50 protein-coding genes, 9 pseudogenes and 1 riboswitch are annotated in these 56233 nt (G+C 57.0%); of the genes and pseudogenes, 28 read left to right on the top strand and 31 right to left on the bottom strand.

Going from position 1 to position 56233, the window contains the following annotated elements; all coding sequences use genetic code 11:
• Window positions 1-396: 396 nt before the first annotated feature.
• A complete protein-coding gene (locus KGA85_RS15870) occupies window positions 397-609 on the bottom strand; it encodes a DUF1059 domain-containing protein (RefSeq protein WP_008001113.1) in 213 nt (70 codons plus the stop codon).
• Between the two features lie 951 nt (window positions 610-1560).
• On the opposite strand from KGA85_RS15870, the gene KGA85_RS15865 reads away from it, so the two are divergent.
• Both KGA85_RS15865 and KGA85_RS15860 read left to right on the top strand, forming a co-directional pair.
• The gene (locus tag KGA85_RS15865; RefSeq protein ID WP_223533652.1) at window positions 1561-2751 is read left to right on the top strand and encodes a cation:proton antiporter; all 1191 of its coding nucleotides are present in this window, start codon (window positions 1561-1563) and stop codon (window positions 2749-2751) included.
• 272 nt (window positions 2752-3023) lie between these two features.
• On the top strand, window positions 3024-3275 hold the full coding sequence (locus KGA85_RS15860; protein ID WP_223460645.1) for a hypothetical protein: 252 nt from the start codon (window positions 3024-3026) through the stop codon (window positions 3273-3275).
• A gap of 670 nt (window positions 3276-3945) precedes the next feature.
• On the opposite strand, the gene KGA85_RS15855 is transcribed toward KGA85_RS15860, so the two are convergent.
• A complete protein-coding gene (locus KGA85_RS15855; protein WP_223543218.1) occupies window positions 3946-4428 on the bottom strand; it encodes a GNAT family N-acetyltransferase in 483 nt (160 codons plus the stop codon).
• A 163-nt stretch (window positions 4429-4591) separates the two neighbouring features.
• Between KGA85_RS15855 and KGA85_RS15850 the strand changes: the two are divergent.
• Window positions 4592-6022 (top strand): annotated as a pseudogene (locus KGA85_RS15850) (IS1182 family transposase).
• Window positions 6023-6380: 358 nt separating this feature from the next.
• Entirely contained in the window at window positions 6381-7283 is a 903-nt protein-coding gene (locus KGA85_RS15845) for a universal stress protein (RefSeq protein WP_223460644.1), read from the top strand.
• Between the two features lie 130 nt (window positions 7284-7413).
• Here the strand turns inward: KGA85_RS15845 and KGA85_RS15840 are convergent.
• Window positions 7414-7557: pseudogene (locus KGA85_RS15840) on the bottom strand (adenosine-specific kinase); the annotation flags it as partial.
• Window positions 7558-8124: 567 nt separating this feature from the next.
• Between KGA85_RS15840 and KGA85_RS15835 the strand changes: the two are divergent.
• Window positions 8125-9576 (top strand): DUF1254 domain-containing protein, encoded by a 1452-nt coding sequence (locus KGA85_RS15835; protein WP_223460643.1) that lies wholly within the window; start codon window positions 8125-8127, stop codon window positions 9574-9576.
• 291 nt (window positions 9577-9867) lie between these two features.
• Here KGA85_RS15835 and KGA85_RS15830 read toward each other — a convergent pair whose 3' ends face one another.
• Complete coding sequence (locus KGA85_RS15830) at window positions 9868-10134, bottom strand: response regulator (RefSeq protein WP_223460642.1); 267 nt, start codon at window positions 10132-10134, stop codon at window positions 9868-9870.
• Window positions 10135-10260: 126 nt separating this feature from the next.
• Here KGA85_RS15830 and KGA85_RS31145 point away from each other — a divergent pair, with 126 nt between their 5' ends.
• The 7 genes from KGA85_RS31145 to KGA85_RS15800 all read left to right on the top strand — a co-directional run bounded on the left by KGA85_RS31145 (window position 10261) and on the right by KGA85_RS15800 (window position 14374).
• Entirely contained in the window at window positions 10261-10392 is a 132-nt protein-coding gene (locus KGA85_RS31145; RefSeq protein WP_263287435.1) for a hypothetical protein, read from the top strand.
• A 169-nt stretch (window positions 10393-10561) separates the two neighbouring features.
• Window positions 10562-11119 carry a sigma-70 family RNA polymerase sigma factor gene (locus KGA85_RS15825; protein WP_223460641.1) on the top strand — a complete coding sequence of 186 codons (558 nt, stop codon included), beginning with the start codon at window positions 10562-10564 and terminating at the stop codon, window positions 11117-11119.
• A gap of 1 nt (window position 11120) precedes the next feature.
• A complete protein-coding gene (locus KGA85_RS15820; RefSeq protein ID WP_223460640.1) occupies window positions 11121-11780 on the top strand; it encodes an NrsF family protein in 660 nt (219 codons plus the stop codon).
• A 120-nt stretch (window positions 11781-11900) separates the two neighbouring features.
• On the top strand, window positions 11901-12221 hold the full coding sequence (locus KGA85_RS15815; RefSeq protein WP_223533653.1) for a DUF2282 domain-containing protein: 321 nt from the start codon (window positions 11901-11903) through the stop codon (window positions 12219-12221).
• Window positions 12222-12238: 17 nt separating this feature from the next.
• A complete protein-coding gene (locus KGA85_RS15810; RefSeq protein WP_223460636.1) occupies window positions 12239-13129 on the top strand; it encodes a DUF692 domain-containing protein in 891 nt (296 codons plus the stop codon).
• Window positions 13113-13916 (top strand): DUF2063 domain-containing protein, encoded by an 804-nt coding sequence (locus KGA85_RS15805; RefSeq protein WP_223460634.1) that lies wholly within the window; start codon window positions 13113-13115, stop codon window positions 13914-13916. The genes KGA85_RS15810 and KGA85_RS15805 overlap by 17 nt, the downstream gene beginning before the upstream one ends.
• The gene (locus KGA85_RS15800; RefSeq protein ID WP_223460632.1) at window positions 13913-14374 is read left to right on the top strand and encodes a DoxX family protein; all 462 of its coding nucleotides are present in this window, start codon (window positions 13913-13915) and stop codon (window positions 14372-14374) included. Before KGA85_RS15805 ends, KGA85_RS15800 begins: the two co-directional genes overlap by 4 nt.
• Before the next feature lie 467 nt (window positions 14375-14841).
• Here the strand turns inward: KGA85_RS15800 and KGA85_RS15795 are convergent, their stop codons facing one another.
• On the bottom strand, window positions 14842-15330 hold the full coding sequence (locus KGA85_RS15795) for a SixA phosphatase family protein (protein ID WP_223460630.1): 489 nt from the start codon (window positions 15328-15330) through the stop codon (window positions 14842-14844).
• A gap of 546 nt (window positions 15331-15876) precedes the next feature.
• Between KGA85_RS15795 and KGA85_RS15790 the strand changes: the two are divergent.
• Window positions 15877-16149 (top strand): annotated as a pseudogene (locus KGA85_RS15790) (transposase); the annotation flags it as partial.
• Window positions 16150-16367: 218 nt separating this feature from the next.
• On the opposite strand, the pseudogene KGA85_RS31435 reads toward KGA85_RS15790, so the two are convergent.
• From KGA85_RS31435 to KGA85_RS15770, 5 genes and pseudogenes are all read right to left on the bottom strand, one after another.
• A pseudogene (locus KGA85_RS31435) lies at window positions 16368-16499 on the bottom strand (IS30 family transposase); the annotation flags it as partial.
• A 322-nt stretch (window positions 16500-16821) separates the two neighbouring features.
• Window positions 16822-17364 (bottom strand): annotated as a pseudogene (locus KGA85_RS31430) (patatin-like phospholipase family protein); the annotation flags it as partial.
• A 594-nt stretch (window positions 17365-17958) separates the two neighbouring features.
• Window positions 17959-18285: a nuclear transport factor 2 family protein gene (locus KGA85_RS15780; RefSeq protein ID WP_223460629.1), complete on the bottom strand. Its 327-nt coding sequence runs from the start codon at window positions 18283-18285 to the stop codon at window positions 17959-17961.
• Window positions 18286-18467: 182 nt separating this feature from the next.
• Window positions 18468-18641, bottom strand: coding sequence for a hypothetical protein (locus KGA85_RS15775; RefSeq protein ID WP_223460626.1), 174 nt, complete (start codon window positions 18639-18641; stop codon window positions 18468-18470).
• Between the two features lie 260 nt (window positions 18642-18901).
• Window positions 18902-19891 carry a LysR substrate-binding domain-containing protein gene (locus KGA85_RS15770; RefSeq protein ID WP_411741655.1) on the bottom strand — a complete coding sequence of 330 codons (990 nt, stop codon included), beginning with the start codon at window positions 19889-19891 and terminating at the stop codon, window positions 18902-18904.
• Between the two features lie 96 nt (window positions 19892-19987).
• Here KGA85_RS15770 and KGA85_RS15765 point away from each other — a divergent pair, with 96 nt between their 5' ends.
• Both KGA85_RS15765 and KGA85_RS15760 read left to right on the top strand, forming a co-directional pair.
• On the top strand, window positions 19988-21157 hold the full coding sequence (locus KGA85_RS15765) for a M20 aminoacylase family protein (protein ID WP_223533654.1): 1170 nt from the start codon (window positions 19988-19990) through the stop codon (window positions 21155-21157).
• Between the two features lie 59 nt (window positions 21158-21216).
• Window positions 21217-22005, top strand: coding sequence for an ABC transporter substrate-binding protein (locus tag KGA85_RS15760; RefSeq protein ID WP_223460623.1), 789 nt, complete (start codon window positions 21217-21219; stop codon window positions 22003-22005).
• Window positions 22006-22339: 334 nt separating this feature from the next.
• On the opposite strand, the gene KGA85_RS15750 is transcribed toward KGA85_RS15760, so the two are convergent.
• The 4 genes from KGA85_RS15750 to KGA85_RS15735 all read right to left on the bottom strand — a co-directional run bounded on the left by KGA85_RS15750 (window position 22340) and on the right by KGA85_RS15735 (window position 25324).
• A complete protein-coding gene (locus KGA85_RS15750; protein ID WP_223460621.1) occupies window positions 22340-23080 on the bottom strand; it encodes a Mut7-C ubiquitin/RNAse domain-containing protein in 741 nt (246 codons plus the stop codon).
• A 101-nt stretch (window positions 23081-23181) separates the two neighbouring features.
• Complete coding sequence (gene dapF, locus KGA85_RS15745; protein ID WP_223543212.1) at window positions 23182-24000, bottom strand: diaminopimelate epimerase; 819 nt, start codon at window positions 23998-24000, stop codon at window positions 23182-23184.
• 235 nt (window positions 24001-24235) lie between these two features.
• Complete coding sequence (gene msrA / locus KGA85_RS15740; protein WP_108215682.1) at window positions 24236-24742, bottom strand: peptide-methionine (S)-S-oxide reductase MsrA; 507 nt, start codon at window positions 24740-24742, stop codon at window positions 24236-24238.
• 186 nt (window positions 24743-24928) lie between these two features.
• A complete protein-coding gene (locus KGA85_RS15735; protein WP_223460617.1) occupies window positions 24929-25324 on the bottom strand; it encodes a hypothetical protein in 396 nt (131 codons plus the stop codon).
• A 72-nt stretch (window positions 25325-25396) separates the two neighbouring features.
• Window positions 25397-25458, top strand: a riboswitch (Fluoride riboswitch).
• Between the two features lie 142 nt (window positions 25459-25600).
• On the opposite strand from KGA85_RS15735, the gene crcB reads away from it, so the two are divergent.
• A complete protein-coding gene (crcB, locus tag KGA85_RS15730; RefSeq protein WP_095964982.1) occupies window positions 25601-25981 on the top strand; it encodes a fluoride efflux transporter CrcB in 381 nt (126 codons plus the stop codon).
• 14 nt (window positions 25982-25995) lie between these two features.
• Complete coding sequence (locus tag KGA85_RS15725) at window positions 25996-26337, top strand: DUF190 domain-containing protein (RefSeq protein ID WP_223460615.1); 342 nt, start codon at window positions 25996-25998, stop codon at window positions 26335-26337.
• A 375-nt stretch (window positions 26338-26712) separates the two neighbouring features.
• Here the strand turns inward: KGA85_RS15725 and KGA85_RS15720 are convergent.
• Window positions 26713-27006, bottom strand: a pseudogene (locus KGA85_RS15720) (HAD family acid phosphatase); the annotation flags it as partial.
• 145 nt (window positions 27007-27151) lie between these two features.
• Between KGA85_RS15720 and arsN2 the strand changes: the two are divergent.
• Window positions 27152-27625 (top strand): arsenic resistance N-acetyltransferase ArsN2, encoded by a 474-nt coding sequence (arsN2, locus tag KGA85_RS15715; RefSeq protein ID WP_223536156.1) that lies wholly within the window; start codon window positions 27152-27154, stop codon window positions 27623-27625.
• A gap of 180 nt (window positions 27626-27805) precedes the next feature.
• On the opposite strand, the gene KGA85_RS15710 is transcribed toward arsN2, so the two are convergent.
• The 9 genes from KGA85_RS15710 to KGA85_RS15670 all read right to left on the bottom strand — a co-directional run bounded on the left by KGA85_RS15710 (window position 27806) and on the right by KGA85_RS15670 (window position 34953).
• On the bottom strand, window positions 27806-28258 hold the full coding sequence (locus KGA85_RS15710; protein ID WP_223459406.1) for a chromate resistance protein ChrB domain-containing protein: 453 nt from the start codon (window positions 28256-28258) through the stop codon (window positions 27806-27808).
• Between the two features lie 83 nt (window positions 28259-28341).
• Window positions 28342-29700, bottom strand: coding sequence for a chromate efflux transporter (gene chrA / locus KGA85_RS15705; RefSeq protein ID WP_223459404.1), 1359 nt, complete (start codon window positions 29698-29700; stop codon window positions 28342-28344).
• The gene (locus KGA85_RS15700; RefSeq protein ID WP_223459402.1) at window positions 29693-30637 is read right to left on the bottom strand and encodes a chromate resistance protein ChrB domain-containing protein; all 945 of its coding nucleotides are present in this window, start codon (window positions 30635-30637) and stop codon (window positions 29693-29695) included. The genes chrA and KGA85_RS15700 overlap by 8 nt, the downstream gene beginning before the upstream one ends.
• Before the next feature lie 174 nt (window positions 30638-30811).
• Window positions 30812-31576, bottom strand: a complete 765-nt coding sequence (locus KGA85_RS15695) for an ABC transporter ATP-binding protein (protein ID WP_046048975.1) — start codon at window positions 31574-31576, stop codon at window positions 30812-30814.
• 16 nt (window positions 31577-31592) lie between these two features.
• Window positions 31593-32303, bottom strand: a complete 711-nt coding sequence (locus tag KGA85_RS15690) for an ABC transporter permease (RefSeq protein WP_046031502.1) — start codon at window positions 32301-32303, stop codon at window positions 31593-31595.
• Window positions 32300-33028: an ABC transporter permease gene (locus tag KGA85_RS15685; protein WP_223443181.1), complete on the bottom strand. Its 729-nt coding sequence runs from the start codon at window positions 33026-33028 to the stop codon at window positions 32300-32302. Before KGA85_RS15685 ends, KGA85_RS15690 begins: the two co-directional genes overlap by 4 nt.
• 55 nt (window positions 33029-33083) lie before the next feature.
• Window positions 33084-33866 carry a transporter substrate-binding domain-containing protein gene (locus KGA85_RS15680; RefSeq protein WP_223459400.1) on the bottom strand — a complete coding sequence of 261 codons (783 nt, stop codon included), beginning with the start codon at window positions 33864-33866 and terminating at the stop codon, window positions 33084-33086.
• 741 nt (window positions 33867-34607) lie between these two features.
• Window positions 34608-34826 carry a GDCCVxC domain-containing (seleno)protein gene (locus tag KGA85_RS15675; RefSeq protein ID WP_223459398.1) on the bottom strand — a complete coding sequence of 73 codons (219 nt, stop codon included), beginning with the start codon at window positions 34824-34826 and terminating at the stop codon, window positions 34608-34610.
• 7 nt (window positions 34827-34833) lie between these two features.
• Window positions 34834-34953, bottom strand: coding sequence for a mercuric transporter MerT family protein (locus KGA85_RS15670; protein WP_223543211.1), 120 nt, complete (start codon window positions 34951-34953; stop codon window positions 34834-34836).
• Between the two features lie 76 nt (window positions 34954-35029).
• Between KGA85_RS15670 and KGA85_RS15665 the strand changes: the two are divergent.
• A pseudogene (locus tag KGA85_RS15665) lies at window positions 35030-35432 on the top strand (MerR family transcriptional regulator).
• A gap of 309 nt (window positions 35433-35741) precedes the next feature.
• Here the strand turns inward: KGA85_RS15665 and KGA85_RS15660 are convergent.
• The 3 genes from KGA85_RS15660 to KGA85_RS15650 are packed head-to-tail and all read right to left on the bottom strand — an operon-like array spanning window position 35742 to window position 39904.
• Window positions 35742-37958, bottom strand: coding sequence for a DUF3604 domain-containing protein (locus KGA85_RS15660; protein WP_223459397.1), 2217 nt, complete (start codon window positions 37956-37958; stop codon window positions 35742-35744).
• A gap of 39 nt (window positions 37959-37997) precedes the next feature.
• Entirely contained in the window at window positions 37998-38996 is a 999-nt protein-coding gene (locus KGA85_RS15655; RefSeq protein ID WP_223459395.1) for a HupE/UreJ family protein, read from the bottom strand.
• Window positions 38996-39904 (bottom strand): peptidyl-prolyl cis-trans isomerase, encoded by a 909-nt coding sequence (locus KGA85_RS15650; RefSeq protein ID WP_223543210.1) that lies wholly within the window; start codon window positions 39902-39904, stop codon window positions 38996-38998. The genes KGA85_RS15655 and KGA85_RS15650 overlap by 1 nt, the downstream gene beginning before the upstream one ends.
• 184 nt (window positions 39905-40088) lie before the next feature.
• Here KGA85_RS15650 and KGA85_RS15645 point away from each other — a divergent pair, with 184 nt between their 5' ends.
• Entirely contained in the window at window positions 40089-40436 is a 348-nt protein-coding gene (locus tag KGA85_RS15645; RefSeq protein ID WP_223459391.1) for a hypothetical protein, read from the top strand.
• Between the two features lie 207 nt (window positions 40437-40643).
• Window positions 40644-40802: pseudogene (locus tag KGA85_RS15640) on the top strand (transposase); the annotation flags it as partial.
• A 38-nt stretch (window positions 40803-40840) separates the two neighbouring features.
• Here KGA85_RS15640 and KGA85_RS15635 read toward each other — a convergent pair.
• Window positions 40841-41794, bottom strand: a complete 954-nt coding sequence (locus KGA85_RS15635; RefSeq protein WP_223459389.1) for an RnfABCDGE type electron transport complex subunit D — start codon at window positions 41792-41794, stop codon at window positions 40841-40843.
• Entirely contained in the window at window positions 41791-43191 is a 1401-nt protein-coding gene (gene rsxC, locus KGA85_RS15630) for an electron transport complex subunit RsxC (RefSeq protein WP_223459388.1), read from the bottom strand. Before rsxC ends, KGA85_RS15635 begins: the two co-directional genes overlap by 4 nt.
• A 360-nt stretch (window positions 43192-43551) precedes the next feature.
• Here rsxC and KGA85_RS15625 point away from each other — a divergent pair, with 360 nt between their 5' ends.
• Entirely contained in the window at window positions 43552-44565 is a 1014-nt protein-coding gene (locus KGA85_RS15625) for an FAD:protein FMN transferase (protein ID WP_223459385.1), read from the top strand.
• A gap of 458 nt (window positions 44566-45023) precedes the next feature.
• Here KGA85_RS15625 and KGA85_RS15620 read toward each other — a convergent pair whose 3' ends face one another.
• Together KGA85_RS15620 and KGA85_RS15615 are read right to left on the bottom strand one after the other, a co-directional pair.
• Window positions 45024-45449 carry a GNAT family N-acetyltransferase gene (locus KGA85_RS15620; RefSeq protein ID WP_223459383.1) on the bottom strand — a complete coding sequence of 142 codons (426 nt, stop codon included), beginning with the start codon at window positions 45447-45449 and terminating at the stop codon, window positions 45024-45026.
• 131 nt (window positions 45450-45580) lie between these two features.
• A pseudogene (locus KGA85_RS15615) lies at window positions 45581-45811 on the bottom strand (GNAT family N-acetyltransferase); the annotation flags it as partial.
• A gap of 625 nt (window positions 45812-46436) precedes the next feature.
• Here KGA85_RS15615 and KGA85_RS15610 point away from each other — a divergent pair.
• From KGA85_RS15610 to KGA85_RS15585, 6 genes are all read left to right on the top strand, one after another.
• Window positions 46437-47687: an OprD family outer membrane porin gene (locus KGA85_RS15610; RefSeq protein WP_223459381.1), complete on the top strand. Its 1251-nt coding sequence runs from the start codon at window positions 46437-46439 to the stop codon at window positions 47685-47687.
• Between the two features lie 160 nt (window positions 47688-47847).
• Window positions 47848-49209: a spinster family MFS transporter gene (locus KGA85_RS15605; protein ID WP_223459380.1), complete on the top strand. Its 1362-nt coding sequence runs from the start codon at window positions 47848-47850 to the stop codon at window positions 49207-49209.
• A gap of 85 nt (window positions 49210-49294) precedes the next feature.
• Complete coding sequence (locus KGA85_RS15600) at window positions 49295-50269, top strand: AraC family transcriptional regulator (RefSeq protein ID WP_223459378.1); 975 nt, start codon at window positions 49295-49297, stop codon at window positions 50267-50269.
• A 96-nt stretch (window positions 50270-50365) separates the two neighbouring features.
• Window positions 50366-51472, top strand: coding sequence for an NAD/NADP-dependent octopine/nopaline dehydrogenase family protein (locus tag KGA85_RS15595; protein ID WP_223459376.1), 1107 nt, complete (start codon window positions 50366-50368; stop codon window positions 51470-51472).
• Entirely contained in the window at window positions 51472-52470 is a 999-nt protein-coding gene (locus KGA85_RS15590; protein ID WP_223459374.1) for a 3-hydroxybutyryl-CoA dehydrogenase, read from the top strand. The genes KGA85_RS15595 and KGA85_RS15590 overlap by 1 nt, the downstream gene beginning before the upstream one ends.
• Before the next feature lie 1103 nt (window positions 52471-53573).
• The gene (locus KGA85_RS15585; protein ID WP_223459372.1) at window positions 53574-56084 is read left to right on the top strand and encodes a putative bifunctional diguanylate cyclase/phosphodiesterase; all 2511 of its coding nucleotides are present in this window, start codon (window positions 53574-53576) and stop codon (window positions 56082-56084) included.
• Window positions 56085-56233: the final 149 nt, after the last annotated feature.

Genomic DNA, 56233 nt, shown 5'->3' with positions numbered 1-56233 from the left:
GCCGAATAATTCAAGCAGACTTGTCGCGGGGGTTTCCAGAGTGCATTGGGCCAGATGCTGCCATAGACTCGATCGCTTGTTTTTTTCAAGCGCCGTTACGCGAAGAGACAATGTGCACGTCCGATGTCGCCGTGACTGGGACTTGCTTGAAGGCCGGATTTTGGCCGATAGCAGTCTGTCGAATCAGCTTGAGCTTAGCTTGAATGAACACGCAGCCACATTAAACAAGCTCACCAAAGCACCCCCAAGGAGCAGCCATCGGCAGCTCCTTGGGGATCTCCTTCTTCATTCAGATTGTGCCAGGCATAAAAAACTACCCTCAGGCCTGCGGAACTCATCGAAATGAGCATCGTAGGTGCTTATCGATGACAATCACTCCTCTGAAACCCCTGGGTGCTAAGCAGGACGCGGTGCTTCAACAGGCGGGGTTCCGTCGTGAAACATCGTCTTCAGTTGAGCACGCAGTTCTGGTGAGTCGGTGTGCTTGTGAACACTGACCGCATGCTGCGCGGCGGCCTCGAGCAGTTCGTTTTCAGAGTCTGCAGACAGTGCGATTGAGCAGTGGGAATCGCTCGGAAACTCGCGGCAGTCGATGTATTTACGCGCCATGAATGTTTTCCTCCCTACGACGAAGGCAGGCCGTGGCCTGCGTGAACGATCGCTCGACGCGTCTCCCATACATCAAACACGACTGCATGCCACATCGAGTGTGCCGATCGTTAAAGTATAGGCCCACCGATGTCAGGGTAGTTGTGCCAGACATAGAAAACGGCTGCGCGGAAACAGGGAACAGATCACGACGGCTCGGCATTTACCTGAAATCGTGGTCTGTCCCTTTTTATGCTGGTTACGTGGCAACTACTAATGACTTCACAGCCAGAAGTCATTCATTGTGGGTGTAGCCGGCGCTGCTGCCAGATTCCTGAGCTGCCCCATCCCGCCCTTCAAAAACGAACAGATTTTGCCACTCACGCTGAACGCAATCTGCCATGGTCTTATTAGTTTTTCAGGGTGCAGGGGGGGCGCTGACTCAATGCTGAACCGACGAATGGGTAGCTACTACATGGCCTCTGCGATCATGGGGATCTCGCCTTGGAACTGCCAAAAAATGCGAGGGTGGTTTCCTGCGCCGCCCTGGCATCCATTCACGCGCGCAATGCCTCAGGCGCTGCCAAAAAAGATGTCGGTACTCTGAACATGGGTCCCGGGCTGCACATCGGCCGATACTCCGAGACGGGATGGGAGATTCAGACTACGTAGGAGAGGAGACGGGATGACACCAAGGAATGGCGTCGCATGTTCCGCTTGTGAATGAGGACATGGCACTGGTACTCGAGGTCGCCTGGGCTTTAATCGATGTGTGCTGCTGGAGGCAGGTGGCCTTTTCCGTTCGTCTGTTCTTCCGGTAAGCACCTGAATGAGAGGCGCATCCAAAGGACCACCACCTATGCTTAGCACACCCCTCATTAGCGTCATCGCCCATGCCTGTAGCCGTCTCCTTCGAGTTACTTACCTCAAGGCTGCGTGTTCCCGCTGCCCCCCTGAACAGGCAGGTCATCGATGTATCAGAACTTAGCGCTGCTTGCCGCCTTCCTCCTTACCTACAGCATATTTGCGGGGCGTTTCGAGTCACGCCTGCTCAATGGCCCGCTTATGTTCATGCTTGCCGGTCTGCTTCTCGGCCCGGCATTTCTGGGCATTCTGCAACCCCGGATTGACAGGGATGGTCTCAAGTTCCTGGCTGAGCTGACGCTGGCGATCGTTCTGTTCAGCGATGCGGCCAATGCCGACTTGAAAGTCCTGCGGGCCAATGAAGGACTTCCGCTGCGCTTGCTGATGATAGGGCTACCACTGACCATAGCGGGTGGTTGGCTGGTCGGCGTCTGGCTGTTCCCACAGGTCCCACCGTTGGAATTGGCAATACTGGCAACCCTTCTGGCTCCCACCGATGCTGCGCTCGGTAAGGCTGTTGTGAGCAATCACAAGGTTCCCGCGTCCGTGCGTGAAGGGTTAAACGTCGAGAGCGGGTTGAATGATGGAATCTGCGTTCCAGTGTTGCTTATGTTTTTGGCATTGTTGGTCGAACAGCAGACACAGTCCCCTCTCTCACTGGCATTAGAGTTAGTTGTTGAGGAACTGGGCATCGGTGCATTCATCGGTATTAGCCTTACGCTCCTCGCCTGGCAGTTGCAGCGCTACTCCGGAAAACACCAGTGGCAAACGCCCATGTGGTCACAATTGATCCTGCCCGGGCTCGCCATTCTGTGCTTTGCCACAGCGCAAACACTAGGTGGTAGCGGGTTTATCGCCGCGTTCGTCGGTGGGTTGCTCGCAAGTTTTCTGTTTACCGAGCAAAAGCACCAGATGCTCAAGGCCAGCGAAGAGTTCGCCAGCCTGTTATCGGTCATTACCTGGGTCGTATTTGGCGCACTGGTGATCCCTTGGGCCTGGAGCAGCCTCACCCTGAACATCTGGCTTTACTCGGTGCTCAGCCTGACCGTGATTCGCATACTGCCCGTGCTGATTAGCCTGGTGGGAACCCGCTTCGATTTCGAAACCCGCCTTTTCATCGGTTGGTTCGGCCCGCGAGGTCTGGCCAGCATTGTCTTCGCCGTCATGATATTGGCCTATCCCCTACAAGAAAGTCGTACCTTGGTGGCTACTGCCGTCTGTACCGTTTTACTCAGCGTGCTACTACATGGTCTGAGTGCCAATCCATGGGTTGCACGGCTGGCCAGTCGCGATCAGTGAGATTTTTCAGAAATACCACGATTTTTTACGGGTGTTAGCGTTGTGACGTGATGATCACTACAAACGAACGGCTTATCAGCCGTCATCTACAAAGGGCGGCGTGTAGTTGTTTGAAGCCAATTACGTGAGTGGCATCTTGGGTCGTTCTCTGCCGGTCGCCGATCCTGATCCCTCTAGGCAGTCTGTGCGCATGGGCTACACTCAAAGGTGCGCCGATTTAATCCTACTTGCGGGGGCGCTTGAGAAATACTCGCTAAAGCGGAGTAGCTACCATGCCTACTCTTTCGATTGATTCACACACCCGTCTGCTTATCGCCAAAGCCATCATCTCTACCACAGGTGAAGCCGAAGCTATTCGTATCGTCCCGCTGCCGGACGGCGGTCAACTATTGCTGATGTTCAACTGCGGGCATATCGCCGTCGACCTCGTATCGGATCAGGACGATCTGTTCGACTACCACCGCCTCGTGTTCGACGTATCTGCACAGGTCATTGCCGACATGGAAAGCCATCGCGGCGAATAGGTCGGGTTGTTCCGATCCTGAGAAACTAGGCCGTCTCGCGAGACGGCCTTTTCACAATAGTTCGCGACGGGCTCGCTGTTGGCGCAGTCGCTCAGAAACCGTAGGTTTGCGTGTCACTGGTGACACTGACCGGGCTGGACCATGTCCTTGCTCGGATGGACTGCCTGCGTAGTTCGCCAAGCTACTCTCGCGGGTCTCGCGCACCAACGCATGATCGGCGCGTTCGGATTCAGTCAATGGCAGCTCAGAGGCCCACCTGACCCTTTCAGGATCTGGCTCAGGTGGCGGTTCAGGTTCACGTGGTGGTGTGGGATTCTGCCATGCGCAGGCGTCCTGTGGTGTAACCTCGACGGCCATGGCGGGGTCAGCGTACACCGCCTTGCTCAATGCGAACGCGACCCGACGCGCTGCTTCGAATTCGGTCAGGTTGTTCGTATTGAATTGCTGGTTTATTTGAATGTCGGGATCGTCTTTCGGCATGGGTGGGAAAATTCCTAGGATGGATAGTCAACTGGACGACTTCAGCATTCAAATTGAGGCCCTGTCGAGGCACGCTGTGAATGGCCCTTAAGCTTTTAGCAGCTGAATGACTGCTTCTCGCAGCTTTTCGCGAATGACCGTTTCTGGCCCAGAGTGTGTAAAAACGTACGTCGAGGTGCATCACATCCAGCTAGCAAGCTAGGCCAACCGGCGGAACGCTCTGACGAACATAATAATTGTCGAATTCACTGCTTTCGACGAATTGGAAGCCACGGCGAGTATAAAAGCGATTCGAAGCGCTTTCTTTGAGAGCACCAACTTTAATAGGAAGCGCAACCGCATCCGCCTCTTTGAAAATCTGTGTGAGAACAGCAGAGCCTATCCCTGATCCTTGCGCGTTCGGTCTCACATACAAGTGGTCGAGCAAGAGTTCATTGTGGTGATGCTTGACCACTACAAAACCAACCCTCTCTCCAGATACCTCGATGTAGTGTGTGTTGTGGGCTTCAAAACCGCTAAGAAACCGCTCGCGCGCGCGCACTGGATCAAATCGCCCGACACGCTCCAGACTTTCGCGCATAGCCTCAATTCGAATGGCTACAAGATTGTCCAAGTCGCTTTGTTGAGCTAGGACCAAAACGACTGGGGAATTTTGATTGGGTGTGACGGGCATATTTTGCGCTCTAACTACCATCCAGGGATGGCCAGTATAGAGAGCCTGATATGTGGTTCCCAGTTTGGCTTCACCGTCGAATACAGACATCCACCTCAAATGCGAATGAAGGGCTGCCTCTCTGTACTATTATTTTTGCGTATTCATTTACAGGGGGAAGCCAGTGAAACGCTTCATCCAAGGTGAACATCGAGGCCAAAGCACCTTACTTCCCGAAAGCCTCGACGACTACGTCAGCGATACCAATCCGGTGCGCGTAGTCGACGTCTTTGTCGACGAACTCGACCTGGTCAATCTGGGTTTTTAAGGTGCGATCCCAGCCGATACGGGCCGGCCTGCTTACCACCCGGCGATCTTGCTGAAGATCTACATCTACGGCTATCTCAACCGCATCCAGTCGAGTCGACGTTTGGAGCGAGAAGCTCAACGCAACATCGAGCTGATGTGGTTGACTGGGCGTTTGATGCCGGATTTCAAGACCATCGCCAACTTCCGAAAAGACAACAGCAAGGCCATCCGAGGCGTCTGTCGCCAGTTCGTCGTGCTGTGTCAGCAATTGGGACTGTTCGGAGAACATCTGGTCGCCATCGATGGCAGCAAATTCAAAGCAGTCAACAATCGCGACCGCAATTTCACCAGCGCCAAGCTGAAGCGGCGAATGGAAGAAATTGAATCGAGCATCAACCGTTACCTGACGGCACTCGATGCAGCTGATCGGCAAGAACCAACAGCTTCCGAGCCCAGCGCCGTGCGGCTGGAAGAGAAAATCGCCAAGCTCAAAACTCAAATGAAGGAGCTTCAGGCGATCGAAATCCAGCTCAATGAATCGCCGGATAAACAGGTCTCACTGACCGATCCAGACAGCCGCTCCATGATGACTCGCGGCACTGGAATCGTCGGTTACAACGTGCAGACAGCGGTCGATACCCAGCACCATTTGATCGTTGCGCATGAGGTGACCAACGTCGGTTCCGACCGCGATCAACTCAGCTCGATGGCCAAGCAGGCCCGCGAGGCGATGGCGTCAGAAACGCTTTCGGTAGTGGCTGACCGAGGTTACTTCAAAAGCGAAGAAATCCTGGCTTGTCACGATGCAGGCATCACCGCCTATGTGCCCAAGCCGATGACCTCTGGAGCCAAAGCAAACGGGCGTTTCAATAACGATGCCTTCATCTATGACGCGGCAAAAAACGAATACGTTTGCCCGGCTGGAGAGGTGTTGATTTGGCGCTATACCAACGTTGAAAAAGGCCTGACGTTGCACCGTTACTGGAGTTCCAACTGCCAGGGCTGCGAACTGAAATCGAAGTGCACACCGAGCAAGCAACGGCGAGTTCGGCGATGGGAGCATGAAGCCGTATTGGAGGAAATGCAGAACAGGCTGAGCAACGCCCCGGAGATGATGCGGATCCGAAAACGGACAGTTGAGCATCCCTTCGGGACGCTCAAGCAATGGATGGGCGCGACACACTTCCTGACCCGAAAGCTCAACGGGGTGAGCGCCGAGATGAGCTTGAACGTGCTCGCCTACAACCTGAAACGGGTCATGAAAATCATCGGTACCACTAGCTTGATGAAAGCGTTAACGGCGTAAAAACCGGTCTTTTTACCCCATCCAAAAGACTTTAAGAGGCAGCTGAGCCGTTTTAACTGTTCCTGAAAACGTCTTGACCTTGATCAGTTTGCGAAACGTGAGCACGGTCTCCTAGCATCTATATAGAAAACCCAATCTGACGTTTTTACACACTCTGGGCCGATTTCGGCCTGTTACGACGGGCCGCAATCGAGCGATTCGGTTGAAAAAGTCGACCCGGCCAAGTGGGGAATTGATCGAATCCAGGCGTATATTGATAGTGTCGATCCTGATAGTTGAGGCGATAGTCAATCGTCGGTGGTGTGACAGGCGAGAGCGCTGGGGGAGCTAGATAACCCGGAACGTTTGGAGGTGTTACATGAGCCAATATCAACGACTCTTTCTGATAGCTGGTCCAGCCATGCGTCACACCCCAGCGTTGGAGCGAGCTGTCGCCATTGCCGAAGCCACCGGCGCAGCGCTGCACATCACGGTGTTTATCGAAGACTCCAACCTCTTGGGTTTGATGAGCGCCAGTGCGCGTTTTCGTGAGGCTTGTCAGCAAGAGAACGAAAAGTGGCTGAAGGATGAAGCCGATCTAATCCGCGGGCGCGGGGTCATGGTGAGTACCGAAGTGCTTGTTACGCGAACCGCGCTGCAGGAAATACTTCAGCATGTAGCAGAAATGCAGCCGGATCTGGTTATCAAGGACGTGCAACACGAGTCAGCGCTCAAACGCGTTTTCATTACACCTCTGGATTGGCAACTGCTGCGCGAATGTCCGGTGGCTGTGCATCTGGTCAGCGATGTCAGGTGTCCACTTCCGCGGGTGGTAGTGGCGGCAGTCGATCCGTCACAACCCGAGACTCAGATCACTGGCATCAACGACCGCATCATCCAGGCGGCGAACGGGTTGTCTATGCAATGCAACGCGGAGCTGCATCTGCTGCATGCCTACGATCTATCGTTGACACATATATCCGACGCAGGCGCTGGTGCAGTGACGATGCCAGGCTTCAGCATCGATGTACGCAAGTCACTGCATAAGTCATTTACCGCATTGGCCGACCACTATGGCGTACCCATTGAGCGACAACACTTCGTTACAGGGCCGCCTGGCAAAGCGCTAGCCGACTTTGCAGCGCATCACCGGGCCGATGTGATCGTCATGGGAAATGCGCATCGCAAGGGTCTGGGCAAATGGGTGGGCAGTACGACGGAGCAGGTTCTGTATCAAGTGCCCTGCAACATTTTCGCCGTTACGGGTTCTGCGGAGCAGTGAATGGATTCGCTATTGAATGACTCGCAAAGAGCGCCTCAGCGACTGGGACGGGATTCTTTGCGGGCGCGTGTTGAGATATCCCGGTAGGTATCGCCAGCTCCAACCGACACTTTGCAGATGTTCAGCCAGACGAACACAAATCCATCCCTTTTCCCATGATTGCTCGCCCTTGTTCCGTCTCAGCAAGAACCACTTCGGTTGGATTGGCTATTGCATAAAAAATACGGCATACCTCTGGAACCATTTTGATAGTGTTTAACACGTTCCACCCATAGCGGTCGCTGGCGGACCTCAAGAGTTAATCTCGGACACATAGCAGTCAGTTCTCTGACTGTCCGTATATGGCTGCTGATTACGATCGGCTGTTCTCGAAGCCAAATGGTCCGTAACGGCGGCGAGTAAATGTTACGGAACTGAATCTGAGCTGCATCTCGTTTTCATCGTGGCGATAAGACGTACAAATAACGGGCACGATCTTAGCTGCGCAAGGGGATGCTGGCTTATTGTGATCTACACTCCTTGGGCGTGTGAGTTGGCGCTTCGCCACAGGATTTACTTAGTCGCCAAGTAAAGAGACAGACCTGAATTTCAGTTGGGTCGCGGTCTGGGTGGGGCATGCCAGTCGATCAGCAAAAACCCTTGTCTGGCAATCGTGTATCAGGCGAGTTCGACAACGCCTGGATTGAAGCCCTGATCGCCAACTTGACTTGGCACTACTGAAAAAAGTCGGGAGGGTTTCAGGCATTCAAATTACTTCACCGTGGTCATGAACACTCACGGTGCCAGCTTGCTCAAAACTAACGAGGTGGAAATGAACGGGAAGTCTAACCGGGGCTGGACAATGGCTGCGGCACTCGTCGTAGTGGGTTCAACGCTTCTCGCGGGGTGTGCGAGCAAGGCGGATTCGATCACGCAGGCAGACAAGGCCGATGTGGCCAAGGGCGTGCCCGCGCCGAGTCTCGAGCAGACTAAGGCGATCGCCGAGGAAGGCTTTATCTACGGCTTGCCGCTGGTCATGAACTACGCCGTGATGAACGAGTTTGCGGTGGACTCTAGTTCCAGCCAGTTCAAGGCCCCCTTCAACCAACTGCACAACGAGCATCGGGTCGCGACGCCCGCTGACACCGCCGTAATTACGCCAAACAGCGACACCCCATACTCGATACTCTGGACCGACCTGCGCGCAGAGCCTCTCGTGATCACGGTGCCGGCAGTCTCCAAAAAGCGCTACTACTCGGTGCAGCTAATCGACGGCAACACCTATAACTACGGCTACATCGGGAGCCGGGCAACTGCCAGCGCACCCGGGAGCTATCTGATTGCAGGCCCCGATTGGAAGGGTGCGACACCCCCTGGCATCGATAAAGTGTTCAATTCCACGACCCCCTTCGCACTGACGTTGATCCGGACCCAGTTGTTCAATCCAGCCGACATGCCGAATGTCGAGAAGGTTCAGGCGGGTTACAAGGTCCAGCCGCTTTCCGCTTTCCTCCATCAACCAGCGCCGCTCGCTGCCCCGAAGATTGATTTCGTACCGGCCACCACGGATGGCATCAAAGACAACTTCTTTGAGTACCTGTCGGCCGCGTTGGAGTATGTGCCGCCATCGGCTGACGACAAGGAGATCCGGTCGAAGCTGGCCAGCATCGGCATAGGCCCCGGCCGGAGCTTCGAATTCAAAGACCTATCGCTCGAGCACAAGGCGGTGGTCTTGCTGGGGATGAAGGCTGGCGACGAGAAGGTTGACAAGTTTCTCTCGAGCGGAATGAAAAATATCAACGGCTGGAACGTCGGCGCGTTCTTCGGCGACCAGGCATTCTACAAGGCCGACTGGCTGATGCGTGCCGGCGCCGCGAAGGGCGGCCTTTACGGCAATGACGCCGTTGAGGCGATGTACCCCTATACCCGCACCGACGGCAACGGCCAGACGCTGGATACCAGTAAGCGCAACTACACGCTCACCTTCCCGGCCGGCAAACTGCCGCCAGTCAATGCCTTTTGGTCGGTGACCATGTACGACGGCAAGAGCCAGCTGCTGATCAAGAATCCGCTCAACCGTTACTTGATCAATTCGCCGATGCTGTCGGCCATGAAGAAAAACGCGGATGGTTCACTGACGCTGTACATCCAGAAGGACTCCCCCGGCAAGGCCAAGGAGGCCAACTGGTTGCCGGCGCCTGATGACACGGTCTATCTGGTGATGCGTCTCTACTGGCCGAAGACCGCACCGCCTTCGATTCTTCCCGCTGGCGAAGGCAGCTGGCAGCCACCGGCGCTGGTGGTATCGAAGTAGTGCGACTCTTGCGACCCATTGCCGACACTCGCCGTAGGTCGGTGTCGGCCAGTGCTGCCTTTTTGCCAATAGCTGCCGATCATGACGGGCTGCTATTGGCCCAGAGTGTGTAAAAACGCTTCACCAAAATTGAAGTACGCGCATCTACGTTAAATCTGAAATTTATCGGCACGTCACAGATGTGGATTTCGCGTAGAAACGCGATTTCCAGTCCGATTTTGAGTACCTGTCGCGCTCAAAACCGTTTTTACACAGCCTCGGCCGATTGTTGCCTCTGGCTAGGGGCAGCAGTCAACCCAAAGCCGACGGTGGTGACAGGCAGAAAGCGGCCATTACCGGTAAGGTCTCGTCGTGCAGACGTAGAACCTTGAGTACCTCCATGTCGTCCTGGCGCGGAAGTCCCTGGTCGAGTAGTAGCAGTGCATACGAGGTGGTTTCCAAAGCGAGTACAGCAGCCTTACCGTCCGTGACCCAATCCACCGTGTATCCTTTCTGGCGCAAGCCTTTTTGCAAGCCGCTGCCGATCATCAGGTCGTCTTCTGCCAGTAATATTCGCATCGCCTGATCCCTCTCCTCACATCAGCAGTTCGTACTGCAGTGTGCCGAAGTCTTGACTCTGCGCATATCCCAAGGACATTGACTGGCCCTCAGTACTACGGATTATGGAACCCCGGTAGCACATTCATGCTGCTGTCGACTCGTGAACTTGGCGAATCCATCTGGCTCGCCACCGTACCTATGGACATGCGTTCCGGAACCGACACCGTGCTGGCGCGGGTATTTCACTTTATTGGTTGTGTACCGATTTTCGAGTAACTGTCCAAAGGCTGTGAGCTACAGTTGTACTGTCTCCTCTCCAGGGTTTTCAAGTCGTTCGGCTTAGTCAACAGCTTAGGGCCAGGCCTTGTCGAGGCCATGGCTACTCAATCCGATAGTCGAGCACGACTGATGAACTCTTGATACATCCTTTAGGAAAACCGGTGCGATGTATCAAGACGATTCACATCTGGCGTCATTGATGGCTGCAGCCCAGCTCGGCGATCAGGCAAACTACACGCGACTATTGCGCGAGGTTACCCCGATCCTGCGTAGGCTGGCCAGCCAGGGGTGGCCGATGGGTAGCCCCGCCGATATTGAGGACGTAGTTCAGGACACGCTGCTGACACTTCATTTAATCCGCCATACCTATGATCCAACTCGCCCTTTCATGCCGTGGCTGATGGCGATCCTGCGGCGGCGCCTCGTGGACGGTGTGAGACGTCGCTCGCGAACAGACCGGAAAGAACTCGTGATTGACGCGCTCGACGTAACCTTTGCGGTCGAGCCGACGAATGATACTTACGAAACCCCGGTGGACACGGAAACGCTGGGAAAGGCTATCGCCTCGCTTCCTCAAGGGCAGCGGCAAGCAATCGAGCTGCTCAAGCAGCGGGAAATGTCGCTCAAGGAGGCGTCGGCGGCGACCGGGATGAGCATTGCAGCGCTCAAGGTGGCCACTCATCGAGCGTTGAAAAGACTTCACGACTTGCTGCTGATGAAGTGACATGAAAACCGATGAACTTATCGATGTGCTCGCGGCGGATCTGAAGCCGGTTCGACACCTGCCTCCCCCCATCTGGCGTTTGATCGGGTGGCTCACCGTATCGGTGCCAGTCTTGGCGCTTATGGTCGCCGTAATGGGGATGCGCGCAGATATCGGGGTGAAGCTCGCCGAGCCGAATTTCCTTTCGCAGGAACTGGCATCGCTGGCCACGGCGTTAATAGCTGGCTGGGCCGCGCTCGTCACCTGTGTGCCGGGTGAACCGGGCTGGAAACTGTGGACACCCGTGGCTCCGCTGACCCTCTGGATAGCGACCCTGGGCCATCAGTGTTGGGACGAGTGGATACGCTTGGGGTTGAGCGGGATGGCGTTTCATTCCGACCTCATGTGCCTGCCGGGTATCGCGATGACCGGCGCTGTCCCGGCACTGGCGATCGTGCTGGCGATCCGGCGTGGTGCACGCCTGCCCACTCCCGGAGCGGTGTGGTGGGGCAGCCTGGCGGCTGCGGCACTCGCCAATGTGGCACTGCGGCTTTTCCATCCGGAAGACGCCGCGTTGATGGTAATCGTTTGGCAATTTGGCAGCGTACTGCTGTTCATGACCCTGCTTTCGCTGTGCCGACGCTATCTGGTTCCGGAACGGACGGTGTGCTCCCTTCACTGATCGGGCTGTCTCGCGGCAGGCAATGCGTCCTTCGTGATCGACCTGTAACCTTTTGCCTCCGATGACGAAGTATTGGTTATCGGTCTCGCATCGAGGCCGCTCACGTCAGGAACCTGGGCTATGAACCGTCGACTTTACGCCGCCACCACGTTGTCTGCCGCAATGGGGCTGGCGCTCGCGATGCAGGGTATACCGGCCGGCGCGCAGGAGATGAAAGACATGTCGAATGCGCCACCGATCGTGAAAGAAAACATGATGAACATGCAGAAAAATCACCTCGAAAAATGCTACGGGATCAATGCCGTAGCGAAAAACGACTGTGCCGAAGGCACCCATTCCTGCGCTGGCCAGGCCACCCAGGCACGCGACACGAAATCGTTCGTGCTCTTGCCCGCCGGGGTGTGCGGCAAGATTGCGGGCGGGGCAATGAAATCCGCCTGATCGACGGAGAGCGCGGCATGAGTCTGTCTCAATTCGGCCGATGTGCGACGTCTGGCCCGATCCCGCCTTCGGCGGGGGTCGGGCTGCGCTTCCCGCATCATCAGGTCTTCGTCGATACGCGTCCACCGGCCGGATGGCTGGAAGTGCATGCTGAAAACTACATGGGGGGCGGCACGCCGTTACGCTATCTGGAAACGCTGCGGCGCGACTATCCTGTCTCGTTTCACGGGATCGGACTGTCACTGGGCAGCGCGGATGGGCTCGACCCGATCCATCTTGAGCGCCTGCGCCTTGCAAGCGAGCGCATCGAGCCCGGCCTGATATCGGAACACCTGTCGTGGAGCGTAGTCGGACACACGTATCTCGCTGATCTCCTGCCTCTACCGATGACGGAAGAGGCGCTTGACGTCGTCTGCCAGCACGTCGAGCAGACGCAGACGCGGCTGGGTCAGCGCATTCTGGTCGAGAACCCATCGACCTACCTGCAGTTCAGTCATTCAACAATTCCGGAATGGGAGTTTCTGTCAACCGTCGCCGCGCGTACGGGCTGCGGAATTCTGTGCGACGTCAACAACATCTATGTGAGCGCGCAGAACCACGGCTGGGATGCGTCGGCCTACCTGCGGGCATTGCCGCCGGCCGCGATTGGCGAGATTCATCTGGCGGGCCACTCAGTCGTGGTGCTCGATTCCGGCTCCATGCTGCGCATTGACGACCATGGCTCACGGGTCGCACCTGCCGTCTGGTCGCTCTATGAAGAAGCGCTGGCCTGTTTCGGCCCGGTTCCGACGTTAATCGAGTGGGATACCCATATCCCTTTGCTGGACGTGTTGATCGAAGAAGCCGCGCACGCCGAGTGCTGCCTCATGCATTCAGCGCAAAGGAACGATCATGCCGTCCTTGCGTGAGTTGCAGGATGCGGTGCGGCGCAGCATTGTCGACTGTGACAATGTCGATGCCATGGCGCACGTCGTTGCCGACGGGATCGCTGCGCAGGAGCGTCTGTCGGTCTACCGCAACACCTTCACGCAAACCCTGATACGCGCGCTTCGCCTGTCTTACCCGGCTGTCGACCGGCTGGTGGGCACTGAATTTTTCGACGCAGCGGCACGCGAATACATCGTGCAGCAGCCCCCCCGCAGCAGCTACCTCGATGAATTCGGCGGCGATTTTGCGGGCTTTCTCGAACGATTTGCGCCGTGCGCGTCGATACCTTATCTGCCCGATGTGGCACAACTCGAATGGGCCGTCAGCTGCGCCCTTCACGCAGCCGATGCACCGGCGCTGACGATTGCGTCACTGCGTGCAGTCGAGGCTACGCAATACGCTTGGCTCAGCTTTGTGCCTCACCCATCCGTCAGCATGATTCGAACCGGCTACCCTGCTGACACGATCTGGCATGCGGTGCTCATGGATGATGACGCGGCGTTGGCGGCGATCGACCTGTCGGGCTGTCCGACTTACCTGATGGTTCAGAGGGGGAGTTCCGGCGTTCAGGTTGACCGCGTCGACGGGACGGTCTGGCGCTTTAGCCGTGCGCTGTGTTCGGGATGCATGCTGGGCCTTGCCCTCGACGATCATCCCGGCATCGATGCCACTGTGGCATTGGCCGGTCTCCTGGCACAAGGGTGCTTTGCCGGGTTCAACCTCGCATCGCATACAGGGCCAATTCAATCGCTAACGGAGTTGCCATGAGCCACCCGACTGCGCCGCGCGGGCCAACCCTCACGCTTTACCTGCATGCCTTGCACTGGCTCGAACGCATTCCCTATTGGTTCCTTGCCATTGTGTTACGACTAGCAGTGGCTACGGTGTTCTGGAACTCGGGCATGACCAAACTCGCCAGCTGGGACACGGTTATTGCGTTGTTCACCGACGAGTACCAGTTGCCGCTACTACCGCCGGAAGTGGCGGCGTATATCACGGTATCGATCGAACTCACGTCACCGGTACTGTTGATCTTCGGTCTGCTCACCCGACCCACGGCCGCCGTCCTGCTGGGCATGACGACGGTCATCGAGGTATTCGTCTATCCACTGGCGTGGCCAACCCATATCCAGTGGGCCGCCATGCTGCTGGTACTGCTGGCGCGCGGCCCCGGCAGACTCTCGCTGGACGGGTTAATTCGCAAGCACCTGCTAGGCGACGCCTGATTGCAGCATTGTAACCGGGTGGAGAACTGCGCGTACCCGGATGCCTTTGCCGGACGCTTACGCGGACTTGACCAGCACGCGTCGTAATCATGGCCGGCAGAGAGCGACCCGTTGCAGCCAGTCGCGACAGGCTCAAATTGGCCACAGGACACCTGAGTGAGTGATCTGCCCCGCTGCCGGTCGCGAGATATGCCGGCTAATCGTCTGGCGCGGCGAGTATGAGACGCTGCTCGAGTGGCTGGAGGCTTGGCTCACTGACCTACGTCGCTGGTACTACGGACCGAGATAGCGCGGTGCGGGTGGTCTAGAGACAAGGGTGAGCTGTGGCGCAGGGTTGCGAGGGGTCCATTCGGGTTCTGACAGTCCTGGCGCCCATGGCCTGCCCGAGGAGGCTCGCGATTGGAAATGGTTTCACCCCTTCGCCACTCCGCCATTACCAGCGGATCGACGGTGTCGATACGCCAGCCTTACGCCTTCTTTGGATAGTCCAGCCCTACTTTTGTTGGCTTGGTCTTGCCGATGCCCGACCACGACTTCGTATTGAACCTGAACTCGACGATAGCGCAGGTCGGCATCTGGTTGATCTCGCTCGTGAGGTGATGCGCGAGCTCGGCCAACTCGGGGTTGTGACCGACCAGCATCACGCGCTTCAGTTTGTCGCCAAGCTCTTGAATGACGTCGAGCAAGTTATCCATCTCGCAAGCATAAAGCCGATCATTCACCACGATATCCTTACTCCTGCAATCGAGCATCTTTGCGATGACCTCCGCAGTCGCAAGCGCGCGTGTCGCTGGGCTCGACATGATCATATCGAGCTTCACATTGCGCTCCGCCAGTCGCTTACCCATCTTCGCCACATCGCGTCTGCCCCGATCCGCCAATGGTCGGTCTCGGTCGGGTAACGAAGTATCGTCCCAACTCGACTTGGCGTGACGAACGAGGAATAGCGTTTTCATTGCACTTATCCTGGACGTGCTCGGGGGAGAGCCCATTCCTATTGGATGCGATGCTTGAGCGGCGCAATCGCAAGCGGCCTTCGGCTCGTAGCCGAAGACCGCATCCACGACGACATTGATTGAACCTACATCACTACCGTCTGCTTGCAAATGGGATTTTCACCTGAGGGCTCGGTCATGACCAGGAGGGCTCCCCATGGCGAAAATCGTCTATCGGATACCAGCCGCGACTGGCAGCTCCTGGCCGTTCTCTACCGGTCATGTCTCGACGAATCTTGCTGGTCAAATACGGTGCACATGACTGGTCAGGTCGAATACAAATGGGGGCAAGCCCGCGCAATTACCCAGCTGTGATCTGAAAATGGCCGAGAGGAAATTCTCATGCTCTGAGGACTCCATTCAAAGCATTTGGTCAAGTCCCATGCAAACAGCTGGTCAGTTCCAACGCAAATGGGTGGTCAGATGCAATGCAAACGGGTGGTCAAGTAGGGTGCAATTTTGCAGTTGCCAGTCCTGCGCAATGTAGAAGCAGTGTACGAGACGGGTAAGGAGCGCCGGGTAGAGCGCTGGGAACATGAAGCCATAGTCGATGCGATGCAGGTACGGCTGGAAAATGATCCAACGATGATGAGACGTCGTCGACAGACCGTTGAACATCCTTTTGGAACGCTCAAATACTGGATGGGAAGTACCCACTTCCTGACTAAAACCCCGCCGAGAGTAAGCACTGAGATGAGCCTTCATGTGCTCGCCTACAACCTCAAACGAATGATGAGCATCTTCGGCATCGCAGGATTGCTTAAAGCGATCAGGGCGTGAATCCAGCAACTTGATCGTCCGTGAATAGCTGTTTGGGCCGCTGACGCGGCCCAAACAGCATTACGAACGCCTATGTCGCTGACTAGTGGTATTCGCGCTTTCGCCTGCTGGTTTCGCAGGTAACGCACCCAACTCTCAGTTTTCGACGTGTTCAGTGCGTTTTCACACAGCCTGGGTCGATTTCTGCCCGTCACGAAGGGCTGCAATCGCCTGTGGATTCAACCGGTCGATGCAACAGATTGGCTCAATCGTTCAGCGGGTGTGTCGTAGTTCAGTGTTTTCCGAGGGCGGCGATTTATGCCACGGATAGCCCTTCGCGCTGAGTTGAAAGGCGTAATCGAATAAACGCTTCATGTACTCGCCATCGAATTTCTGATTGTGCGGAAAGTAAAAGTCGGAGCCAATGTACGCAAGATTGAAATCCGCTCCATCCTGCTGCGCCATACGGTAAATTCGCTCCAGGTCGCTGATCCCCTGAGTTTGAATCAATGCACTGATAGCTCGACCACCGATGCTCAATGTACGGCGTTTCGTCCCAGACCATTGCGGCTCCAGTGTCCCATTACGAATGACATAGAAATGACGTTCGAGTCGCAAAGGTGCTCCGGTGGCTCTGTTCAGCGCCATCTTGGTGCCAGGTGGGTAAAGGAACACCTGAGTGATTACCCCTCCGTCCACATGCATTTCCTGAAACTGTTTGCCGTCAACGTCCACATCGATCATGACGGGTGAGACCGCGCCGGGAATACTCATCGACGCGATCATGATGTTGCGGAAGAGGTCGAGCGCTCCCGGTGCTTCGCTAGAGGCAATAGTGCCCATGTTCCAAGTGACTGGCCGCCCTGAATCAAGGTCGGTTGTGCCGATCAGCAGGATTCGTCCTTTGGCGTATTCCGACGCAATCGCCGCAAGAGTCTGCGCAGTGACGTACTTTGTAATGAGCCGCGACAGTGGCTTGCTGTCCGCTATACCGTCGCTGGCAAGACGGGTTAACACGTTTCGCGAATGAAAAACGTCTTTTGGACCGATGGCGTTGGCGATATACCGAATGACGTCGTCGTACCCGGATCCCAGGTAAGCGAATGGGGCGACCAGGGCGCCCGCGCTAATGCCCGTGACGACCTTGAACATGGGGCGAGTCCCATGCGTGGTCCACCCCGTAATGAGTCCTGCTGCGAATGTGCCTGCGTCACCGCCTCCCGAAACTGCCAGCATATTTGCCAGCGGCAGGATGTTGTTCGGTTTCCCTGCCTTGGCGAGCGCCTCGCTCTCGCGTTTGTTGCCCTCGGTTGCATCCTGAATGAACGGAGTCAGGTCGTGGTCCAACCAGTAGCGAGCATTGGGAATGCCTGGGATGACCGCTTTTTCCGTTAACGTTTGCGGCACAGCATCACGGCGTGGCAAGCCCCCTTGCAGGAACATGTTCAGAGTTGAGGCGCCAGGTCTGAGCGGGAATGGTTTCAAAACGCCTCCTCCGGCCCCTGCAGTCGACAGCAAGCGCGCTCATCGTACCCGAGAAAGTCCTTGCCCATGGTGCCCGAGATGACTAAACGCCAGCCGACTGCGACACGTCATTCGAACGCCAGGCTGCTCATTTTGCGCTCCTTTACATGATAAAAAAACTCATTGGCCGCGCGCTCCAGGTTCTATACCAAAGCCCTTGAAATCTCCAGGTTATGGGGCAGAACGTGATATTCAGGACGGGTCACATCTCAAAAGGAACAGTGTTTGCACAAAATTTTCGGCGTTCCTCTGACGAGTTTCTCCATCAACTCGCGCGCGCTGTCGTGATGAATCAGCGCCGACACATCAGCTGATCTCCAAGGATGCGATCTTGCCGTTGTCGAGTACAAAGGTGTAGGTGAGTTCGACGGGGCTACCTGGAAAGTTCCCGCTCAGCCGAGCGAGCAGGGTGACAGTCTGTCCTTCCTGCGAGCTGCTCAAAGGTTCGATACTGTATTGGTACTTGGCCTGCGAGGCTTGCTTCCAGGCTTTGATAGCCTCCAGTCCCTTGTAGGTGTGGCTTTCGTCGCGCACGGTGGCGTCTGTGGCGAAACAGCGCTCTAACACCTCGATGTCGGTACCTTTTTCGCCCGCAAGGTAGCTGGCGAGCGGTTCAGGCAATTCGATTTTCATGGCGCATTACCTCGCTGATGAGAGAGTTGCTTCACCCAAATACTCGCTACAGGGTTACCAAATGGCAAGAACGCACGAAAAAGTAAGTTAGGTAAATATGAGAGCGATTTACACTCCGTCGACCGCCGCCTGCAGCGTGGAAGCCGTGCTCCGGCAACTCGAAGGCCGCTGGAAATGGGTGATCAGTCAGGGGCATTAGCCTCTGAAGCAAATGAGCTGGATGCAGCCTCAATCCGCTCTTGCAGTTGAGCGACATATGTTTGAGCATCTTCCAGGTTCTTGAACGATACAGGAGTGTCGTCAAGCCAGACTTTGCAACCGCTTCCTTGTTCATTTGTTTCAATTTTGACATTCATCTGCAGCGTCCTTATGCGTTTGGTGCGGCGGAGAGTAGCGCACTTTTAATGTGCTTCAAAATGAAACAAAGGCTCTAGAACAACGCTTTCGTTGAATCGCCGCATGTTTCGTTGACACTACTCAATGACTGCTCCTGGCCGAGAGCCGCCTCTGGCCACGTGCAGAAATCAGTCAGAAGTGAACGCTTGGCGCCGGTACCTACGGCCAGATTCGAGCCAAAGACGTCCTGAGGTATCAGACATAAAGCCGTAGGGTCACCTCACAGCCGCAGCCGTAAGGTTTCAAACAGCGCGCGGTCTTCCTTTTTGGCCGAGCGCGCATGGCGCCGAATGACCTGCAACAGGCATTCGGTGAAGCAGACCGCCGGATTGCTCAGTGCGCCATTGCGGCGCGTCACGATGCTCAGCTGTCGGGGCTCGAACTGCTCGGTCAGCCCCAGGGATACCACTCGCCCCAGAAATGGCGGGGCTGTGCTCACGATGGACGGCCCCCAGGTGCACATGTCGGCCCGCTCGACCATCATCTGCAAAATGGCCAGCGAATGAGCACGCACGATTCGATTCTCATCAATCTGCGCGCCGTGTTTCCAGAACAGTTCCTGCATCAGCCCATCGTGCCCGTCCGGCGCGTAGTTCAGAGTCCAGTTTTCTTCCAGTAACTCATGGATCGATCGCGCATGCTGTCGGGCGTGACCCTCGCGGACCAGCACCGAGGTCTGGTAATCGAGCAAGGTTTCGCAGGCGAATTCCTGGGTCGATTGTGTGGGGTGGAGTTGGCCAATCGCGAAGTCCATGCTGCCGTCGCGCAGCAGCGGTTGGGCAACGGCCATCAGGCTTTCGAACAGTTCCAGCTTGATTTGTGGCATACGTTCGCGAAAAGCCAACACGACTTCGGGCAGGAAGGTCAGGGCGACCCATGGGGTGATCCCGACGCAGAGCCGGCCTTGAGCCTTGCCACGCATGTGATCAAGCTCGGTCTGTGCGTGCTCCAGTTGCTTGATCACCAGCCGGGCGTGAGTCAGCAGCACTTTGCCGTATTCGGTGAAGTTCAGACCGCTTGCGGTTCGGGTAAACAGCGGTAGCTGTTGGCTGGTTTCTAACTCGCGCAGCGCTTTGGTCACAGCGGCCTGGGAAATCTCCAGCGAGCGAGCGGCCGCGCGGATACTGCCGGTTTCGGCGCTGGCAATCAGCGCCTGTAATTGATGCAGTTTCATCTGCTCACCCTGGTGACAACTCATGGTTGTCATCATAACCAAACTGCGTCTCCCCAGCCCTGCGTCCGTTCCCTAAGATCGACCTCAACAGCGCTTTCGCTGCTGCACAGCCCCTGTCGAAGGAGAACACCCATGAATGCCGGCCTGGTCCTGCCTGGTATTGCCGCGATGCAAGATGAAATGATCGCGATACGTCACAGCATTCACGCGCACCCTGAACTGGGTTTTGAAGAATTCGCCACCAGTGAGCTGGTTGCAGCGTGTTTGACTCAGTGGGGCTTTGAGGTCAGTACTGGGGTGGGCAAGACCGGGGTCGTTGCCACCCTGAAAAATGGCGAGGGTCGGTCCATTGGCTTGCGCGCTGACATGGATGCGTTGCCGATACAGGAAACCTCCGGTTTGCCCTATGCCAGCCGGCTCGACGGTGTCATGCATGCCTGCGGTCACGACGGTCATACAGCAGTCCTGCTGGCAGCCGGTCAGCATCTGGCCCGGACACGGGCATTCAACGGCACCGTGCACCTGATTTTCCAACCGGCGGAAGAAGGGCTGGGCGGTGCCAGGAAAATGCTCGAGGAAGGGCTGCTCGAACGGTTTCCGTGTGACGCGATCTTCGCCATGCATAACGTGCCGGGTTATCCCGTCGGGCATTTGGGTTTTTACAGCGGACCGTTCATGGCGTCTGCCGACACGGTGAACATCAAAATCATCGGCAACGGTGGCCATGGCGCGGTGCCGCACAAAGCCGTCGACCCGGTGGTGGTCGGTGCCTCGATCGTGATGGCCCTGCAAAGCATCGTCTCGCGCAACGTTAACCCGCAGGAGATGGCGATTATCACGGTGGGCTCCCTGCATGCCGGGAGCGCCTCGAATGTCATCCCGTTCAGCGCCGACCTGAGCCTGAGCGTACGCGCCCTGACCCCCGAGATTCGCCACTTGCTGGAGGTCAGAATCACTGAATTGGTCAAGGGCCAGGCCGAGAGTTTTGGCGCCCGGGTCCACATCGATTACCAGCATTGCCATCCGGTGTTGATCAACGATCCCGAACAGACAGCATTTGCCCATGAAGTCGCCCGCGACTGGCTGGGAGAGGAGCACCTGATCGATGACTTGCGACCGTTCACGGCCAGCGAGGACTTTGCTTTTGTCCTGGAAAAATGCCCCGGCAGCTATCTGGTGATCGGCAATGGCGAGGGAGAAGGCGGGTGCCTGCTGCACAACCCCGGCTACGACTTTAATGACGGCTGCCTGCCGGTGGGCGCGAGCTATTGGGTCAAGTTGGTCGAACGTTTTCTGTGTTGAGACGGCGCATTTTCGCCCGTTGTGCCGGTAAAAAATCTGCGGCCTGAAGAGGAATAAAAATGAACAAGATGATTGCAGCCGTTTCCCTGGTGTTCCTGACGGCCTCGAGCCTGGCGGGGGCGGCCGACTGGTCTGGCAAAGTGTTGAAGCTGGGGGTGGACCCGACGTATCCACCGCTGGAATACAAGAACCAGGATGGCACGCTGACCGGCTTCGGGGTCGACATCGCCGAGGCGTTGTGCGCCGAACTGAAAGCCCGATGCGTCTGGGTGGAAAGCAGTTGGGACGGGATGATCCCGGGACTGCTGGCGCGCAAGTTCGATGCGGTGGCGTCTTCGATGACCATCACACCCAAACGCCTGGAGCAGATTGCGTTTACCGACAAGGTGTCCAATGCACCGGCACGGTTAGTGGTCAAACGTGGATCGGGATTACAGCCGACCCTCGAATCGCTCAAGGGCAAACGCATTGGTGTGGAGCAGGGCTCGACACAGGAGTCCTATGCCAAAGCGGTTTGGGGTTCCAAAGGCGTGGACGTTCTTTCCTATCAGAATCAGGATCAGGTGTACGCCGACCTGGTCGTGGGGCGACTTGATGCTTCGTTGCAGGGTTCCATTCAAGCCAGTTACGGCTTCTTGAAAACAGCGGTGGGTAAGGACTATGAATTTGCCGGTGCCACTCTGGATGACCCTGGTTTCTTCGGTGTCGGTGATGGCCTTGGTCTGCGCAAGGACGATGTCGCGTTGCGCGAAGACTTGAACAAAGCCCTGGCAACCATTCTCGCCAACGGTACTTACGCGCGGATCAACGACAAGTACTTCGATTTTGACGTCTACGGCGCCCAGTAACGCGTCGTCGTTAGCTTGAGCAGGGCGCTCGTTCGAGCGCTCTATTGCCCCCTTCACCTCACCCTGACAAGAACAAGGAGAGTGAGATGCTTCTGGAAGGTTTTGGCCCGCAGATTCTGCTGGGTACCCTGGCTACCATCAAACTGGCGTTTTGTTCATTGCTGATCGCCGTCCTGGCCGGGAGCCTCAAGTAGTTACATTTCGATTTTCCAGGCGTGAAGGATAATTTCGAATACTAGCGCCAGCAGAGCAATCGACCGACCACTTCTGGCCGTTATCTACCTGATGCAAAAGCCGGTTATCCATGGCAACGCAGCCGGTACGATGCGCGCGGCTATCGGTTCAGCAGAGGTGCCAGCAATGCACACATGCCGCGCCAGTGCGAACCCTCCCAGTAAACCTGTTGGCAGGCGTCGCAGCGCAGGAAGTGCGAATAGAGGGCGCCAATGCGTGGCGGCACCTGCAGCCGTGCCAGTTCCGGGCTGATCTCGTGCAGCGGCAGGTTGCAATGAAGGCACAGGCTGAATGGCCGCGCGCTACGCGCCAGGTCGAGGCGCTCGTACAGTTCGCGCAGCTGCAGCGAAGGTTTCAGGGCATGCACGTAACAGCCGTGGCTGATGATCCGCCGCTTGAGCAGTTCGCGGTCGCGGGTCAGCACGATACGTCCTTGCTGCGCAGCGATCTCGGCGATCTCGCCATCCTCGAAGCCATTGTCGTAGAGGGTGTCGAAGCCGCTCATGCGCAGCAGGCTGGCCAGCCCGCCAAGGTGCGCATCAGCGACGAAGCGCAGCACCCGTAAAGGTTGCGCACGAACCTTGAGCAGCGGGCTGATATCCAGCGCTTCGAACTTGGGATACACCGCCAGCCGGTCACTGTCGAGGATCACCCGCTCCAGGCCCACCGACTCGCCGTTGAGCAGCACCAGCTCGACCTCGGTGTGCGGTACCCCGAGCGCCTCGATCATGTGCTTGACCGTCGCCCCTCGCGCGCACTCGCAGGTGAAGGTTTGCCGCCGCCGTTCGGCCGGCAGGAAATCGTTGAGCTCATCAAAGAAGCGGAAAGTTGCACTGGTCATGTTGAACAGTATGGCAGGGCTGCGGGATGTGCGAGTCTGGTCCGGACATCACCCATCTCGCTTGGGAGTGATCGACTTACCTGCTTATCACGAATTAGCCACTACAAAGCCTGTAACAGTGCGCCCGAAATCATTCCCGAAAAAGTAGTCTCTACCGGACCGGTCAGGACGACAGGTCCCACTCCATCCCATTGAACCGTTACAGTTCCGCCATCACATTCAACCTCAACGCAATTGTCTAACAAGCCGCGACGAATGCCGTTTACAGCAGCGCCACAAGAACAGGAACCTGAACCAAGCGGAATCGCTCCCCAGCGCTCCCAAATGCGCAAACGAATGTGCTTTGGGTCAATGATCTGGACGAAATGCACGTTCGTCCTGAGGGGGAAAAGGGGGTTGGTTTCAATGGTCGGCCCGATTGTCGCTATATCCACAGCTGCAAGATCATCCACAAAATAGGTGCAGTGCGGATTTCCCATGCTGCAAGCTGTTGGGCTACCCGCAAGTGGTAAATCAACAGTATTCATTTCCACAGCCAGAGGAATAACCGACCAGTCGAAAAGTGGTACTCCCATGTCGACGGAAATTGCGCCGGTTGAGGTCCGTTCGCAAGTGAGCAGGCCACGGTTGGTTCGCAGCGTTATCGACGCAGTATTTGATTCACGCATCAACATATCCGCGGCACCCCGCGTTGCGCTGCCACAAACGTCCAGTGTGGAGCCATCTGCATTCCAAAACATCAAGCGCGCATCTGCATCATCGTCATCGAGCACCACCGCGAGTTGATTGAACCCGACTCCTCGGTTCCGGTCACCCATTCGCCGAGCCATGCGGTCTGTCATTGGATTGAACGAGTTACGCGAGTCCACGATAACGAAGTCATCGCCATTGGCGTGCATTTTATGAAACCTCAGCGGCATAAATTGACCCTGGCAATGAGAAATGGAATGAGTTGATGTTTGAAGTCGATCTATCCCCATTCACATGGTTTTTGCAAGCTGTGTGGAAGCTCAAGAGGGGGAGGTGCCTGGCAGACAATTGCGTTGCGCAGTCAATCTTCAGGTACAGACAGTCCGTTTTTGGCCGATTACTGCCTTCCACGACCGGCTGAAACCGGCCAGAAGTGGTCACCTCTGCGCTTCACAAGCACGACTCTCAGGCGCGCTTGGGGAGCTTCCAGTTCGGGCGGATGAAGTGGCATGTGTAGCCATTCGGTATACGCTCGAGGTAATCCTGGTGCTCCGGTTCCGCTTCCCAAAAAGGTCCCGCCGGTTCGATTTCGGTGACAACCCGGCCTGGCCACAGGTGTGAAGCATCGACATCGGCAGCGGTGTCCTCGGCGATGTCGCGTTGCTGTTCGCTGAGGTAGTAGATCGCCGAACGGTAGCTGGGGCCCAGGTCATTACCCTGACGGTTGGGCGTGCTGGGGTCGTGTATCTGGAAGAAGAACTCAAGGATCTGCCGGTAGCTGATCACGGCAGGGTCGAAGACGATCTCGATGGCTTCGGCGTGGTTGCCATGGTTGCGGTAGGTGGCATTCGGCACATCGCCGCCGGTGTACCCGACCCGCGTGTGCAGCACACCGGGATAGCGCCGCAGCAGATCCTGCATGCCCCAGAAGCAACCTCCGGCGAGAATGGCAGTTTCGGTTTGTCTGGTCATGGTCTGTCGTTCCTCTCGGAGGAGTTGGGTATAGCCATTGTTATGAGGGCGTGTTGGCCAATTCCAAGGTTTCGCGCAAACAGAACGGGAAAGACTGTAGTTGGCCGATTGATGCCTGTCGTGACGGGCACGAATCGGCCCGAAGCGGCCGGTCGGATGATCGAGGCCAGCCCAAAAGCGGACGTCTTAATTAGCGATCAGGTTGGTATCTACAAATCGGTAGGTGAACTCCATTGGGTCGGCAGTCAATCCCTTCTGCTGCATGTGTTTGGAATAGGAATCCCACGCGGCGTTGATATGGCTGGGAAGCTCATCTGGAAGATCCATCTGCTCGGCGACTATTTCAAACCACGTTCCTTGGGTGGCATAGGTCTCGCGTAGTTTGGGCTCCAGTTGAGCCAAGGCGTTCAATTGCTCTGGCTCAATCCTGCCGATGGATTTTAAAACGTAGAAATCCAATAGCTTTAGAAATGGTTTGCCTTCGTAGCGACTCACAGACGAATGGGGCAGAATTATTTTCCGTACCCCAAACGACTGCTTTTGGCCGATTGTTGCCTGTCGCGAACGCAGCCACCGACCCATAACGGACCCCGCCCTAAGTGCTTCAATTCAAGCTTGGTATTACCTTGAAACCTTTAGCGGGGCTGATATAGGATGGCTGAAGGAGATGGCATTCCTCCTTTAACCGCCTTCGTGCTGATGATGCCTACGTGAACCCTGGACTGGGCGCGTAGGTGTGTCGCCCTGTCCTCCTACTTAGGACAGGATCGTGATTTCAATCTCTCCGTTCATCCCCCATCTGTTCATCCAGTTGTCAGAGATTTCTCGCCTATTCATGCCGATAGGAGACGCGCAGCTATGCTGAAGTCATTGCTCGTTATCGCTATCGGCGCATCACTTGGGGCCTGGTTACGCTGGTTGCTGGGTATCAAACTCAATGCCCTGTTCCCAACTGTTCCGCCGGGCACCCTGATTGCCAACATGGTTGGGGGATACATCATCGGTTTGGCGATTGCCTTCCTAGCCGCAACGCCATCGCTGAGCCCCGAATGGCGACTACTGATCATCACCGGCTTCTGTGGGGGGCTGACAACCTTCTCTACGTTCTCAGCTGAAACTGTCACCTTGATTCAGGAGGGCAGATTGTTTTGGGCGATTGGTGCCATATCGCTCCACGTCGCTGGCTCACTGGCGATGACTGCCGCAGGACTTCTCTCGTTTCAATTTGGCACACGCTAAAGAGGTGATCAGTCATGAAAGGGTTTCTGGTGATTTTCTTTACCCAACAGAACCGCCGTCATCATGGAAAAATGCTCGGTGACTGGCTTGTCGATCTGGCCAAAGAAATGGGGCTGCGTGGAGCCACTCTGGCAACCGGTATTGAAGGCTTCGGACATTCGGGAAAACTGCATTCCTCGCATTTTTTTGAGCTGGCTGATCAGCCAACCGAGATCCGTCTGGCAATTACTGAAGAAGAGTTCACTCGCTTGTTTGAGCGCCTTGCGGCCGAGGAAATTTCCTTGTTCTACATAAAAGCCCCAATTGAATTTGGAGCCGTTGGCATGCGGGCTGATCCAGCCGATCGCGTAGGTTGAAATGTGAGCATGTGGGATTGCCGCAAGGAGATGCCTGCTTTTGGCCGATTTCTGCCTGCCACGACCGGCTGAAACCGACCCATAGCTGCCCGTCTGACTTCGTCATATGAGTGAAACTGGGGCATTCGCTTCTTGGTGAGCCTCATTTCAATGCTCGAAGGTGCCTACAACTCCGAGAGTGATTCAGATCTCCAATGTCGGCATGGCAGATGTCGCGACACGTTTACGATGCTGAAAACGTGTCGCGTTCTATCGGGGTATTTGGGCCGACTGCGACTAAGAAAAAGTGAGAAAACCCATCTTGGCCTGGCTGGTTAAGGGGGGGACGCCATGATGGTTACCGCCTCCTCAAGCCTGCTGTCAGACCCAGCCCGATTATTGCTTAAGTTGCCAGGCTGTTGAGCTAGCCGCCGCCTTGAATTTAACACGGTTTTCTGGCGTGGCCGGTGGTTCTGAGTCGCCAAAAATTGCTTTGAGCCAGTGGCCATCAGTAGGGTTCGGAAAGATAATAAACTTGCGGCCGAACTGCTCTTTGTCTTCGGTCATAAGGCTATTGCGTTGTTTAACGTCAGCGACGTAGTACTTGCGCTTAAAGTCGTTGAGGTTGTCACCAAGCATCACCACCACATCGTAATCCTTGGCGATCTCTGATTGACGCGGCTCCTTGTTGAGCTCAATGCTGGTGTCGTATTTCTAGATTAATCAGGCGTAATTCCTGCCTTTGCTTGTAACAAGGGCGGAGCGAATTGAGTAACCACCAGTTTCAGGGATGCATCTGCGTGGCCGCTTTTGAGCCTGCTAGCATTGGACGTCAGTGAGCCAGAAAAAAGGGCGGGCAATGGAGATAAGAAAAGTAGGGCCGAGTGATTTGAATCATCTCCGTAAGTCATTGAGTCAGGCAGGACTGCCCGACAGTGATGTCAGCGAACCAGATCGACAGTTTTACCGGTTTGAAGTGGATGGGAAATGGGTTGCTTATGGAGGGCTCGAGGGTACTGGTTCCGATCTGTTGCTGCGCTCAATAGTCGTTTGTGAGACGTATCGTGGAGTGGGGCTGGGTAAAGCGGTGTTGTCTGAACTGGAACGGTATGCTGTCTCTCAAGGTGCAGTCCGATTGCACCTGTTGACCCAAAGTGCTACTGGTTTTTTTACTGTCAATGGGTACGAACTGCTCGGCAGGGACGAGGCACCTACGGCTATCACCCAGACAGTTCAATTCAAGCATTTGTGCCCTGCATCAGCGAGCTATCTGCGCAAGTCTCTTAACGTTCCCCCTTGTACTGAGTAAGTCATTGATGTGCTTTAGGTCGAAGGCTGCAAATCTCTGTTTCTGGCCGATTGATGCCAGTCGATAAGGGGCAATCGACCCATTGCAGACATTTACCGGCGCAACAATCAGCCGAATGACGATCACTGTCACTCATGTAGAAAGCCCAGCGCCAGGCTGGGCTTCGGTGAGCCGGTCTCCTCACATCTGCGGAGGCCAGTTATGTGATTCACCTTGGCATTCCTTGCACCAGGCGTAGAGCGCGTCATACATGATCAGACCGTGTGCCAGCATTTCATGGTCGTCGGCAAAGCACCGTGATAACCCTAGTGACATCGCGTACAGCCCAGCCGATTGTGGGGTCATCTCCAGGTGTGAGGTGTCAGCGCCACGCACGATTTTGGCCAGATACTGCAAGGCTGGCTCACTGAGTTGGTACTTTTTCAGGAACGCATCGAAACTGCACAATTCGCCCTCATGAGTCAGCTCAACGCCGGGAATATCGTAGGGTGCAGCGTCTTTCTCCGCTGCAACCCGCAGCACATCGGCGCTGGGCACGTATAGAAACTCGGGCTGTGGATCTATGAAACGGCTGATTAGCCAAGGACAGGCAATACGGTCAATCTTGGGTCGTTCACGGGTAACCCACCTCATAAGACACCTCCTGCCTAGCTCAGTAGGCTGGGTGATCGGGCGAGCCCAATGCCCGCCAGAGATTGCTAATCAACGGGTGTTCTCTAGCGCAGCAGATGCACTGCCAAGCCGACGAGCGCACAGCCCATCAACACTTGGATGACGCCCCGCTTGAAGCGAAACAGGGCAATCGCGGCGGCAATCGCGATCAACGCTGAAGGCCAGTCGAGGTTGCCGCCCAAGCCCTTTGGCCAAAGCACGTGATAGCCGAAGAAGCAAGCCAGATTGAGGATCACTCCAACCACTGCGGCCGTAATGGCGGTGAGTGGCGCAGTGAATTTGAGTTCGTTGTGGGTCGACTCCACCAGCGGGCCACCCGCGAGGATGAACAGGAACGACGGCAGGAACGTAAACCAGGTCACCAAGGCGGCCGCGACAGCGCCAGCCAGAAACACCTGATCGGCCCCGAAAACTTGCGAGACATAGGCTCCGACAAAACCCACGAAGGCCACCACCATGATCAGCGGCCCAGGTGTGGTTTCCCCTAGAGCCAAGCCGTCGATCATCTGAGTTGGGGTTAGCCAACCATAGTGACCGACCGCGCCTTGGTAGACATACGGGAGCACAGCGTAGGCTCCACCAAAGGTCAGCAATGCCGCCTTGGTAAAGAACCAGCCCATTTGGGTCAAGGTGCCTTCCCAACCAAAGACAACCGTCAATATTCCCATCGGTAATGCCCATAACCCGGTGCCTATCAGTGCCAGCATTGCCAGTTTTAACCAACTGAACCGGGCATGTTCCGGGGACGGGGTGTCATCATCAATCAAGGCCGGACCGAAGGACTTTTTCGTAGCGCTATGGCCACCGGTTCTGAACTTCTCGGGCGCCAGACGTCCGCCGACATAACCGATCAATGCGGCTCCCAGCACAATCAACGGGAACGGAACATTGAACGCGAAGATTGCGGTGAATGACGCCGCCGCTATCGCCCACAACCAATTATTTTTCAAAGCCCGAGAGCCGATCCTATGGGCCGCCTGCACCACAATGGCCGTCACGGCGGGCTTGATCCCATAGAAGAGCCCGGCCACCACAGGTACTTCGCCGAACGCGATATACATCCACGACAGAGCGATCAGGATGAACAATGAGGGCAGCACAAACAGTGCCCCCGCAATCACTCCACCCCAGGTTCTATGCATCAGCCAACCGATGTAGGTTGCCAACTGCTGGGCCTCCGGCCCAGGCAGCAACATGCAGTAGTTGAGGGCATGCAGGAATCGGCGCTCGGATATCCAGCGCCGCCGCTCTACCAACTCCTGGTGCATGATCGAAATTTGTCCCGCTGGCCCACCGAAGCTAATAAAGCCGAGCTTCAGCCAAAACCAAAACGCCTCACGCAAACTGATCGCTTCCGGCCTCGACAGATCCTCTTCAACCATTGATGCCAAAGCCTTATTCATTAGGCTGTTCCTCTTTCACAAACCCGGCGAGCAGGCCGTCGAAGATGGCGCTCGCAGCAGCCAGCAAATGGTCGTCGTGGCTAATGGTTTCACGTAGCCCTGCGAGCACGCGCTCGATGCCGGCAGCCTCCACCGGTTGAAAGCCTCCGACATCGAGGTAATGCACCAAAGCCGCAATGCGGTTCAGGCCGGACTCTTGAAGCTCAAAGCTGGCTTGCAAAGTTTCGAAGCTCACGCGGTTGCCGACATGGCTGAAAGCGGCGTCATCGAAGTCGAAGCCCAAGGCATCGGCCGGACAGTCCTGTGGCGTGTCCAGCCAGAGGATTTGAGCGTTAGGGTCAATGAAGCGGCGGATTAACCAAGCACAGGCCAGGCGGTCAACCCAAGGACGCTTACGAGTTGCCCAAACACGCCCCTGATAATCGCTACGGTTGAGTGCCGTTATGGGTTGATTGCGGCTGTGTGGCTCGTCTGAAGACAGGGCTCTGCTGACGGCGATCTCAAGCTCCTGCAAGGCTACGTCAATCTGCTGCTTCGGCTTACCTGGGAAGTAATCGATGTTGGTCAGCTGGTCGTAGGTTTTGCGCAGTTTGCGAATCTGTTTCGTGATGGCCAAAGCGTTTTCAGGGTTGAGTTGCCCACGACATTCTTCGATCTCTGTGTGTAGCTTGCTGTAGTCATCGCTACGGTCGAACAACTCGACAAAACGCTCACCGTTAGGATCTATGACAGGCAGGATAAATGCGGTGCCATTGATGGCCAGGATGTCGCGCTCGACTGCTGCGAGCGCCTCACGACAGACACCAGTATCAGGCAGCAGATAGGCGCCATCACGCAGAACCGCGGCGCCAGCAGCTTTCAGAGCACGCCAGGCTCGCATGCGTTCGGTGGCATTAGCGGTTGGTAAACCAAGAATCAGAGTTAACCAGTTTTTCATGTAGAGTTAGCTACTTATTATGTAGTAATAAGTACATTACTCTTGATTTTTGCGATTGGAAAGCTGCCCTTCGGAACCAGGCCGGCAACACTGATTGCTCAGGTTGAACGCGGGTGTTTTGAGGGTTGAACCAGCGCCTTCGAGCGACCCTGCGGTCGCTCGAAGGCGCTCTTGTTACTTCAGGTTGCCGCTGAGGAATTGCTGCAGGCGCTCACTTTTGGGGTTGCCCAATACGTCCTCGGGCGCACCCTGCTCTTCGACCCGCCCCTGGTGCAGGAACAGCACCTGGTTCGACACTTTGCGCGCAAAGCTCATTTCGTGGGTCACCATGATCATGGTGCGGCCTTCTTCGGCCAGCCCCTGGATCACCTTGAGCACTTCTCCCACCAGTTCCGGGTCCAGGGCCGAAGTCGGCTCGTCGAACAGCATGATCTCCGGTTCCATGCTCAGGGCACGGGCAATGGCGACCCGTTGCTGCTGACCACCCGAGAGAAACGCCGGGTATTGATCTGCAACCCGTGCCGGCAAACCGACCTTGTCCAGGTAGCGCCGGGCGCGATCCTCTGCGTCCTTCTTGCTGACGCCCAGCACCCGGCGTGGGGCCATGGTGATGTTGTCGAGCACGGTCATGTGGCTCCACAGGTTGAAGTGCTGGAACACCATCGCCAGGCGAGTGCGGATGCGTTGCAGTTCATTGGCGTCGGCCACGCGCATGCCGTGGTGGTCATGGACCATTTGAATCGGCTGGTTGTCCAGGCTCATGGCGCCGTCGTTGGGCGTTTCCAGGAAGTTGATGCAACGCAGAAAGGTGCTCTTGCCCGAACCACTGGCGCCAATCAGGCTGATCACATCGCCGGTCTTGGCGTTCAGCGAAACGCCCTTGAGGACTTCATGGTTGCCATAACTTTTGTGCAGGTTTTCAACGGTCAGTTTGTACATGAACAAGCATCCTGAATTAGTGAGCCGGGCCGAGGAAAGACAGCCAGCGGCGTTCAGCCAGGCGGAACAGGCCGACCAGAGAGAAAGTGACTGCCAGGTAGATCAACGCGGCGATGCCGAAGGACTGGAAAGTCAGGAAGGTCGCCGAGTTGGCATCCCGAGCGACTTTCAGGATGTCCGGGATGGTCGCGGTGAAGGCCACGGTGGTCGAGTGCAGCATCAGAATCACTTCGTTGCTGTAGTAAGGCAGCGAGCGACGCAGGGCGGACGGCATGATCACGTAGGTGTACAGCTTCCAGCCGGTCAGGCCGTAGGCTTTAGCTGCTTCGACTTCACCGTGGTTCATGCTGCGAATGGCCCCGGCGAAGATCTCCGTGGTGTAGGCGCAAGTGTTCAGGGCGAAGGCCAGGATGGTGCAGTTCATCGCATCGCGAAAGAACGCATCCAGTACTGGCTGAGCACGCACCGCAGCCAGGCTGTAAATGCCGGTGTAACAAATCAGCAGCTGAATATAGAGAGGCGTACCCCGAAACAGATAGGTGTAGAACTGCACCGGCCAGCGCACCCAGACATTGGTCGAGACCCGGGCAATCGACAGCGGGATCGACATCACGAAGCCGAAGAAGATCGAGGCACTGAGCAGCCAGAGGGTCATGGCCAGCCCGGTGATGTGATTGCCGTCCTGGAACAGGAAAGGTTTCCAGTATTCCTGCAGTAGCTCGATCATCGCACGGCCTCCCGGGTGCCTGCGGCGTAGAAGATTTCCATCCGGCGCAAGACGTAGTTCGAAACGGTGGTTATCACCAGATAGATCAAGGCGGCCAGAATCAGGAAGAAGAACAGCTGATAGGAGCTCTTGCCCGCGTCCTGGGCTACCTTGACCAGATCGGCCAGGCCAATGATCGACACCAGCGCGGTGGCCTTGAGGATCACCATCCAGTTATTACCGATGCCCGGCAGGGCAAAACGCATCATTTGCGGGAACACTACTAAGCGAAAGCGCTGAGCGCGGGTCAGGCCGTAGGCGGTAGCCGCTTCCATCTGCCCTCGCGGTACGGCAAGGATGGCGCCACGGAAGGTTTCGGTGAAATAAGCCCCGTAGATGAAGCCCAGGGTAATGACCCCGGCGCTAAAGGGGTTGATTTCGATATAGTCCCAGCCCAGTGCTTCGGTCAGGCTGGTCAGCCAGGTTTGCAGGCTGTAGAAGATCAACAGCATCAGCACCAGGTCCGGCACCCCGCGGATCAGCGTGGTGTAGGCCTGCGCAGGGACGCGCAGCAGTGCCGATTTCGAAAGCTTGGCGCTGGCGCCGATCAGGCCCAGGCCAACGCTCACCAGCAAGCACAGAAAGGATAATTTGACAGTCATCCAGGAGCCTTGCAGCAACAGCGGGCCGAAACCCTTAAGGCTAAAGCCTGACAGCCCAAGAATCTGCAATAGGTTTTCTAGCATTGAGTAGCCCTACGTCAATCAAAAAAGTGCCCATCCGCAAATGGGCGCAGGGTCATTATTTGCCGCTGTAGAGATTCAGATCGCCAAAGTGCTTCTGTTGGACGGCCGCATAGGTGCCATTGTCGTGCAGTGCCTGGATACCTTTGTTCAGCAAGGCCTGGAGCTCGGCGTTGCCTTTGGTCAGACCTACGGCGGTTTTGGCTGGCAGCAGGGGGCTTTCGACCGGCTCGCTGACTTGGAAGTCGGCGCCTGGTGGCGACTTCAGGAAGCCCAGTTCGGCTTGCAGCATGTCCTGGATTGAGGCATCGAGGCGTCCGGAGATCAGGTCAGCGTACACCTGGTCCTGGTTGGCGTAGGCCTGGGTCTCTACCCCGGCCTTGTCCAGCACGGCCTTGGCGTAGGCTTCCTGGATGGTGCCTTGCTCGTAGCCGACTTTCTTGCCCTTGAGGGAGGCCGGATCGGTGCCGATGGCCACGCCTTTCTTGAATACCAGCGCGGTCGGGCCAGAGAACAGCTCGTTTGAGAAATCGATAACTTTCTCACGCGCTGGCGTGGCGGTCATGGAAGAGATCACGCCGTCGAACTTGTTGGCCTTGAGGCCGGGAATCATGCCGTCGAAGTCACTTTCGACCCATTTGCACTTGACCTTCAGCTCAGCGCAGATCGCGTTGCCCAAGTCGATATCGAAGCCCACCAGGCTGCCATCGGCGGCCTTGGATTCGAACGGCGCATAAGAGGGGTCGACGCCAAAACGCAACTCCTTGTACTCCTTGGCCAGCGCAGAACCGGCAGCCATGCACAAAGCCAATGCAGAAAGGGTGAGAAATGCTTTTTTCATTGTTTTATTCCCAAGGACCATCGAAAGCGCTTGTGCCGCAAGAGCGCGTGTACTGCGTGGCGAAATGTCTTATGCACACGCAGATACTTGTACAGACAAGCATATGCAATCACCTGGCCAATTCGCGGATTGGGCGTTTGATAAAGCGCGTAAAGCGCTCTAGGACGGGCTTTTCAGGCAGGTGAGCGCAGGGGGTGAGGCAGCCTGCCAGGCTGTTACCGAAGCAGGTTTTTACACCCGGCTGGGGTATGCGGTAACAAAGTGTGAGATTAAGGGCGCCGACTTTTGGATACGTGGACGACGTGATTATTTTGCCACTTGGCATTCTGCTTGCCATTCGGCTGATGCCAATAGCAGTGCTGCAGGAGTGTCAGCTCAAAGCGGCTGAGCGGGAGGCTAGAAATTTGAAGCGCCCAGTGAATAAGCTTGCTGCGGTGCTCATCGTACTGACTTGGTCCATTGCCGCTATTGGTGTGTGGCGAGCGTGGGGTGATTGACAAAGGATCGATAGAAGTGGGCGGGAGTGAAGCTGTTGTCCAGTTTCGTGAATGATTGCAGCGGCACTTCTGCCATTGGATCAAAGCCAATATAGGAGAGCAATGGTACACAACCAGCCGATGCTGAGGGTGATAGTCAGGTAGATAACCACGAGCATCAGAGAGTGATTCCACATGACACTAACCTCCCATAACCACCGTTTTAGGCGCTTTAGGGGCGTCTAATAAACCGAATAAACATAGGTTAAGCCGTACCACAGCATCCGGGCTGCTCCTGGAGCGGCGGGCACTTCACCGTTCCAAACGAACAGAACACACAGCAGTCACCTGGGTTCGGGCGTAGCAGCGTTTTACAACTGCCACACTCGTAGAAGAACTGGCAGGCGTCCGTGGGCATGGTTTCCTGCTTGGCGAAACCGCAATGTGGGCAGGTCAACACGGATTCGAGGATGACGGCACTCACGGTTGCCTCACTTGTGCACGGTGACGTCAAGCGCCAACAGTGCCAGTGGCCCGATACAACACACCGACGCACTCATAGCGGCCAATGCGCCCGCGACCAGCGAACCTTTGCCGATTTGTTGAACCATCGTCTTCTCCATTGAATCGATCTAACCTAGAGTCACTTTACATTCCGTACCTAGGTACAGAATCAAGGGGCGTGTGATGGCGACAGGAATGAGTATCGGCAAGTTGGCGCAAGCTGCCGGGGTGAACATCGAGACTATTCGCTATTACCAGCGACGTGGCTTGCTGGATGAGCCGCCAAAGCCGCTCAGCGGTTATCGGCGCTGTTACCGGAGCAGGTCAAACGGTTGCGCTTTATCAAGCGGGCACAGGCGCTGGGATTCACGCCGGATGAGGCGGGCGCACTGCTGACACTGGATGCGGCCTGCAGTTGTAGCGAGACTCGGGCACTGGCCGTGCGCAAGCTGGCCCTGATCGAGCAAAAGATGGCCGACCTTGCAGCAATGCAGCAATGCAGCAGGTGCTGGGCGGACTGGTGCGGCAATGCGATGCAGGCGGCGGGGTCGCATGCCCTATCATCGATGCGCTGAACGGGGAGTGATGCCGGGTTGCAGGGCACCCTGCATAGGCGTCAGGCCAGCAACCCGTACAATGTAATAGTAAGGTTGCTTGCTAGCGGTCAGGAAAGACTGCTTCAGCCGATTGTTGCCTGTCGCGACTGACGGAAATCGACCCAACGCGAACATCCATCGATGACTGCTTTCGGTAACAGTGCCCATTCAAGTATCAATGTCTGGATAAGTACATTGGGGCCGATTCGCGAACAGCTTTCTTTCTGAGCTACGGCAATATCGGTTCGTGGCAATCTGCCAGTACCGATGTATGCAGAACATCGGCGCTGGCTTCGGCGCTACTTGACCTCCTCAACCTCATAATTCACATAGCCGAACTCGTTGCTGCGAGCCGCCATGTATTTGCCGTTTTGCTCGAATACTGTGGCCTCGAAGGGTGTGCCGCCGAGTGTTGTCACTAGATGCCCGTCCTTGATTTCATATTTGGCCGGCACGCCAAACTGGCCGTCATGCAGCATGTTCAGGTATTCACCTTGCGTAGGCGGCTTGCCATCGACGCTGGTGACCAGGCGTTGGCCTTCGGTGCCATAGACGATCTCGAATGTCTGGCCGGTGACGGTATTGCGCACCTTGATGGTTTTGCCCACCACGTAGGCTTGCAACTGCTCGTTAGTGAGCGCTTTGGCACCTTCGGTTTTCAGCTGATCGATGGTTTTGCCAGCAGCGACAAGCTTGCTGTCCTCAACTGTCGGCGTGTACCAGATCGGCGAAGTCCACGCACGTTCCTGGACGGTGGCCGAGACGTCGGCCGGCGGCGGTACTTGCAGCTTGGCCGCGTCATAGGTGCTCCAGCGCGGGGTCGGAATCTGTAGCACGCGAGCGTAGTAGAACGCGTGCCGGGCCGGATCGAAATCCGGATCGACCCAGACTTTTTTCAGCTCGGTGGCACCAATGGTATTGGTGTAAGTCGCCTTGGAAACATCGACCGTGGAGCCCACCGGTGGGATTTTGCCGGTGGCCTGGTCCAGTTGGCGATCACCGGACCAGGCGACGTCGTAGATCTTCTCGAAGGTTTGGCCGTTTTTGGTCCAGCCCTTGATGATCTGGATTCGGTCGAGGTTGCCATCGTCAACATCCTTGACCGCCCACACCACGAAGGACGGCGTCTGTTTACCCTGTTTTGCCGGCAAGTCGCCGCCCATGGGAACGCCCTTGGCGTAGGCGGCATGCACCCAGTCTTTTTCATTCCACAAACTGCTGTCGAAACCCCAGCCACCAAACATGCGCACGGGGATGCGCACTCCGCTGGTGCCATAGACTTCTTTACGCTTCATGGCATCGAAGATCGATTCACGGGTGTTTTCTTCGGCCCAGACACCGGCCAAACCGGACGTGCTGGTTTGCAAGGCCAACAAGCCCGAGTTCTGTTTGCCGGAAAGACGCGCCGCCGGGGTGCTGTCGGTAAAGCCGTGGGAGCCGAAGTTGTCGCTCTGCGAATAAGGAATCACCCCATTGTGCGAGTCGCTGGCGGCGACCACGCCCATTTTGTAAGGGTTGTATCCACGGGCTTGCTGCAAAGCCATACCGTTTTGCCAGGCTTGCCTGATGTAACTGCCATTGATTTTCGACGTGCTGTTGTCGATGCCGAGCAGGAAACTCATGACTTCATAATTGGCAAATTCGTCTGTCGGCGACAGTTCGGGGTGGGTTTCCGAGGTGCCCTTTACCTGGTGAATTTCGGTAAGGGATTCATTGCGCATCCGCGTCTCGGCCCAGGCGGCATCGATGGGGCGGCCACGGTCATCTACGTCCACCGGAAACATCAGGCCGTTGCTGAGGTTGGCATTGTGGGAGATCGCCAGCACCTCGTTGCCTTTTTTGCGTTGATCGTCCATCCAGCCCCACAAATCTTCCGGTTTGTCCGAATCGAGGGCTGTGAAAGGCAGGTCCGGCACCTTCTTCGAGTCGCGGAAAAACACATTGCGGTGCATGTTTTGATTGTTGGGGGCTGAGGTCCATTCATAGGCAACAAACGTGGTGAACTTGCCGGGCTTGTAGTACTTGTCGGCGATGGCGATGTTCTGCTGCCAGATACTGCCGGCAACCTTCGGATCAATCAGCTCCTTGATCGGGTGGCTCAAGCTGCCGGCGATCCATTTGAACACCCGGTTGAAATCTTCCGGGGTTTTGACAATCAGCTTTTGCGCGATGGGCAGCTTGCTGAAGTCTGACTTCGGATCGTTGGCCAGGGCGATCACGCCCACGTATTCCGAGTGATCGGTCACGCCATGGAAATCCAGCGGGCGACCCTTGAGTTGCACTTCAAACCCCATTGGATGCTTGATCGGCATCCCAAGTGAGTATTGGTACGTCTGCTCGGGATCGACCTGGTGATTGCCGATCAGGTAGGCATCAATCGACCAGGAGCTGTGCGAGTGCGTCTGGCCAAAGTAAACCTCGCGATCCGGGTTGCCCTCTGCCAATGCCAGCGTGCTGACCGTTAACATGGCGTAGCCGAACAGTGTTGGCGCGGTGAAGTGTGTAGGGGTTTTCATATTCCACGTCTCCGGAATACGGCAATGACAGGGTGCAACTCAGGACAAGAAACTCGAGACTCTTTGGAAAAACCAGAAGGCAGCCAGCGTACCCAACCCGTAAGAAGCAATCGGTCGGGCATACAGGACTGCGGGCCGTGGCAGTCGACAACGCAGCAACAGTGCGCGCAGGCTCAACACGACGGCGACGAACATCAACTGGCCGATCTCGACGCCGACATTGAAGGTGAACAGCGCCAGCGGCAGGTCGCGCTGCGGCAATCCGATTTGCGCCAGCGCACCGGCAAAACCGAAGCCATGCAACAAGCCAAAACAGAACGCCACCACCCATGGCCACTGGAGGGTGAAACTGGTTTCGTCACGGTTCTTGCGGGCGATTTCCACTGCCAGCAACAGGATGCTTAGCGCAATCGTCGCTTCCACAGGAGGGCCGGGCAGCCGCACCGCACCCAGTGTAGCGAGTGCCAGAGTGACGGAATGGGCGAGGGTGAATGCGGTGATGGTCTTCACCAGCATCCAGCCATTACCCACCAGCAGCAGGAGACCGAAGACGAACAGCAGGTGATCGAAGCCCCCCAGGATGTGTTGGATGCCATGAGCCAGAAATGCACCGGCCACCGAGAACGCTCCCGGCGTGGCAGCGATCTCTATCCAGGGCTGCGCAGGGTGGACGAGGGTGGTCGTCAGGCTGCCGTCCAGGCGCGAGACACGCACCAGCACATCGGTGATGCTCGCTTGCAGGCCGATGAATTCAATACGTTGCCCGACCAGTCCTGCGGGACCGGCTTCAATGACCCGACGCTCGATCAGTGAGTCGTTCAGCTCGCTTTCCACGGGCTCAACGACGGTACGCACACCTTCGGCAAACCGGAGCGCAATCGGCAATCGCATGCCTGAAAGCACCGGCGTGCGCCACAGTACGTCATAGCGCCCGGCAGCCGTTTCGTTGAGTTCCAGGTAAGCGGGGCGCGACTCATGGGCGATGGCCGTTAGCCCCACGAACCAGAGCACCAACAGTAGCCATACCGTGCACCGCATCACGGCCGCTCCGTGTGTGTGGCGGCAATCACACCAGCGGAAGCAGGTATCATCAGCACGACCTCATAGCGTGCTTTCAGTGCATCGAAATTCGCGCGTTTCGATGTGCTGCGTTGTTCGGACATCCAATCGGACTTGACCTGCTGGGCCACGGTTTCGAAGGGCGGAGGAGGTGATTTGGCCAGCGCATCAATCCACACCAGATGCCAGCCAAAACCCGACTCCACAGGCCCCACCCAGCTACCAGGCGTGTGCTTGAACAATGAAATGGCGAATGTTGAACCAAAGACCCGCGCCACCTGATCCCGGGATTGTTCTGAGTAGGCGTTTTTAAACATAAAGGCATCGCCTTCACCACTGTTCTTGTCAGACAGCCCACTGAGTGCGGACTGAGCCTGCGCTTGCGCATCCGCACCACGTTTGTCCAAGGCGAAAAACAAATGATGGAAGGTCAAAAGTGGCGGCGGGGCATATTGGTCCTGATGCTCGTTGTACCAGGCCTCAAGTACACCGGGTGCCGGCTCGCGAAGTGACGCTACATCCTCGGCAAGAAAATCCATTTTTTGCGCCAGTCGGCGGCGAATAATAGTGTCGTCTTTATCCAGGCCAAGTTTCAGTGCTTCGCGATAGAGGATTTCCTCTTTCACATATTCCTCAATCAGGCCCTGCAACTGTTGCTCCGATGCGGGTCGTTGCCATCGCGCCAGCCAGGAAATCGCGATCCGCTGAACAATTTCGGGGGTGATTTCGATGCGTTGCAGATCTTGATCAAGGGTTGAGCGGTGTAAACCTCCGTACAGCACAAAGAGTGCAAAACCGGCGATTAAAAAGTGCAATAACGGCTGGCGAATGCATCGCTTGATTAACGAAAGTCGAGATTCTTTCGCTTCGCAGACGCTTAAGTTCATGACTTATTGCCCCACGCTATACTGCGAATAGTTTTCGCGGCCGAGTGGAGTATTGCTGCTATACCGGAACTTTCCACCAAGGCTAATCACGATAAGCACTAAGGCTTAGTAGCAATCGGATTAACCATTTCCCCAGGGCCGTCCAGTCTTGCACCTATACAGCCCGGGACGGAGCGCCCATGTGATGAAAGGACTGCTTGTTTTCGCCGCGATCATCGAGGCAGCCACTGGTGTGGCGCTGATACTTGTCCCGTCGCTGATCGGGCAACTTCTGCTTGGCATTGAACTGACGGGCGTCATCGTCCCCGTGGCCGGCATCGCCCTCATCGCATTGGCCATCGCCTGCTGGCCAGGACCAGCAATGCTCGGGATGTTGATCTATAACGCAGCCGTTACGCTTTATCTCGCCTACGTTGGCATCTCGGGGGAATCGAGTGGGGTTTTGTTGTGGCCGGTGGTCGTATTGCACGGGATCATGACGGTACTTTTGATTCGAGCAATGACAAGCCAGACGAGGAACTCACAGACGTAGTCAACGCCTGGCTATATGCGTTTTCAGACGCCGGCAAATCCTGCGGTTTTAAGGGGCATGGTCATCTACTCCTTGTCGGTTGCAGTACTCCTGATGATTCGAAGCCAGGGCAACAGTTCAGTGACTGCTTTTGGTTGTGGATTCAACCGGTCGATGCAACAGATTGGCTAAATCGTTCAGCGGGTGTTTCGTAGTTTAGTGTTTTCCGAGGGTGTCGATCCTGCTGTAACGGGGCGTCCGGCCTACCATCCAGCGGTCTTGCTGAAGATCTACATTTACGGCTATCTCAATCGGATTCAGTCCAGCCGCTGGCTAGAACGCGAGGCCGAGCGCAACGGCGAGTTGATGTGGCTGACGGGGCGTTTACCCGCCGAAGAGGCGCGGGCTACTCGCTGCGCACGCTCTCAGTGCCAGGTGTTCGTATGTACGGGGCGCTGTATGCGCAGCACCAACCGGTCGATCTGCGGCACCAGCAGATTGGCGGCTAGCACGGCGAAGCAGAGACCATCGGCATAAAGCCCGAATTCGCGAATCAATTCAGTCACCGCTCCAATGGCCACGCCGAAGAGGATGCGACCGGCGCGTGTATCGGGACTGGTGACCGGATCGGTGGCGATGAAGAAGGCGGTGAAGAGATAGCCACCGAGACTGAGGCTGTACAGGCTTTCCTGTAGGCTATGACCGGCTGCCAGGCACAGCAATACTGTGCTCGCGAGCATCGCCAGCGGAATCTCGATTCGGATCACCCGCAGGACTGCCAGTAGCAAACCGCCGGCAATGTAGCCGTACCCCGACAGATTGGGGGTGATCAGTGTGAACTGGTTCTTGGCCAACTGAGTGGCGCCGGCGAACGCATCGAGGTTAAGGCGTGGCGCCAGCTGCAACTGTTGTAGAAGAACCGCCTTGGCGTCCAGGGTGAGAGTCCAGGGGGCATAGTTCGAAGGCGCTGGGTACAATTGCTGGTAGAAGCAGATAGCGATGATCCCCAGGCCAACCATGGCGGGGTTGAGGCGGTTGCGACCCAGGCCTCCACTGCCGTGTTTACACAGTGCGAGCGCGGCAAAACTGGCCAGGGCGATCATCCACAGCGGCACCAGCAGCGGCAATGCCCGAGCCAGTATCAGGCCTAGCACCAGCCAGCTCAGGTCGCTCAAACCCTCGCGGACATTACGTCCGCGCAGGCGCAGCAGGCCGGCTTCGAAGCCCAGGGCGAGCAGCACGCACCAGAAGGTCTGCAACCAGACCACGATGCCAAATTGCCAGGCGTACAGGGCGGTGCCCGGCAGGAGACACAGGCTGACCAGCAGCATCATTGTGCGCAGTTGTCGGTGCGCGGTAGGACGGAGTATCAGGCTCATGCACGTAGCTCCGTCTTGCTCTGGCGGAAACGTTCGCGCAGCGGCAGATTGCTCGGGCAGGTGCTGCTGCAGCTGCCGCATTCGATACAGGCATCCAATCGCAGTTCCTGCAGGCTGGCCTTGTCAAGGCGTTCGGCAGCAGCGTAGAGATCCAGCGGTCTGAGCGACATCGGGCAGACATCCACACAGCGCGTACAGCGAATGCAACTGCCTGCGGGCTGAGGTGCCGGCAAGTAGCGCTCGGCGCCGAATATCAGGCAACTACTGGTCTTGCTGATGACGGCAGTGGGGTCCGGTAACGGCTGTCCCATCATCGGCCCGCCGACCTGGGTCAACTGGCCTTCGGGGGCCGCGCCAGCAACTGCGCGCAGTGCGCTGACCGGGTAACCCACCGGCACCAGGACATTCCCGGGGCGCTCGCAGTCCCCGGTCAGCGTCAGCACGCGTCTTACCAGTGGTTCGCCGTGGAAGATGGCCCGGCCCAGTGCGTAGAGCGTCGCGACATTCAGCGCCAGTACGCCGATATCGGCGGGCAGGGTTCCTGGCGCCAGGTTGCGGCCACTAAGGCTCTTGATCATCAATGGCTGCCCCCCTGCCGGGTAACGCGCCGGTAGCGGACATATCTCGACCCGGGTGCGCGCCTGGCGAGCGGCGGCGCGTAACGCGGCCATCGCCTGAGGTTTGTTGGTTTCGATACCGAAGCGGGTCAGCGTTATTCCCATCAGTGCGGCGACATAGTCGGCGGCCTCGATCAGCGCCTCGGCACGTTCGCGCATGAGACGGTCATCGCAGGTAAGGAAGGGCTCGCATTCGGCACCGTTGATCAGCAGAAGATCGGGTTGCTGGGCGCCGGCCAGCTTGAGGGCCGTCGGGAAACCCGCCCCACCAAGGCCGACTATGCCCATCTGCAATGCTCGTTCGACCAGCGCCTCGGGCGTTTGCGGTAGCCCCAGCACTGGGCGTTCGATCCACTCATCCAGACCATCTGCGTTCAGAATGACGGCCATGACCGGCTCGGCCGAGTCGGCCGCGAAGGCGAGATCAATCCGTTCCACGATGCCGGAGGTGCTGGCATGCACCCAAGGGGTGTTGTCATCGCCAATACCGATCACCTCGCCCTTGCGCACATGCTGTCCCGGCTGCACGCAAGGCTGGACAGACCGGCGACCCCGCTCGAGCGGAATCGCCAGCTGTATGTTTTCGACCGCGACCGGGGCAACCGGCGTGGCGTTGGATAATTCTTTGTAGCCCCTGAGCTCGATCCCTCCGTGCCAACTACGCTGTGAGGGTGAGGCGATGGCCAGCAGGCTGCGCCAGAAGGGTTTCTGTTGCGGCTGACGCTGGGCGCGGACGCGGCTCTGCATGCGTTCGACGCTCTGCAACGAATGGCTAGACATTTTCTGTCCTCCAATTTTTTGGCAAAAAACACCCCTATGCGCTAATGCACATAATGTTTTTTTTGCTTCCGGGACGTGGAGCGGAAAGGGAGGGGGACAATTGATCACCCGCGGAACTCAGAGTGCCGAATGGAGGTTTTGTTCATTTTTTGATCAGGCTTGCTGATGGACGGTTGGTCATCCCGTGCGGGAGCGTGGGAGCGGTCAGGCAGTGATCGGGGCGGGTAGCGCCAACGTGCGGGGCGTGCCGGGCGCTATTTCCGGCAATGCAGCTTTAATCTCTTGTAAGCAGTGGTGCCCGCAGTTTGGGTAAAAAAGCGCGCCGCGAAGGGGCAGCCGGGATCAGAGAGGTGTTGATTGATGCGCGTAAGCCTGCTGGTGATGCTGTTGACGTTGCTGTATGGCTGTGGCGAACGGATCGAGCGCGTTTCCGGACCGACCATGGGGAGCACTTATTCGATCCAGTACGTACCCGCCGCGCAGACGCCCGACTCGCAGCGAGTAAAGGCCGAAGTCGAGACGATACTCGGAGAGCTCGACCAGCAGTTTTCCAACTGGCGCGGCGACTCCGTGGTTTCCCGCTTCAACGATCTGCCGGCCGGCGCCTGTCAGGCGTTGCCGGAAGATATGCATCGCTTGCTGGCGTACGGTGAGTTTCTGTTCCGCGAGAGTGGCGGGGCTTTCGACCTGACGGTGCAGCCACTGATGAACCTCTGGGGCTTCGGTCCGCAGTCACGGGGGGAGCACTTGCCGGATGCTGGCGCGCTGGCACGGGAGCGGGCACGGGTAGGGCATCAGCACTTGCGCCTGGATGGCGAAAAGCTGTGCAAGGATGTGGCGGCGCAACTGGATTTCGACAGCATGGTCGCCGGCTATGCGGTGGATCGGGTCGGCGATAGGCTTTCGGCCATGGGTATCCAGGCCTATCTGGTCGAGATCACCGGCGAACTCAAGGCGGTCGGCCGCAAGCCGGATGGCTCGCCCTGGCGCATCGCCCTGGAGGTGCCGAGCGGCGCAAGCGAGCAGCAAGTGGAGCGCGCCATTGCACTGGATGGCTACAGCGTTTCCACCTCCGGCGATTATCGAAACTATTTCGAGGAAGGTGGCCAGCGCTATTCGCACACCTTCGATCCACGCGTCGGCAGGCCGGTGAATCACGCGCTGGCGGCAGTGACGGTGGTCGACCCTTCGGGGCTGCATGCCGATGGCTTGTCTACGCTGTTGATGGTGCTCGGCCCGGAGGAAGGCTATGCCTTCGCCGAGCGGCATGACCTCGCTGCCTATTTCATCATGCGCCAGGGGCAGGGTTTCGTTGCCCGTGCGACGCCGCGATTCGAGTCGTTGTTTCCCGAGCAGGGCAAGACGAAGCAGTAGTTGAAGGAAGCCTCGCCTACCGGTCGACCAAGCGTTAATGCGCGGCGCGTCACGGAGCGACCAGGATGGTGTCCACTTGAATAGGTGGACACCATCTCTTAGCTTGGCGGGGTCAGTCCAGACGGGATGCCTGGACGGTTACGTTATTCGCCAATGTCGTCTAGACACATAACCTCGGAGCCAACCTAAAAACTAGAGCGTTATCGACCAAGCACGCTCTCGAACCAATAGCAGTCTTGAAACTGGGCAATAAACTCAAGCAGCTCTCGATTGATCTGTTCAACTATCCCGCTCTCAGCCAATGAATAGGCATCTTCGAAATAGCCGCCCTCGGAAAACACTAGACTACGAAACACCCGCTGAACGATTTAGCCAATCTGTTGCATCGACCGGTTGAATCCACAGCCGATTGCTGCCTGCTACGAAGCGCAGCTATCGGCCCAAGATCCAAAACGCGGTCAGCACAACGACTTCTGGTAATAGAGCCGGGTATGTCCCGGTGGATAATCTGCCAGGCGTCCGAATTCGGAGTAACCAAGTTTTCGATAAAACCCGGGTGCCTGAAAGCTGAAAGTCTCCAGCCAGATACCAATGCAGTGCTTTTTCTGCGCGACTTCTTCGGCCATGCGCATTAGCCGTTCTCCGATACCCTGGCCACGCATCGACTCGGGAACGCTGACAAGATCGATGAGCAGCCATCGATAAGAGACCTTGCCGTACAGTCCGCCAATGACTTCGTTACTGTCAGGGTCTAGTAGCAACAGAGCAAATGTTTCATGTGCGTCGTCTCCACCGTTGACCAGGTTATGGGCCAGCAACGGGGTTAAAATTCCCAGCCGCTCTGCTTCGGTAGCATTTTCAGAAAACTGGATTTCTACAGACATGGCGCTCTCCCTGAGCGGTGAGTAACTGGGTCGACAAGGCATCCCATTCCTGTCACCCCATGGTGTGATCAGTGAATACATCAAGTTGTCGGTTTTTCCGATGGCCTGAATGGCCGCCTCTGGCTGTGTATTCAACCTGTCGAGCTTCTGCTGCGCGTCATGTGCATGAGGGCCGATCGGCCGTTTCCCAAAGAAGGTCGCTCCTCAATGGCATAAGGCACAAACCCAAGCTTGGGGTAGAGCAGCAGCCCTGCCGTGTTTTCGTTGAAACAGAAAATCTGCACCTCGTTGGCTCCGTAACGCTCGAATGCCAAGCCGGTCATGGTCTCTACGATAAACGTGGCCACTCCTCTGGCCTGTGGTTCAGTTTCATTGCTCGTCTCTAAGCTCCATGAATCAGTACTTTAGCTGAGTCCCAAGGCTAGCGGCGCTGATGGAAGGGGGATCGGTCTGGAAGAACGTGACGCTGGTGGAACGGCAGCGGCAGTGCTCAGGCGGTCTGCATCAGGCTGCGCAATTGGAGAATCGCCTGCGCAATCGGGGAGGTTGGCGGGCATTGCAATCGCTAGTTTAGGGCCCATCCAACAACAAGACCTCGCTAAAGGAAGGCTTATGCAATACAGGCTCGCCATCTCGCACTGTGTGCCCTGCGCTTTTGAGTCGACTAAGGGAAACCTTTAGCCGGGTTGAAGTTTTCCCCTCAACGGATGCTGTTCATCTCGATATCGGCGCGGCGCCTGCTGGCTTACCTTGGGTAGACAAGAGGCGTGTCGTCGTGGCGGACTGTTCCATTGAGCCCACCTGGCGTTTTACCCCATAACAACAATAGGCCTGACAATGCTCGAACCGATCGCCCTTTATATCCCTCATGCAATCTGCCTTCCTGCGCAAGAAGGCTCGGTGTTCGGCTGCCGGCATTTTTAGTTTTTGGTTTGAATCTGCTCCTATAAATACAGTGCCCAGCACATACAGATGTGGAGAAGTTAGATGTATCAGGTAAAGCAATCTTGCCGTGGGCTCGGTATTGCCGGCGTGTTGGGAATTATCTGTTCGCCATTGGCAGCCTATGCCGATGTTATTGATGACAGTCACTTGAAAGTGGATACGCGCAACTTCTACTTGCACCGTAACTACACCAATACCAATGCGCCGTTTTCGCAAGTGCATAGTTGGTCTCAGGGTTTCGATGCGCAGTTTACTTCCGGTTACACCGATACGGCACTGGCAATCGGTCTTGATGTGGATGCGCAATACGCCGTGCGCCTGGATTCGTCGGGCAACGACGGTTCGCTGCCCTTCAGCGTCCACGACCAGCAGACGGCCGATGACTACAGTCGTGCCGGTGCAACCTTCAAGATGCGCTACAGCAAGACCGAGTTGAAGGTCGGTGACCTTCGCCCACAACTGCCGGTGGCGTACGATGACACCAGTCGGCAATTGGATACCGTCTACCAGGGGGCTGTGGTCGAGTCCAAGGAAGTCGATGGGTTGACGATGACCGGTGGCCGGTTCTGGTCTGCCGTGACGCGGGAATCTTCCAACCACGAGAAGCTGTACAAGTTTGGCTCCACCGATAATCTCGACAGTGACGGCCTGGACTTTGGCGGCGCAACTTACGACATTACCAAAAACCTGCAAGCCAGTTATTTCTACGGCGTGTTGCACGATATTTATCAGCAACACTATTTTGGCCTGATGCATATGGCTGATTTGGGTAATGGCTACAAACTTAAAACCGACTTGCGCTACTTCAATAACAATGAAGATGGCAATGCGTTGAACGGTGAAATCGACAACCGTTCTTACGGTGCATTGTTCTCCTTGCTCAAAGGCGCCCACATGTTTGGCCTCAGTTACCAGCGCATGCTCGGTGACAGCGTGTTCCCGACGATGAACGGTTTTATCCCGCAACCTTACCTGGTGCACTGGTCGTCCCTGGGGTTTGTCCGCCCGGATGAAAAGTCCTGGGGCGCGCGCTACAGCTATGACTTTGCCGGGATGGGCATGCCGGGGCTGAAGCTCTACACCCGCTACATCAAGGGTACCAACTGGAACCGTGGCAACAACCTGAGCGACAACCAGGAAAGCGAACGTTTTCTGGGGCTCAGCTACGTGGTGCAGAGCGGGGCGCTGCAAGGCCTGGGGCTGGACCTGCGCAACATCGACGTGAAACAGAAGTACGGCTACGACTACAACGAATTCCGTGTCGCCACGACCTACACCTGGAAGTTCTGGTAAGCCCAGTCCATCCGGGGTTTGACCCCATAACAATAAGAGGCCTGACCATGTTCGAACCCTTTGTCCTTTACATCTGCCCCGCAACTTCCCAGTCGGTGTGCTGTGCACCGTCACCCGGCGCGCTGCGCGCATGAGCGGATTCCAAGAGGAGCAAACACTAGTGAATATCCAGGTCGATAACGCGGTCCTGCAGCAGCAGAAGAAGAAAACCTACATTTACGAGTGGTACGTGGTCGGCCTGTGCATGATCGCCTACATCTTTTCATTTGTGGATCGGCAGATCCTGGCGCTGATGATCGAGCCGATCAAAGCCGACCTGCAGATCAGCGACACTCAGTTCAGCTTGCTGCACGGGCTGGCCTTTTCGTTGTTCTACGCCTTCATGGGCATGCCCATCGCCTACCTGGCCGACCGCTTCTCCCGGCCGAAGATCATCGCCGTCGGCGTCGTGTTCTGGAGCCTGGCGACTGCCGCCTGCGGCATGAGCAAGAACTTCCTGCACATGTTCCTCGCCCGCATTGGCGTCGGCGTCGGCGAAGCGGCCCTGTCGCCCTCGGCCTACTCGATGTTCAGCGACATGTTCCCCAAGGAAAAACTCGGCCGCGCCGTGGGCATCTACTCGATCGGCTCATTCGTCGGTGGTGGCCTGGCGTTTCTGGTGGGCGGCTATGTGATCGCGATGCTCAAGGACATGAACACCATCGAGGTCGCCGTTCTCGGTGCGATGAAGGCCTGGCAGCTGGCGTTCTTTATTGTCGGCCTGCCCGGTCTCGTGGTCGGCCTGTTGATCTGGCTCACCGTGCGCGACCCGGCGCGCAAAGGCCTGCAGGTCGATGCGCAGGGTCGGGTGAAGAAGGTCGCGATGAGCGATGGCTTGCGCTTCCTCGGCCGCCACCGTGCCACCTTCACCTGCCATTACCTGGGCTTTTCGTTCTACGCCATGGCCCTGTTCTGCTTGATGAGCTGGAGCCCGGCGCTGTACATCCGCAAGTTCGGCCTGTCGCCAATGGAGGCGGGCTATATGCTCGGCACCGTGCTGTTGGTGGCCAACACCGCCGGGGTGCTGTGCGGTGGATGGCTCACCGACTATCTGGGCAAGAAAGGTCATCAGGACGCTGCCATGCGCACTGGCGTCATTGGTGCCCTCGGCATGGCGGTGCCGGCCGTGCTGTTCCCGCAAGTCGATCAACTGTGGCTGTCGGTGACGCTGTTGGTGCCAGCGATGTTCTTCGCCTCATTCCCGATGCCGGCGTCCACGGCGGCGATGCAGATTCTCGCGCCGAATCAGGTGCGTGCGCAGGTCTCGGCCGTGTTCCTGCTGATCAGCAATCTGCTGGGCCTGGGCCTGGGCACCACGCTGGTGGCGCTGTTGACCGACCGTTACTTCGGATCGCCCGCGGCGGTAGGTTCGTCGATGTCGTTGGTGATCTGTGGCGCGTCGGCGTTGACGGTGCTGCTGCTATGGCGTGGTTGCCGTCATTTCCGCGAAAGCTATGCCCGTGAGCACCCGACCCGGGCTTGATTGGTCATAGTCCACGATCGGCGCCTCGGCCTCGCTCCCTTTGAAGGGCGCGGGGCCGAGGTGCTCCAGGTCAGGAGAACCCTTGATGTTGAATGACGTACACCTGCTGGAACGACACAGCCTGCTCAGCTCGGCCGATTACCGCGAGATCAAGGACAAGGTCAGCCAATACCTGTGCCCGCACAGCTTCAACGTACTGCGTGACGAGCCGATCTACACCCGGCTCAACGGCGTATTCTTCGGCGATTCGGCGCTGCTCGACCTGCGCTATGGCGCACCGGTGGAGATCACCATCGGCGACATTGCCGATCAGTACCTGTTTCGCATCACCTTGCAGGGGCATTGCGAAGTGGCCCACGGGCGGCGCAGCGCGGCGATGCAGTCGGGCTACCTGAGCGTTTCCTCGCCGTTCGCGCAAAGCCGCATCGTCACCGATGGGCAATGCCGCAACCTGATCCTGCGGGTCGACCGTGATGCCCTGGAGACACAGCTGCAACGCCTGCTCGGTCGCAGCCTGCGGCAGTCGGTGATCTTTGATGTCAGCGTCGACCACCTGGGCGCCGGCGTCGTCAGCCTCTATCACACCCTGGACTACATTTGCCGGCTGTACGGCAGCGGCGTCGACGGTTCGCGTCTCGCCAGCGGCCTGTCCGAATACCTGATGCAACTGCTGCTCACACAGTTGCCGCACAACTACTCGGCGGATCTGTTGATCGACTCGCGCGCGCCGCTGCCGCACCACGTGAAAAAGGCCCGTGACTACATTGAGGAACACCTCGACGAGTCGATCAGCCTGACAACCTTGAGCGAACTGTGTGGCGTCTCGGTGCGCACCTTGCAGAACGGCTTCAACCAGTTTCTCCAGCAAGCGCCGGTCGAGTACATCCGCGACCGGCGCCTGGCAGTGATCCACGAGTCGCTGAAGCAGGGCAGGGCCGGAGAAACCGTCACCGATATCCTGTTGCGTCATGGCATCAACAGTTTCGGGCATTTTTCCAGCGCCTACCGGCAACGCTATGGTTGCCTGCCTTCGGACACCCTGCGGCGGCAGAAGCATTGAGACTCCTGCGCAATCCGTCATTCGGCTGCGCAATCGGATGAGTCTGTGGCGGTGCGGCTCGATAGGATCGAGTCTCTAACAAAAAGGAGTATCTGCATGAATGTTACCGTGCTGGGTGGTGGTCACGGCTGTTACGCCGCTGCTGTCGAAATGGCTGAAAAGGGGCATCAAACCCGCCTGTGGCGTCGAAACTGCGCAGCGCTCAAGGAGCTGCTGGCCATCGGCAGCCTGACCATCAAGGACTACAAGGGCACTCGCAAATTGTCCGTCGGAAAGCAGGGCGACAAGCTGTCGTTCACCGACGACCTGGCCGAAGCCCTGGGCGATGCGCAACTGGTGATCATCCCGCTGCCGTCGACCTCCCACGAAGACCTGGCCAAACACGTGGCGCCGCATCTGCACGACGGTCAGGTGGTGTTCCTGCCGCCGGGCACCTTCGGCAGCTTCGTGTTCGCCAAGGCCATGGCCGATGCGGGCAACCGGAGCAAGGTCGCCTTCGCTGAAACCGGTACGCTGCCATATCTGGTACGCAAGCATGGCGCCAGCGACCTGGTGATCAGCGGCTACGCCACCCGCCTGCCGACTGGCGTATTCCCCAGCAACCTGTCTGAGCATGCTTTCGCGGTGCTGCGTGAAGCCTACCCGAGCGTCGAACCGATTGAAGACGCCCTGAGCGGTGCGCTGATGAACGCAGGCCCCATCATCCATCCGCCGCTGATCATGATGAACGCCGGTCCCCTGGAGCATTTCGAGGCCTGGGACATTCACAACGAAGGCACCCAACCGTCGATTCGTCGCGTGACCAACCAGCTGGATGCCGAGCGCATGGTCGTGCGCGAAGCACTGACCTACGGCGCGCCGCACTTCCCGCTGGCCGACCACTACAACACCAGCGAAGGCGACGAGTGGATGTACGGTCGCGGTGCCCACGGCAAGCTGACCGACAGCGGTGACTGGCGCGAAGACATCGACCTGCAAAAACACCGCTACATGCTCGAAGACACCCGTCTGGGTCTGTCCTTCCTGGTTTCCGTCGGCCGCTGGGCCGGTGTGCCGACCCCGGTGGCGCAGGGCCTGCTGAGCATTGCCTCGGTCGTCGCTGCACGGGATCTCTACGCCGAAGGCCGCACCCTGGAAAACCTCGGTCTGGCTACGCTGAGTCGGGCGCAGATGACCGAGCTACTGACCAAGGGCTACAACTGATGAACGCCGCGCTGCCCCAAGTCAGCGTGGTCGGCGCCGGCCGGATGGGCGAGGGCATTGCCCTGGCGTTCATCCATGCGGGCCTGCCGGTGACCCTCATCGATATCAAGGATCGCGCCGAGGAAGAGCGGCACGGCTACTTCGAGCGAGTGCGCAACAACATCTGCAGCGAACTGCAGATGCTGGTACGCCTTGGCGTGCTCGAGGGGGATCAGGCGGACATCGCGTTAGCCCGGCTGACGCTGCAATCCCGGTCCCAGGCCACAGAGGCATTGCGCCGGTGCGACCTGGTGTTCGAAGCGGTGCCGGAGGTCATCGCGGTCAAGCAGCAGACTTTCGCCTGGGTCAGCGAGCATGTCCCGGCGTCGACCATCATTGCATCGACCACTTCGACTTTCCTGGTCACCGAGTTGAGCGAAATGGTCAGTGAGCCGCAACGCTTCGTGAACGCGCACTGGCTCAATCCCGCGTACCTGATGCCGCTGGTGGAAGTCAGCCGCAGCGAAGCGACCTGCCCGCAGGTGGTCGAGCGGCTGCTGCAACTGCTCAAGCGGATCGGCAAGGTGCCCGTGGTGTGCAATCCGGTGGCCGGCTACATCGTGCCGCGCATTCAGGCATTGGTCATGAACGAAGCGGCACGGATGGTGGAAGAGGGCGTGGCCAGCGCAGAAGATATCGACACCGCAGTGCGCGTCGGCTTCGGGTTGCGCTTCTCGGTGCTGGGCCTGCTTGAATTCATCGACTGGGGCGGCGGTGACATTTTGTACTACGCCTCGCGCTACCTGAGTGGAGCGCTGTCACCGCGCTTCGAATCGCCACAGGTGATCGCCGACAACATGCAAAACGGCCGCAATGGCTTGCGAGATGGCCAGGGTTTCTACGACTACCGAGACATGGACGTGGACGCCTACAAGCAGCAGCGTCTTGGCGACTTTGTCCGCAAGCTGGAGTTGTCGGGATTGACGCCAGCGTTCGATGGCGCCTTGAAGCAAGCTTGAGCCTCAGGGCCCGGATGCCGGGCCCTGACTACACGAGGTTTCAGCGGGGGCCTTCGCCCGCTCGATAGCCTAGAAGTGGATTGCCCATAGTGGACGTTGACGGGTTGCAGGCTTTGCCGTTGTCCGAATGGCTGTTTCTGGCCGATACGTGCCTGTCGTGAAGGGTAGCAATCACCATCAAGCGATTGCGTCAACATCGCCACTTGGACTTTGCCGTCCTTGCCGGCGCGCGCCACCAACACGCGCCGATCAAAGTCCCCAACAAGCGTCTTGGCACCGAAAGCTGCCGACCATCAAGGGCTGCTACCGACCTGGAGCAGTCGGCGAACAGAATAATGGCAAATTAGCGGCTATGCTTGGTCTGCTGTCGAAACTGATCAGGCAGTCCGGCAGGCTGCGCGGAAATGACCCGCAACGTGCCCTATGTCACCCGACTATTCTGCGTGAAGCATCCAGTTCAGGGGCGCAAATCCGCAACGACACTCGGGAAGACATGGAGCAAACCCTGCACCTGCAGGCGCAGGGTTTGGACTAGATCTGTTGGGATCACTCAGGATCGAATCGACTTTCGCTACGGTGCGGCTGGGCACTGCGAAAACGGGGATATGCTCACCCCAGACATGCTGGCCAAGGTCTGCACGCTCGCCAGAGGCGCAGAACGAGGCTGAGGAAATTGAAAGGAACAGAACATCTGGCAAAAGTGATTGCCGACGTTCAATTCTACAATGGAGAGCGAGGAGAATCGTTACCTGAAACGATGATGTCAAATACAACAAATGAAAATGATTTCGTTTTATCGCCGAAATGTTAAGAGACTGCTTCCGAGAGTAAAAAATTTCACCATGAAATTAGCATCGCCAAATGCATTGCTTAGTGTCGAATAGTTGGTTGGCGTGACACTTAAGACGTATAGCTTCGGTAGCTATTGCTTGTCTCGGGAGCTTCGCTCACGAAAACCAGCGTGAATCCAGAACAGAGAAAAAATTTGGCTAATGCTACGTGCGGTGTGTTCTCAGGTTCAGGTGTCGGCACAAAAGGTTAATTGGTTTCCGAATACCGCTTCTATTGGTCAATTTAGAAGGATTATGTTTGGAGATTGTGGAATGGATTCTTTCAGGAATAAAAGCGCCGCAAAGCAAGCCATACCCACCAGTTCAAATAAGCCGCGCTCGACCAAATGGCACCGCATGTACTTTTTTCTTGCCGGATTCGACGTGCTGGTTGTTGTGCTGAGCGTGCTATTGAATCACCTGATCGTCGATACCTATCACCGCTCCATCAAGGCAAACCAGTCGTGGGTCCAACAGTTGTCGAGCTATTCAACGCTGGGCAGCCTGGCTTCCACAGTCAATGCGCCGGGCAATAATGTGTTCGATACACATAATGTTGAAGCCGAATCGCGGAACATGAATGAAGCCTTGCGCGCCTTCAACGAGCATTTGGCAATGGCCAAAAAACAGTTGGAAGTACGGATCGCCAATGAGGCTGAACACAGTGCAGATATACAAGCCTTTACCCTTGCATTGAAGGATGAGGTGGGTGCAATTGATGCCGCGATGGTCGAAATGGTGAACGAGGCCTTGCTGATCTTTTCCTACTTCAGGGAGGGGCAGTCGGATAATGCCGGCAAACGCATGGCAACGATGGACAGGAAGTTTGCCCTGTTGCTCGCCTCACTCAGTACCGTGCGGGATCGCGTTGGCCTGATTCAAAGCAAGCTCCTGGAGGAGGAGCTTGAGTCGGTCGAAGAACTGCGCCGGGTCGAATACGCGATCATGGTGTTCGTGCTACTGATGGTCAGTGCGGCCGTTATCTACGGGGGCAAGATCAGGCGCGAAATGGAGTCGCAAGCAGCCGAAAGGGAAGGTTATCTGGCAGTGCTGCGCGAAAGCGAGAAGCAGGCCCGCCAGCAAGCATCGCTGCTGGACAAGGCCCAGGACGCCATTGTCGTTCACGGGATGGATAACCGCATCCTGTACTGGAACAAAAGTGCCGAGCGTCTCTACGGTCTGTCAAAGGAAGAGGCACTCGGCAAATCGGCACAAGAGTTGATCTACCAGGGTAGCGCCGCTTTCAATGCGGCCACTAACAGCCTGATAGAAACGGGTGACTGGGCGGACGAAGTTACACTTCGACGCCGGGATGGCTGCACCATCACGCTCGAAAGTCATCGAACCCTGGTGCGAGACGATGATGGCCAGCCGCAATCCGTTCTGTCGATCAATACTGACATCACCCACCGTAAGACCGCTGAGCAAGAGGTCCAGCGTTTGGCCTTCTACGATCAGTTGACCGGGCTGGCCAACAGGCGGCTCATGTTGGACCGGTTACAGCATCTGCTGGCGGGCAGCTCCCGTAGCCTGCATACGAGCGCGATAATTCTCATTGACCTGGATAACTTCAAGGCACTGAACGACACGCTGGGGCATGACAGAGGCGACATGTTGCTGCAGCAAGTTGCTCTGCGCCTTTCCGGCTGCATACGCGAGAGCGACACCGTGGCTCGCCTGGGCGGAGACGAATTCGTCGTCCTGCTGGATGGCCTTAATGAGAATCCTCCAGAAGCAGCTATCCAGGCCAAGGCTATTGGCGAAAAGATTCTCAACTCTCTGAACATTTCCTACCAGTTGGATGGATATGAGCACCACAGCACCCCCAGCCTCGGCATTGCGCTGTTCCAGGGGCAGCTGAGCACAGTGGACGATATTATGAAGCGCGCTGACCTGGCGATGTATCGCGCCAAGGCGGCGGGCCGCAATACCATGCGCTTCTTCGATCCGGAAATGCAGGCGGTTGCCACGGCACGCGCCAGACTGGAAGTAGACTTGCGCCAAGGCTTGCAGGACAACGAATTCCTTCTTCATTACCAGCCGCAGGTGAATAGTGAGGGCCGTATCATTGGCGCAGAGGCACTGATGAGATGGCAGAATCCTGAGCGCGGAGTCGTGTTTCCAGGCGAGTTCATTCCATTGGCAGAGGATACGGGGTTGATTCTGCCGTTAGGCCGTTGGGCGCTGCAGGCAGCCTGCACTCAGCTGGTTGCCTGGGCAAAGCATTCGGAAACCGCCCGACTGGGTATGGCTGTGAATGTCAGCGCCCGCCAGTTTCACCATCCGGACTTCGTCGAGGAGGTACTGCAAGTACTGAGATACACGGGGGCCGATCCGAAGAAATTGAAACTGGAACTGACCGAAGGCCTGCTGATAGAGGATATGGAAGGTACTGTCGCCAAAATGATCGAGTTGAAAGAGATCGGCATAGGCCTTTCGCTGGATGATTTCGGAACCGGCTACTCGTCACTGTCATACCTGAAGAGCCTTCCGCTGGATCAACTCAAGATCGACCAGTCCTTCATCAGAGATGTGCTGGTTGATCCCAACGACGCCGCCATCGCCTGCGCGATTGTGAGCCTGAGCCAGATATTGGGGCTTTCGGTGATTGCAGAAGGTGTGGAGACAGAAGCTCAGCGCACCTTTCTGGTCAAGCATGGCTGCCAGACCTACCAGGGCTTCCTGTTTTCCCCGCCACTGCCAGCCGAACAATTTGAGGAGTATGTTCACGAAAGATTAATGGCGAGCACTGATTTCCCACGGACCAAGACTAAATCGCCATAACTTCGTAGGTGCCTGGGAACGTCCGTATATGGACTCCCCCTCATTGCAAGCCCCGTTGCTTTGGCGCCCGTGCCGACTGCACACGTATATTCGGCCTCTAAATACGGCATCGTTTCGATGCAGGGCCATGATGGGCTATTCGCGCGCCG

Source organism: Pseudomonas sp. GL-B-12 (assembly GCF_019955895.1).
GTDB lineage: Bacteria > Pseudomonadota > Gammaproteobacteria > Pseudomonadales > Pseudomonadaceae > Aquipseudomonas.
This window is presented reverse-complemented; position numbering and strand designations above follow the sequence as displayed.

What these genes read in the sequence shown, in the direction of transcription:
- KGA85_RS15870 (WP_008001113.1), bottom strand. Translation starts at nt 609, where the DNA reads ATGGCGCGTAAATACATCGACTGCCGCGAGTTTCCGAGCGATTCCCAC.
- KGA85_RS15865 (WP_223533652.1), top strand. Translation starts at nt 1,561, where the DNA reads ATGTATCAGAACTTAGCGCTGCTTGCCGCCTTCCTCCTTACCTACAGC.
- KGA85_RS15860 (WP_223460645.1), top strand. Translation starts at nt 3,024, where the DNA reads ATGCCTACTCTTTCGATTGATTCACACACCCGTCTGCTTATCGCCAAA.
- KGA85_RS15855 (WP_223543218.1), bottom strand. Translation starts at nt 4,428, where the DNA reads ATGCCCGTCACACCCAATCAAAATTCCCCAGTCGTTTTGGTCCTAGCT.
- KGA85_RS15845 (WP_223460644.1), top strand. Translation starts at nt 6,381, where the DNA reads ATGAGCCAATATCAACGACTCTTTCTGATAGCTGGTCCAGCCATGCGT.
- KGA85_RS15835 (WP_223460643.1), top strand. Translation starts at nt 8,125, where the DNA reads ATGGCTGCGGCACTCGTCGTAGTGGGTTCAACGCTTCTCGCGGGGTGT.
- KGA85_RS15830 (WP_223460642.1), bottom strand. Translation starts at nt 10,134, where the DNA reads ATGCGAATATTACTGGCAGAAGACGACCTGATGATCGGCAGCGGCTTG.
- KGA85_RS31145 (WP_263287435.1), top strand. Translation starts at nt 10,261, where the DNA reads ATGCTGCTGTCGACTCGTGAACTTGGCGAATCCATCTGGCTCGCCACC.
- KGA85_RS15825 (WP_223460641.1), top strand. Translation starts at nt 10,562, where the DNA reads ATGTATCAAGACGATTCACATCTGGCGTCATTGATGGCTGCAGCCCAG.
- KGA85_RS15820 (WP_223460640.1), top strand. Translation starts at nt 11,121, where the DNA reads ATGAAAACCGATGAACTTATCGATGTGCTCGCGGCGGATCTGAAGCCG.
- KGA85_RS15815 (WP_223533653.1), top strand. Translation starts at nt 11,901, where the DNA reads ATGAACCGTCGACTTTACGCCGCCACCACGTTGTCTGCCGCAATGGGG.
- KGA85_RS15810 (WP_223460636.1), top strand. Translation starts at nt 12,239, where the DNA reads ATGAGTCTGTCTCAATTCGGCCGATGTGCGACGTCTGGCCCGATCCCG.
- KGA85_RS15805 (WP_223460634.1), top strand. Translation starts at nt 13,113, where the DNA reads ATGCCGTCCTTGCGTGAGTTGCAGGATGCGGTGCGGCGCAGCATTGTC.
- KGA85_RS15800 (WP_223460632.1), top strand. Translation starts at nt 13,913, where the DNA reads ATGAGCCACCCGACTGCGCCGCGCGGGCCAACCCTCACGCTTTACCTG.
- KGA85_RS15795 (WP_223460630.1), bottom strand. Translation starts at nt 15,330, where the DNA reads ATGAAAACGCTATTCCTCGTTCGTCACGCCAAGTCGAGTTGGGACGAT.
- KGA85_RS15780 (WP_223460629.1), bottom strand. Translation starts at nt 18,285, where the DNA reads ATGAAAATCGAATTGCCTGAACCGCTCGCCAGCTACCTTGCGGGCGAA.
- KGA85_RS15775 (WP_223460626.1), bottom strand. Translation starts at nt 18,641, where the DNA reads ATGAATGTCAAAATTGAAACAAATGAACAAGGAAGCGGTTGCAAAGTC.
- KGA85_RS15770 (WP_411741655.1), bottom strand. Translation starts at nt 19,891, where the DNA reads ATGATGACAACCATGAGTTGTCACCAGGGTGAGCAGATGAAACTGCAT.
- KGA85_RS15765 (WP_223533654.1), top strand. Translation starts at nt 19,988, where the DNA reads ATGAATGCCGGCCTGGTCCTGCCTGGTATTGCCGCGATGCAAGATGAA.
- KGA85_RS15760 (WP_223460623.1), top strand. Translation starts at nt 21,217, where the DNA reads ATGAACAAGATGATTGCAGCCGTTTCCCTGGTGTTCCTGACGGCCTCG.
- KGA85_RS15750 (WP_223460621.1), bottom strand. Translation starts at nt 23,080, where the DNA reads ATGACCAGTGCAACTTTCCGCTTCTTTGATGAGCTCAACGATTTCCTG.
- dapF (WP_223543212.1), bottom strand. Translation starts at nt 24,000, where the DNA reads ATGCCGCTGAGGTTTCATAAAATGCACGCCAATGGCGATGACTTCGTT.
- msrA (WP_108215682.1), bottom strand. Translation starts at nt 24,742, where the DNA reads ATGACCAGACAAACCGAAACTGCCATTCTCGCCGGAGGTTGCTTCTGG.
- KGA85_RS15735 (WP_223460617.1), bottom strand. Translation starts at nt 25,324, where the DNA reads ATGGGTCGGTGGCTGCGTTCGCGACAGGCAACAATCGGCCAAAAGCAG.
- crcB (WP_095964982.1), top strand. Translation starts at nt 25,601, where the DNA reads ATGCTGAAGTCATTGCTCGTTATCGCTATCGGCGCATCACTTGGGGCC.
- KGA85_RS15725 (WP_223460615.1), top strand. Translation starts at nt 25,996, where the DNA reads ATGAAAGGGTTTCTGGTGATTTTCTTTACCCAACAGAACCGCCGTCAT.
- KGA85_RS15710 (WP_223459406.1), bottom strand. Translation starts at nt 28,258, where the DNA reads ATGAGGTGGGTTACCCGTGAACGACCCAAGATTGACCGTATTGCCTGT.
- chrA (WP_223459404.1), bottom strand. Translation starts at nt 29,700, where the DNA reads ATGAATAAGGCTTTGGCATCAATGGTTGAAGAGGATCTGTCGAGGCCG.
- KGA85_RS15700 (WP_223459402.1), bottom strand. Translation starts at nt 30,637, where the DNA reads ATGAAAAACTGGTTAACTCTGATTCTTGGTTTACCAACCGCTAATGCC.
- KGA85_RS15695 (WP_046048975.1), bottom strand. Translation starts at nt 31,576, where the DNA reads ATGTACAAACTGACCGTTGAAAACCTGCACAAAAGTTATGGCAACCAT.
- KGA85_RS15690 (WP_046031502.1), bottom strand. Translation starts at nt 32,303, where the DNA reads ATGATCGAGCTACTGCAGGAATACTGGAAACCTTTCCTGTTCCAGGAC.
- KGA85_RS15685 (WP_223443181.1), bottom strand. Translation starts at nt 33,028, where the DNA reads ATGCTAGAAAACCTATTGCAGATTCTTGGGCTGTCAGGCTTTAGCCTT.
- KGA85_RS15680 (WP_223459400.1), bottom strand. Translation starts at nt 33,866, where the DNA reads ATGAAAAAAGCATTTCTCACCCTTTCTGCATTGGCTTTGTGCATGGCT.
- KGA85_RS15670 (WP_223543211.1), bottom strand. Translation starts at nt 34,953, where the DNA reads ATGGTTCAACAAATCGGCAAAGGTTCGCTGGTCGCGGGCGCATTGGCC.
- KGA85_RS15660 (WP_223459397.1), bottom strand. Translation starts at nt 37,958, where the DNA reads ATGAAAACCCCTACACACTTCACCGCGCCAACACTGTTCGGCTACGCC.
- KGA85_RS15655 (WP_223459395.1), bottom strand. Translation starts at nt 38,996, where the DNA reads ATGCGGTGCACGGTATGGCTACTGTTGGTGCTCTGGTTCGTGGGGCTA.
- KGA85_RS15650 (WP_223543210.1), bottom strand. Translation starts at nt 39,904, where the DNA reads ATGAACTTAAGCGTCTGCGAAGCGAAAGAATCTCGACTTTCGTTAATC.
- KGA85_RS15645 (WP_223459391.1), top strand. Translation starts at nt 40,089, where the DNA reads ATGAAAGGACTGCTTGTTTTCGCCGCGATCATCGAGGCAGCCACTGGT.
- KGA85_RS15635 (WP_223459389.1), bottom strand. Translation starts at nt 41,794, where the DNA reads ATGAGCCTGATACTCCGTCCTACCGCGCACCGACAACTGCGCACAATG.
- rsxC (WP_223459388.1), bottom strand. Translation starts at nt 43,191, where the DNA reads ATGTCTAGCCATTCGTTGCAGAGCGTCGAACGCATGCAGAGCCGCGTC.
- KGA85_RS15625 (WP_223459385.1), top strand. Translation starts at nt 43,552, where the DNA reads ATGCGCGTAAGCCTGCTGGTGATGCTGTTGACGTTGCTGTATGGCTGT.
- KGA85_RS15620 (WP_223459383.1), bottom strand. Translation starts at nt 45,449, where the DNA reads ATGTCTGTAGAAATCCAGTTTTCTGAAAATGCTACCGAAGCAGAGCGG.
- KGA85_RS15610 (WP_223459381.1), top strand. Translation starts at nt 46,437, where the DNA reads ATGTATCAGGTAAAGCAATCTTGCCGTGGGCTCGGTATTGCCGGCGTG.
- KGA85_RS15600 (WP_223459378.1), top strand. Translation starts at nt 49,295, where the DNA reads ATGTTGAATGACGTACACCTGCTGGAACGACACAGCCTGCTCAGCTCG.
- KGA85_RS15595 (WP_223459376.1), top strand. Translation starts at nt 50,366, where the DNA reads ATGAATGTTACCGTGCTGGGTGGTGGTCACGGCTGTTACGCCGCTGCT.
- KGA85_RS15590 (WP_223459374.1), top strand. Translation starts at nt 51,472, where the DNA reads ATGAACGCCGCGCTGCCCCAAGTCAGCGTGGTCGGCGCCGGCCGGATG.
- KGA85_RS15585 (WP_223459372.1), top strand. Translation starts at nt 53,574, where the DNA reads ATGGATTCTTTCAGGAATAAAAGCGCCGCAAAGCAAGCCATACCCACC.